The organism is Microbacterium rhizophilum (genome assembly GCF_039605615.1).
GTDB lineage: Bacteria > Actinomycetota > Actinomycetes > Actinomycetales > Microbacteriaceae > Microbacterium > Microbacterium rhizophilus.
In genome coordinates, this window is the sequence record NZ_JBCNUN010000003.1 from 167,112 (window position 1) to 223,521 (window position 56,410).

Below are 56,410 nucleotides of genomic sequence, written 5' to 3' on the forward strand. Positions count from 1 at the left end.
AGGCCGCCCGCGCCGAGAAGGCCGCCGTCGACGCCACCGAGGCGCTGCAGGTGGCCGTCGACGAGGCCGGGTTCGACGACGCCTCCGCCGCGATCGCCGCGCTGCGCGGGGCCGCCGAGCGCGCAGCGCTGGACGCGCGGATCCAGGACCACGACACCGCGCTCGCCGCCACGCGGTCGACGCTGCTCGAGCTCGAGCTCGAGGTGCTGCCCGAGGAGCTCGTCGACATCGCCCAGAGCGCCGCCGCGGTCGACGACGCGAAGGCCGCCTGGTCGCTCGCGGTCAAGGAGCACACCACCGCGAGCGAGCGAGCGCGTGGGCTCGAGGACGCGGTGCGGCGCATCGACGACGCGCACACGCAGATCGCCGAGCTCGCGGCCGAGGCCGCCGAGATCAAGCGCCTCGCTGACACCGTCGCCGGTCGCGCCAACAACAGCAAGCGCATGAAGCTCGAGACCTTCGTGCTCGCCGCCGAGCTCGAGGAGATCGTCGCGGCGGCGAACGTCCGCCTTGGTGAGATGTCCGCCGACCGCTACCGGCTCCAGCACACCGACGCGCTCGCCGCTCGCGGCGCGGCGTCCGGACTCGGGCTCGAGGTCATGGACCAGTTCACCGGCCGCGCCCGCCCCGCGCACTCGCTGTCCGGCGGCGAGACATTCCTCGCGTCCCTCGCCCTCGCGCTGGGACTGGCGGAGGTCGTCACCAGCCGGGCCGGCGGCATCCGGCTCGACACGCTCTTCATCGACGAGGGCTTCGGCTCGCTCGACGCCGAGACTCTCGACACCGCCATGCGCACGCTCGATGAGCTGCGCCAGGGTGGCCGCACGGTCGGCATCATCAGCCACGTCGAGGCCATGAAGGAGCAGATCCCGGCCCAGTTGCGCGTCGAGCAGACCCCGCAGGGCTGGAGCCGCGTGGTTCAGGATGGTGTGCACCAGCACGCCGCCGCGGCGCTCTGAGAGCGAGGAGAGCCATGGACAAGCGGAAGGTCACCGGAGCGGTGCTGCTCGGCGCCGCGGCGCTCGTCTACGGCGTCTCGCCGATCGACCTCATCCCGGACGTGCTGCTGCCGCTCGGCATCGCGGACGACGCCACGTTCCTCGTCGGCGCCGCGCTCGGCGTGTGGAAGCTGCTCTCGAGCGCCCGGAAGAAGAAGCCGAAGGACTGAGTCGGCGGAACGCGCGGGGTTTCGACGGCTTCGTGGCTCGAACACCGATGCGCGGCATCGTCGCAACAAGCCGGCAACACGTGCTCAGTAGGCTGAGCCCCATGAAGACCGGTTCGATCTGGACGATCCTCGGCGTCGTGATCGCCGTCGCGATCGCGTGGTTCCTGGTCGAGGCGCTGTTCTCGATCATGTGGGTCATCGCGAAGCTCGGCGCCGTCGCGCTGGTCGCGGTGATCGTGTATGTCCTCCTGCACCGCTTCCTCGACCGAGCGGGAAGGGACTGACGGTCATGGAGTTCCCCCCTCTCGCGACGAGCTTCACGGTCTCGCTGCCCGCCTGGATCCGCGACGAGCTCGCGAACGTGCCCGACGTGATCCCGGAACTCGACGACCGGATGGCGCTCGTCAACCGCCTCGCCGACCGCAACTGGCGCGAGGGCAACGGCGGCCCGTTCGCGGCGCTCATCGCCGAGGCCGAGACCGGGCGCATCGTGTCGGTCGGCGTCAACGTCGTGCTCGCCTCGAACATCTCCCTCGGCCACGCGGAGGTCACCGCCATCGGCATGGCGCAGGCCCGCCTCGGCGCGTGGGACCTCGGTGGCACCCGCGCCGATGGCAGTCCGCAGCCCGCGCACGAGCTGCTCGTCAACTGGCGCCCGTGCGTGCAGTGCTACGGCGCCGCGATGTGGTCGGGCATCCGCACGCTCGTGATCGCCGGATCCGGCCCCGAGTGCGAGGAGCTCACGACCTTCGACGAGGGCCCGATGATCGACGACTGGGCCGAGGCGTTCGAGGCGCGCGGCATCCGGGTCGTGCAGGGGCTGCGCCGCGAGGAGGCCGTCGACGTCTTCCGCGCCTACCGCGACGCCGTCGACAGCGACGCCGTCACGGTCTACAACGCCCGGTCCGGCGGCTGAGCCGGCTTCGACTCGCTCAGCCACCGGTGGGGTCCGGCAGCGTGACCGGATCAAGGATCACGCGGCGACGGTCGCGCATCCACACGACGCCGTGCTCGCGGCGCTCCGCGGGCGTCGCGAAGCGGTAGCGGAACGAGACCACCCGGATCCACCGCGGACGCTCGCCGTCGAACGGATCCGTCCGCAGCATCCGCAGGGTCGGGCGATCCGCCTGCAGCAGCCGCACGATCAGCACCCGGAACCAGTCCTCGAGGTGGCGCCCCAGCGGCAGGAACCACATCAGCCAGTCGAGCCGCAGGTGATACGGGGCGAACTGTCCCGGCACCCGGTGCTGGTCGCCCGGCTTGCCCTTGAACTCGTACTCGCGCCACTCGGCGCGCGTTGGATCCTCGCTCGACGTGCCCTGGATGATCCACTCGATCCGCTGCTTCGTCACGGTGCCGAACGCGCCGTACGCGTTGGCGAGGTTCCAGCGGTTGAACGCGGCGTTCATCAGCTGATTGCGCGAGAACAGGTTGCGCGCCGCCGGCCAGCTGAGCACGACATACCCCGCCGTGACGACGAGCGTGACGACCAGCCAGTACAGCGGGATCTCCTCGGTCGCCGCGCCGACGCCCGGCACGGCGATGGCCGCGGCGGCGAGCACGATCGTCGACCAGTTCAGCCACGCGAAGTTGCCCGTCACGACGAGCCACAGCTGCGACAGGATCAGGATCGCCGCCGCGATCGCGCCGATCAGCTGCGGAACCGGATCCGGGATCCACAGACCCAGGATCGGCGCGAACAGCAGCCACGGCACGATCAGCTGGGCGAAGTGGTTGCCGAGCACCTCGCCCTTGTGCACCCAGCGGGGCAGCAGGTGCGCCCGCCGGCTGAGCGGGCCAGGCATCGGCTGGGTCTCGTGGTGATAGGTCAGCGCCGTGAGGTCGCGCCACTCGCGCCCGCCGCGGATCTTGATCATCCCGGCGCCGAACTCGAGCCGGAACACCAGCCACCAGAACAGCACGATGACGTGCACGGTCGGCGGCTGCTGCGCCGACCCGAGGAACGCGGCGAGGAACCCCGCTTCGAGCAGCAGCATCTCCCAGCCGAAGCCGTAGAAGGTCTGCCCGATCGACACGATCGACATGTACCCGAACCACAGCACGAGGAAGCAGAGCATCGGCACCCAGGGCGGCCCGAGCTGCGGCACGCCCGCGACGAGCAGGACCGACAGGACGATACCCGCCACGCACAGCGCGACGAGCCGGCGATCCGTGTACCGGATCCAGCGGAACAGCGTCGGCCGCACGGCCTTGGCGGCGCGCTTCGAGGACGCCGCCCATTCGAGCAGCTCGGGGGCGGGGAGGAGCCCGCGTTCGCCGAGCAGCGGGCGGAACTGGTTCAGGGTCGAGACGAACGCGACGAGGTACAGCGCCGCGATGCCGCGCTGCAGCACCTCGCGCGCGAGCTGGAAGTCGAGCGCCGCGAAGCCGTCCATGGGGTCAGGCTAGGGATGCGGCGGCGGGCCTGTCGCGGGGGTTGACGGCGCGTGCGAGCCGCTTGGGCTCGCCTTCGCCTCGCTCAGCAACCCGCGGCGGTCACGCGAACTGCGGGAGGGCCTCGTCGAGCTCCGCAAGCCAGGCGCGGGCGTTGCCGTCCGACGGCGCGCGCCAGTCGCCGCGGGGCGAGAGCGAGCCGGAGGGGGCGACCTTCGGACCGTTCGGGATCGCCGAGCGCTTGAACTGCGCGAAGCCGAAGAACCGCTTCAGGAACACCTTCTCCCACTTCACGATCGTCTCGAGGTCGTAGCCGTAGTGCGCGTCCGCCGGGAACCCCGCCGGCCACTCGCCCGCCTCGGGATCCGACCACGCATGCATCGCGAGGAATGCGATCTTCGAGGGGCGGTAGCCGAACCGCAGGACGTGGTGCAGCGAGAAGTCGTGCAGCGCGTACGGGCCGATGGTCGACTCGGTCGACTGCGCCACGCCGTCCTGACCCACGGGCACGAGCTCGGGGCTGATCTCGGTGTCGAGCACCGACTGCAGCACCTCGGCCTCCTCGGGGGAGACGCCCTGCGCCTCGCCCTCGGCGACGACCCAGCGGATCAGGTGCTGCATGAGCGTCTTCGGCACGCCGGAGTTCACGGCGTAGTGGCTCATGTGGTCACCCACGCCGTACGTCGCCCAGCCCAGCGACAGCTCGGACAGGTCGGACGTGCCGACGACGATGCCGCCGTGGTGGTTCGCGAGCCGGAAGAGGTAGTCCGTGCGCATGCCGGCCTGCACGTTCTCGAACGTGACGTCGTACACGGGCTCGCCCTTGCCGGCCGGGTGGCCCAGCTGCTTCAGCATCTCGGTCGCGGCGGGGCGGATGTCGATGGTCTCGATCGACGCGCCGACCGACTCGGCCAGGCGGATCGCGTTCGACTTCGTGTGGTCGCTGGTCGCGAACCCGGGCATCGTGTACGCGAGGATGTCGCTGCGCGGCCGGCCCATCCGATCCATCGCGCGGGCGATCACCAGCAGGGCGTGGGTCGAGTCGAGGCCGCCGCTCACGCCGATCACGGGCTTCGGATCGCCGATCGCGCGCATGCGCTGCATGAGCCCCGCGACCTGGATGTTGAACGCCTCGTAGCAGTCCTGCGCCAGTCGGGCCGGGTCGTCCGGCACGAACGGGAACCGGTCGAGGTGGCGCTTCAGGCCGATGTCGCCGGTCGGCGCCTCGAGCTCGAAGGAGATCGTACGGAACTGCGGATCCACCGTGCGACGGTTGTCGTCGAACGTGCCCTGCCGGATCCGGTCCTGCCGCAGGTGATCGAGGTCGACGTCCGCGACCGAGCGGCGCGGCCCGTCGGGAAAGCGCTCGGTCTCGGCGAGCAGGTTGCCGCCCTCGTAGATCATGGTCTGGCCGTCCCACGACAGGTCGTTGGTCGACTCGCCCATGCCCGCGGCGGCATAGACGTACGCGGCGAGGCAGCGCAGCGACTGCGACTTGCAGAGATCCTTGCGGTCCTCGGCGCGCGCGATCGTGATGGGGCTGCCGGAGAGGTTCAGCAGGACGGTCGCGCCCGCCAGCGCCGCGGCCGCGGACGGCGGGATCGGCACCCAGACGTCCTCGCACACCTCGGCGTGCACCACGAGGCCCGGCACGTCGGTCGCCTCGAACAGCAGGTCGGGCCCGAAGGGCACCTCGGTGCCGGCCACGGCGATCGTGCCGCGCTGGTCGTCGCCGGGCGCGTACCAGCGGCGCTCGTAGAACTCGCGATACGTCGGCAGGTACGACTTCGGCGCCACGCCGAGGATCCGGCCGCGGTGGATGACGACGGCGCAGTTGTAGATCCGGTTGCGGTGCGCGAGCGGGGCTCCCACCACGAGCACGGGCAGCAGCTCCGCGGACTCCCGCGCGATGCGTGCGATCGCCTCGTCGACCGCGTCGAGCAGCGCATCCTGCATCACCAGGTCGTCGATCGCGTAGCCCGACAGGCACAGCTCGGGGAACACCGCGACCGCGACGGCCTCGTCGTGGCACTCGCGTGCGCTGTCGAGCACGTGCTGCGCGTTCGTGGCCGGATCGGCGATGGACAGCGGGATCGTGCACGCCGCGACGCGCGCGAACCCGTGGCGGTATGCGTTGGCGAAGTCGCTCACGCACTCAGTCTGGCACGCGGCCCGGGGCGTCCAACGGGGTTGACGTGGGGGCCGGACGCTGGCGGCGGCGGGGCGGCGATCCGCGATCCGGGCGTCGACGGGGCCAGTGGAGACGCAGCGTCGGGATCACCCACGACAGGCGGCGTCGCAGCGCGGGCCAGTTCTCGAACGGTCGGGCCGAGACGCCGACGACGAGACCGCGATCGTGGCGGACGGTCATCCACGGCCGCACGTGCAGCGACAGGTCGAAGTCGTCGTGGATGTCCGTGGCCTCGCGGTGCACCTCGGGCGAGAGCTCGTGCCACGCGCCCGCGCGCATGGCGAGGTTCGACCCGAACAGCGGCGAGTGGCCCAGCACGGGTGTCAGCACGGCGTACATCAGCCCGATGTACCAGTGCTCGGCCACCCATCGCACGAGCGGCCCGGCGCCGTAGAAGCGCCCGTCACCCGTGAGGAAATCCAGATCCGGATCTTCCGCGAACGCCGTCTCCACGCGCGCCAGCCAGTCCGGCGGACACACGGAATCCGCGTCGATCCGCGCGATCACATCGCCCGCCGCCGCGTCGTACCCGGCCGCGGCCGCACGGGGGATGCCCCGGATCGGCTCCGTCACCACGCGCGCCCCCGCCGCGGTCGCGAGGGCGCCGCTGTCGTCGCTGGATCCGTTGTCCACGACGATCACCTCATCCGGCGCGCGCGTCTGCGCCGCGAGCGCCGCGAGGCACGCCCCGAGCAGGAGCGCGTCATCGCGGACGGGGATCACGACCGAGATGCGCATGCGTCAGGCGCGGGCGTAGAGGTCGAGCAGGTCGGCCGTCAGCTGATGCGGTGCGGTCTCGCTCGGGCTGTGACCGGTGCGATAGACGCGCAGCTCGGCGCCGATCGCGTCCGCAAGACGGCCGTGCAGGCGCGCCGGCCACAGGTCGCGGGTGCCCGCCGCCACCAGCTTGGGGATCTCGAGGGGCCGCAACGGCGCGCGCAGGTCGGGCGCGCGCTTCATGAGCGCGACGACGTCCTCGACGCTGCGGCGGTCGGTGAGCGCGAATCGCGACCTCACGAACTCGAGGCGGCCCGGTGGCACGCGGTTCCGGTTGGTCATGATGCCCCAGATCATCAGCGCGGCCCCGACGGGCCCGGACGCGAACGGCGTCACCGGGCCGAGCCACTTCATGCCGCGGAAGCCGTTGCCCGGAAGCGGCGGCGTCGACAGCAGCGCGAGCGACCGCACCAGGTCCGGTCGCTCGACCGTGACGAGCTGCGCGACGAGGCCCGCGAACGAGTAGCCGAGCAGGTGTGCGGGCGGTCCCGTCTGCAGGAATGCGATGAGGTCGCGCGCGAAGAGGTCGTACGTGAACGGCTGTCCCGGATCCGGTCCCGCAGCGTGCGACTGATACTGCCCGGCGAGATCCAGCGACTGCACGTGGAAGCCGGCCTCGGCGAGCAGGGGCAGCATCAGCACGAAGTCCTCCTTCGAGCCCGTGACGCCCGGGACGAGGACCACGCGCGGGAGGGCTCGATCGCCGAGCGAGACGACTGCGAGCTCACCGCTGGGTGCCGGGAAGAAGGAGGAGACGGAGCCGGGAGCGGGAACGGTCCAGTCGATGTCGCCGATCGCGGCGTCGCGTGCGGCCGCGTCCGCGCGCGGGCGACGGCTCCCGGGTGCCTGCCACGCGAGGGACGTCACGGCACGATGCTAGGCCCGGTGCGGGCCTCTGGGGGCTGCGACCCGTGCCGCTACAGCAGGCGGCGGGCGGAGGCCCAGGCGGTGAGCTCGTGGCGCGAGGACAGCTGCAGCTTGCGCAGCACGGCCGAGACGTGCGACTCGACCGTCTTGATCGAGATGAAGAGGTCGGTCGCGACCTCCTTGTATGCGTAGCCGCGGGCAATTAGGCGCATGACCTCCTGCTCGCGGGCCGAGAGGCGGTCGAGCTCGTCATCGGTCGCGGCGGTCTCGCCCGCGGCGGCGCCGAACGCATCGATCACGAAGCCGGCCAGGCGCGGCGAGAAGACCGCGTCGCCCTCCGCGACCGTGCGCACGGCGCGCGACACCTCGGATCCGGACGCGCCCTTCGTGATGTAGCCGCGAGCGCCGGCGCGGATCACGCTCACGACGTCGGCGGCGGCGTCCGAGACGCTCAGCGCGAGGAAGCGCGTGGCGGGGGAGAGCGGTGCCGCGCGGCGCAGCACGGCCTCGCCGCCCGTGGCCTCGCCCTCGGCGCCCGGCAGGTGGACGTCGAGCAGCACGACGTCCGGCTGCCGCTCGACGATCACGGCCACGGCCTCCGCCACGTCCGCGGCCTCGCCCACCACCTCGATCCCTCGGTCGAGGTCGTGGCGCAGGCCGGAGCGGAAGATCGAGTGGTCGTCGACGATCACGACCCTGAGGTCGGAAGACGAGGGATCAGCCACGCGCGCCTCCCGGGAAGCGGATGTGCACCTCGGTGCCGACCGCGCCCGCGCCGGACGAGACCGTCGCGGATCCGCCGATCCGCCGCATCCGGCCGATGATCGACTCGCGCACGCCCAGGCGATCCGCCGGGACCTCCTGCGGATCGAAGCCGGGCCCGCGGTCGCGCACGTATACGTCGACGGATCCGGGCGCGCCCTCGATGTAGACCGACACCTCGCCGCCCGCGTGACGCGCGGCGTTCAGCATCGCCTCGCGCGCCGCCGCGGCGACCTCGCCGCTCGCGCGCTCGGTCGACGTGCCCGCCGACACGACCGACATCACGACCTCGTAGTCCAGCTCGAGCGCCGAGCCGTAGTCGCGCAGGTCGGTCGCGAGGTCGCTGTCGGCCGGGGTGTCTCCGTCGTACAGCCACGCGCGCAGCTCGCGCTCCTGCGCGCGGGCGAGGCGGCCGGCCTCGCTCGACGCTCCCGCGCGGTTCTGGATCAGCGCGAGCGTCTGCAGCACGGAGTCGTGCAGGTGCGCGGCCATCTCGGCGCGGTGCTCGTCGCGGATCGCGCGCACGCGGGCGGTCTGGAGCTCGCGCAGGCGCGCGACGAGGTTCGGCGTCCACACCGCGGCGGCGCAGATCATGGCGGCGAGGGCGCTGCCGAGCATGAGCGTCTGGAAGGTCCAGGTGCCGTTGCCCGCGGCGCTCAGGAAGATCGGCACGGCGCCGAGGGCGAGCGCGGTCGCGACGATCCGGACGCTCACGTCGTGCGACGCCCCGCGGGCGGGATCCCGGCGGTCGATGACGGCCGACCAGATGCCGGCCGCGAGCGCCAGCGCGACGGCGAGGTAGACCGGGATCATCGTGGCGGGCGGGACCCAGCCGGGGAGCGTGCCGTTGTGATAGCGACCGATCGACAGGAACAGCAGGATCGCGGCGGCGCCGAGCAGCGTCGCCGCCACGGGAACCCGTCGCGTGACGCGGGCTGCGCCCGGCTCCAGCGGCGCGAGCGCCCACAGCCAGAGATAGAGGAGCGCCCCGGCGCCCCAGATCGCGGTCGTGGCGACGAACAGGGCGCGCACGGTGCCCGCCGGCCAGCCGAGATGCCGAGCGACGCCGGCGCTCACGCCGGACAGCACCGCTTCACGCGGCCGCACCAGCGGACCGGATGGCGCGCGCGTCGCGCTCGAGAGAACCGTCATGCGTTCATGTAACCACCGCGCTCCGCCGCCGCGAGCGCGATTGAGGGTGGGATCAGGGATGTCCCTCATAGCCGAGCGCGCCGCGATCCCGGCACGATCGAGTCATGACCGAGAACACGATGTCCGCCGAGCCGGGGCCCGTCGCCCCGGCCGAGGCGCCGCCGGCCCCGGCAGGGGGAGCGGCCGCGCCCGCGGTCGACGCCGAGGGACGCTTCTTCCTCTGGCTGCGCTCGCTCGGGATCGTGCGCGACGGCGGCTGGCTGGGCGGCGTGTGCGCCGCCATCGCGGAGCGCACCGGCGTCGACCCGGTGATCGTGCGCGGGATCCTCGTGGTGGTGACGGTGCTCGGCTTCCCCGGCCTCTGGCTCTACGCGATCGCGTGGGCCCTGCTGCCGGATCGCGCGGGCCGGATCCCGCTGCAGATGCGCGCCGGGTCCGCTCCCGCGCTCGTGGGCGTCGCCGTCGCCATCGGTGCGGCCGTGCTGGTGCTGTGGGCCGGCAACTCGGTGCTCGAGGCCATGGCGCTCGTGTCGTATCCGGGCCGCTGGCTGTGGTCGTTCGTCGAGGCCGGCCTGTGGCTGGCCGGACTCGGCGCGCTCGCCGCGATCCTCATCCTCTTCCTGCGCCGCCGGTCGGCCAGGCACGCGATCCCCCCGCAGGGGGGTGACGGCGGGGTGTCGGGCACAGCCGCCGTCTTCGGCGGGGCGGCCCTCTCTGTCGGGTCAGAGAACAGCGCCGCCCCGCCCACTCCGTCCCCCGAGCCGCCGGAGCCGATCGCGTCCGAGCTCGCGACGACCGAGGAGCTCGACGCCTGGCGCGTGCAGCACGCCGCCTGGCGCGAGCAGCACGACGCATGGCGCCGGGCGCAGGCGGACGGATCGGCCGTGGCCGAGGAGCGCGCGCGCCGCGCCGCCGAGAGGGCGGCGTTCCGCGCCGAGGCCGCGCGGATGCGCGCCGAGCGGCGGGCGGCGAAGCCCCGCACCTCCGTCGCCTTCGTGGTGATCGCCGTCGGCGCCGCGCTCGTCGCCGCGACGGCGACCTGGCTCGCGTTCCAGCCGAACGCGGCCGAGCGATCCTGGCCGGCGGCGGTCTTCGCGGCCGCCGCGGTGACCGCTGTCGCGATGGTGGTGGCCGGCATCCTGCGGCGGCGCAGCGGATTCCTGACCGCCGTGACGATCGTCCTGCTCGTGTTCGTGTCGACCGGATCGACGTCGTATCTGCTCCGCGACCTGACGGGACCGGATCGCTACGTGCCGCTGAACGCCCCGCAGGAGTCGATCGCGCAGCCCTTCGGCGGGCTGACTCTGGATGTGGGCGGCCCCTACGACGACCCCGGCATCACGCGGATCGAGAAGGGGACCGGGGCACTGACCGTGCTCGTGTACCCCGGTGTGGACGTCGAGCTCGAGACGACGGGGGACGCCGGCACCGTGCACGTCACCTACTACAGCGACCAGGCGGGCTACCTGCGCGACCTCGACGTCCGGCCGAGCGGCGGCCGCTTCACGTGGTCGCGCGACGACGAGGAGACCTCGCGGAAGCGGACGATCGTGCTCGACCAGGACGTCGTCGAGGTCTACATCGAGGTGCAGGGAGTGGAGCGATGAGCGAGACGGCAGTGCGACCCGGCGTGCGGTGGGGCGGGATCATCGGCGGTGCGCTCCTCGCGCTCGCCGCGGGCGCGGGGATCCTGCTGCTCGCCGTGCCCGACGTCTTCGCGGTCGCGGGGTGGATCCGGCCCCTCCTGTTCAGCCTCCGGCCCGAGTGGTTCGGCGCGGTCGTGCCGCTCACCCTCGGCGTGCTCGTGATCGCGCTCGGCGTGGTGTGGGTCGTGCGCCGCGGGACCCACGCGGCGGACCGGGAGGCGGAGCCGACGCCGGGCGACTGACTCCGGGCGACTGACGCCGGGCGACTGACTCCGGGCAGCCGATCCGGCCGGTCGTGTCCCAGTTCGCGCCGAATGGTGCCGGTCATGTCCCAGTTCGCGCCGGTTCGACGGTCGGATTCGGGCGCGAAGTGGGACATCACCGCGGGGCTGTGCAGACGGGCGGCCGGATGTCGGAGGCCCCGTCTAGCCTCGGAACGTGCGTTACATCGAATCCGAAGCCCGCGTCGTCTGGAGTGCGAGCGACCTGAAGGTCGCCGCCGAGTGCGAGTTCGCGTGGCTGCGGGCGCTGGACGCCAAGCTCGGGCGTGTCCCGGCGGTCGTGGAGCCCGAGGACGAGATGCTCGAGCGGGCCGCGCGCCTGGGCGACCGGCACGAGGAGCAGGTGCTCGCGCGGTACCGCGAGGAGCTCGGATCCCGCGTGGTCGGGATCGAGCGGGCGGCCTCGTCCGACGCGGAGGCCATGGCCGCCGCGCTCGACGCGACGATGGCGGCGCTGCAGGATCCGGATGCCCGGATCGTCTTCCAGGCCGCGTTCTCGACGCCCGAGTTCGTGGGCTTCGCCGACTTCCTGAAGCGCCAGGACGACGGCCGCTGGCGCGTGCAGGACTCGAAGCTCGCCCGCCGCGCGAAGGTCACCGCGCTGATGCAGCTCGCGGCATACGTCGACCAGCTCGACCGGCTCGGCATCCCGCGCGCGGACGAGGTCGACCTGCTGCTGGGCGACGGCACGACCTCGACGCACCTCGTCGCCGACCTCATGCCGCTGTTCTTTGTGCGCCGCGCGCGACTGCGCGCGCTGATCGCCGACCGCCGCCTCGACCTGGGAGCCGCGGGCGACCCGATCGCGTGGGCCGATCCCCGCGGCGACCTCGGCGTCGTGGCGTGCGGGCGCTGCGCGACGTGCGAGCAGGAGGTCGTCGCGACGCGCGACGTGCTGCTCGTCGCCGGCATGCGGCCGGTGCAGCGCGAGCGCCTGCGCGCCGCCGGCATCCGCACGATCGACGAGCTCGCCGCCGCGGAGCAGGGCCCGCAGGGCATGAACCCCGACACGTTCGCGGGCCTGCGCACCCAGGCGCGGCTGCAGATCGCGTCGCCCGCGGGCGTGCCCGACCCGTCGCGCGTGTCCGAGAAGGCCGCGCCGCTGTACGAGGTCGTGCTGCCCGAGGCGCTCGCCACGATGCCGAGGCCCGACGACGGGGACATCTTCTTCGACTTCGAAGGCGACCCGCTGTACACCGAGCCGGGCGCGGGCGCCGACTGCTGGGGCATCGACTACCTGTTCGGCTGGACCGACCTCCAGGAGCAGTACACGCCGCTGTGGGCGCACACGTTCGCGGAGGAGAGGGTGGCGCTCGAGCGCTTCTGCGACTTCGTCGCCGCGCGGCGGGCCGCGCACCCGGGTATGCACATCTATCACTACGCGCCGTACGAGCCCACGCACCTCGCGGCGATGGCCGCCCGGCACGGCGTGCGCGAGGCCGACGTCGACCGCATGCTGCGCGACGAGCTGTTCGTCGATCTGTACCCGATCGTGCGGCGCGCCCTGCGGGTCGGGTCGCGGTCGTACTCGATCAAGAAGCTCGAGCCGCTCTACATGGGCGACGAGGTGCGCACGCAGGACGTGCAGCAGGGCGGCGACTCGATCCTGCGCTACGTCGAGGCGCGCGAGCTGATCGCGGCGGGGGACGACGGCGCAGCCCGCGTGATCCTCGACGACCTCGCCGACTACAACCGCTACGACTGCGTCTCGACCGGCCGGCTGCGCGACTGGCTCGTGGAGCGCGCGCGAGAGACGCGGATGCTGCCCGCCCGCCCCGACGAGCTCGAGGCGTTCACGTACGAGCCGTCGCCCCTCGCCCTCGCGCTCACCGCGCGCGCGGCGGACGGCGATCCGGACGATCCGGATGTCGTAGCCCTGCGCCTCGGAGCGGCCGCGATCGACTACTACCCGCGCGAGCGCAAGAGCTTCTGGCAGGGGCACTTCCAGCGGCTGCGCGAGCCGCTGTCGCTGTGGGCCGACACCCGCGACGTGGTCGCGGTCGACGCGGCCCGCACGCGCGTGCTGCACGACTGGGACGTGCCCGAGGGTGGCCGCGCGGTGCGGCGGATCGTCGAGCTGCGCGGCGACGTCGCGCCCGGCACGCGGCTCAAGGAGGGCGCGCAGCCGTTCGTGCTGTACGCGCGCCCCGCGCCGTTCCAGGCCGACGCATCGTCGCGCTGGATCCACGTGGCCCGCAGCGTCGAGGTGCTGTCCGAACTGGAGGACGGCGTCGTGATCTCCGAGACCTCGATCGGCGGCATGACGTGGGACGAGCTGCCGCTCGCCGTCGCGCCCGCCGCGCCGCCGCAGGCGGGCAACCAGCAGAAGTCGATCGACGCGTGGGCCGAGGCGCTGCTCGCGTCCGGCGCGACGTTCCCCTCCGATCCGGCGACCGACATCCTGCGACGACGCTCGCCGCGCACCCGCAGCGGGACCCTGCCGGTCTCGCGGGGCGACGACGTCGCGGCGATCGTCGCGGCGGTGCGCGATCTCGACCGCAGCTACCTCGCGGTGCAGGGCCCTCCCGGCACGGGCAAGACCTACGTCGGCTCGCACGTGATCGCGAAGCTCGTGCAGGGGCACGGCTTCAAGGTCGGGGTGGTGGCGCAGTCGCACGCCGTGATCGAGAACATGCTCGACCGGATCGTCGACGCGGGCGTGCCCGCGTCCCTCGTCGGCAAGGCCCTGAAGTCGGGCGCGACCGGGGCCGAGCCGCGCTTCACGGTGATCCCGAAGAACGGCGTCCCGTCGTTCGCGGCCGAGCGGTCGGGCGGCTACGTGATCGGCGGCACGGCGTGGGACTTCGCGCACGAGGCGCGAGTGCCGCGCGGCAGCCTCGACCTCCTCGTGATCGACGAGGCGGGGCAGTTCTCGCTCGCCTCGACCATCGCCGTGTCCCTCGCGGCCGCGCGCCTGCTGCTGCTCGGCGACCCCCAGCAGCTGCCGCAGGTGAGCCAGGGCACGCATCCCGAACCCGTCGACACGTCGGCCCTCGGCTGGGTCATGGACGGCGAGCAGGTCATCCCCGACACGCACGGCTACTTCCTCGCGCGGTCGTGGCGCATGCACCCCGCGGTATCGGCCGCGGTGTCCGACCTCTCGTATGCCGGCCGGCTCGCGTCGCACGAGCCCGCGGCGCTGCGCGCGATCGACGGCCTCGAGCCCGGGCTGCGCGTCGTGCCTGTGCGCCACCACGGCAACGCGACCGACTCGCCCCAAGAGGCCGCCGAGGTCGTGCGCATCGTGCGCGACGTGATCGGCCGCGCGTTCACCGACATCACGATCGGCGAGGGCGGGACCGGATCGCCGTGCCCGCCGCGCCCGCTCACGCAGGCGGACGTGATCGTGGTCGCGCCGTACAACGCGCAGGTGCAGTGCGTCGAAGAAGCGCTCGCCGCCGCCGGGGTCGGCGAGGTGCGCGTCGGCACGGTGGACCGCTTCCAGGGTCAGGAGGCGGCCGTGTCGATCGTGACGCTCGCCGCGTCCAGCGGTCGCGACGCGCCCCGCGGATCCGACTTCCTGCTGCTGCAGAACCGACTCAACGTCGCGGTCTCGCGCGCGATGGTCGCGGCGTACCTGATTCACTCGCCCGCGCTGCTCGACGACCTGCCACGCCACGCGGACGGCGTCGCGCGGATGAGCGCGTTCGCGCGGCTCGTCGGGGTCGGTGCGGACGAGCGGGCGGTTCAGCCCGTCGGGTGAGCCGGCGCGGTCAGACCGTTCCGTAGAGGCGGTCGCCCGCGTCGCCGAGGCCGGGCACGATGTAGCCCTTCTCGTTGAGTCGCTCGTCGAGCGCGCCCAGCACGAGCGTGACGTCGCGGCCGTCGACCTGCTTCTCGATCGCCTTCACGCCCTCGGGGGAGCCGAGCAGGCACACCGCCGTGACGTCCTGCGCGCCGCGCTGGAACAGGAACTCGATGGCCGCGCCCAGCGATCCGCCGGTCGCGAGCATGGGGTCGAGCACGAAGCACTGCCGGTCGCTGAGGTCGTCGGGCAGGCGCTCGGCGTACGTGACGGGCTCGAAGGTCTCCTCGTTGCGCGCCATGCCGAGGAAGCCGACCTCCGCGGTCGGCAGCAGCTTGACCATGCCGTCGAGCATGCCGAGGCCCGCGCGCAGGATCGGCACGACGAGCGGCTTCGGCTCGCTGATGCGCACGCCCGTGGTCGCCGTGACCGGCGTCTCGATCTCGTACGGCTCGACGCGGACGTTGCGCGTCGCCTCGTAGGCGAGCAGCGTCACGAGCTCCTCGGTGAGCTGGCGGAACACCGGCGACGACGTGTTCTTGTCGCGCAGCACGGTGATCTTGTGCGTGATGAGCGGGTGATCGGCAACGTGCAGGCGCATGGCCCAAGGCTACCGGCGAGGCTGGGTGCGCATTCAAGGGAAACCCTAGGCTCGAGGCATGACCCCCGACGAGCGCGACGACGCCGCGATGCGCCGCGCGCTCGCACTGGGCGCGGAGGCCGCCGACGCGAGCGAGGTGCCGGTCGGCGCGATCGTGCTCGACGCGGCGGGCGCGGTGATCGGCGAGGGGCGCAACCGGCGTGAGCTCGACCATGACCCGTCCGCCCACGCCGAGGTCGTCGCGATGCGCGAGGCCGCGCGCGCGATCGGGTCCTGGAACCTCGAGGGCTGCACGCTCGTCGTCACCCTCGAACCGTGCCTGATGTGCGCGGGCACGCTGCTGCAGGCGCGGATCTCGCGCGTCGTGTTCGGCGCGTGGGACGAGAAGGCCGGCGCGGCCGGATCCATGTACGACGTGGTGCGCGACCGGCGCCTGCCGTACCGGGCCGAGGTGGTCGGCGGCGTGCGCGAGGCCGAGGCGCGGGCGCAGCTGCGCGCGTTCTTCGAGGCGCGGCGCTAGCGGGCGGGACCTCCGGCGATAGCGTGAGCGCATGCTCATCGCCGCCCTCGTGTTCGCCGGCCTCGCGGCCCTGGTGCACGTGTACATCTTCGTGCTCGAGACCCTGCGCTGGGAGGCTCCGCGCACACGGCAGATCTTCGGCACGAGCGAGCAGGACGCCCGCATCACGAGGCCGCTCGCGGCGAACCAGGGCGTCTACAACCTGATGCTCGCGATCGTCACGGCGGCGGGCATCGCCCTGGCGTTCCCGAGCCCCGCGGCCGGCACCGCACTGCTCCTCGCCGGCACCGGCTCCATGCTCGGCGCCGCGCTCTACCTCGCGGCCACGGACCGCACGAAGCTGCGCCCCGCGACCACGCAGGGGCTGTTCCCGCTGCTCGCGGTGCTCTTCACGCTCCTCGCCCTGGCCCTGGGATGAGCCGGATCGCCGTGATCGCGGGTCACGCGGTTTCGTCGGCACGGCGCTACGGAACGCGCTCGCCGAGGACGGGTACGAGATCCGCACGATCGGCCGCTCCGGAGCGGTGACCCGGGACGATCCCACGCCGGAGCGGCTGCAGGCCGCCGGATATGCCTTCGCGTCGCCCGAGCTGGAGCCGGCGCGGCGCGACGTGGCACGCTGACCGCCCGCAAACAGGCCGAGTCGCCCGCACGCAGGCTCACGCGTCTCGCGACGCGACTCCCGCACCATCCGGCCTGTGCGCGGGCGGCGCGGCTGACGCGGGTCAGTCGTCGCTGGATGCCAGGCCGCGATGCGCGGACAGCAGCGTGATCTCCGGGCGCTCGGCGAGCATCCGGTCCGCCCGCTCCAGCACGTCGCGCGCGTGCGCCGCCTCCGCCGCCACGACGGACACCCCGATGCGCGCCCTCCGGTGCAGATCGTGGTCGCCGACCTCCGCGGCGGCGGCCTCGGTGCGGCGGCTGAGCTCCGCCAGGATCGGCCGGATCACCGACCGCTTCTCCTTCAGCGAGCGCACGTCACCGAGCAGCAGGTCGAATTCGATCCAGCCGATCCACATATCAGGCGGGAAGGTGGGGGAGCACCTCTTCGCCGAGGTACGCCAGCTGGTCGAGGTCGGTCATGTCCATGATCTGGAAGTACACGCGCTCGGCGCCCAGCTCGACGAGTCGCTCGACCTTGTCGTGGATCTCGGCCGCGGAGCCGCAGATGTTGGTGTCGCCGCGGAAGGACGACAGGTCCCGCCCGATCGCGGCGGCGCGCCCCGCGAGCTCCACCTCGTTCGCGGCCGCCAGCGTCGTCAGCGCGACCGACAGGCGCAGGGTCGCGGGGTCGCGCCCGATCCGCTCGGCCGCCGCCATCGCGCCCGCGAACTTGTCCGCGATCACGGTCTCGGGCTGGAATCCGATGTTGAACTCCGCCGCGTACGCCGCCGCGAGCGCCGGGGTGCGGCGCGGGCCGCCGCCGCCGACGATCACCGGGAGGCGCGGCTGCGTGGGCTTCGGCAGCGCGGGCGAGTCGGTCAGGTCGTAGTGCGCGCCGTGGAACGAGAACCTCTCGCCCACGGGCGTCGACCACAGGCCGGTCACGACCTGCAGCTGCTCCTCGAGCATGTCGAAGCGCCGCGCCGGGAACGGGATGCCGTAGGCCCGGTGCTCCGCCTCGAACCACCCCGTGCCGAGCCCGAGCTCGACGCGGCCGCCCGACATCTCGTCGACCTGCGCGACCTGGATCGCCAGGATGCCCGGATGCCGATGCGTCGCCGAGGAGACCAGCGTGCCCAGCCGGATCCGCTCGGTCTCGCGCGCGAGGCCGGCGAGCGTCGTCCACGCGTCGGTCGGGCCGGGCAGGCCCGAGCGGTCGCTCATCGCCATGTAGTGGTCGGAGCGGAAGAAGCCGTGGAAGCCCAGCCGCTCGGCCGCCTGGGCGAACACGCGCTGCGTGTCGTAGGTCGCGCCCTGCTGGGGCTCGGTGAAGACGCAGTACTCCATGTCCGCGGCGCCGCTCAGTCCGAGGACTTCAGGATCACCGACTCCGTGGGCAGCTGCTCGGCGTCGGCCGGACGGTACACATCCGGTTCGAGGTACACGATGCGGGCGATCGGGACGGCCTCGCGGATCCGCTTCTCCACCCGGTTGATGTCGGACGCGACGTCGGCGAGCAGCTTGTCCTGCGGCACTCCGACCTTGGCGGCCACCAGCAGCTCCTCGGGACCGACGTAGAGCGTCTTGATGTGGATGAGCTTGTCGACCTCGGGGCCCTTCTCGATCGCCGCGACGATCTTGTCGAAATCGGCCGGGGTCGCGCCCTCGCCCACGAGCAGGCTCTTCGTCTCCACCCCGAGCACGATCGCGACCAGGATCAGCAGGACGCCGATCAGCAGGGTGCCCAGGGCGTCGAAGAACGAGTTGTGCGTGATGATCGTCATGCCGACGCCGAACAGCGCGAACACGAGGCCGAGGAGGGCGCCGAGGTCCTCGAGCAGCACGACCGGCAGCTCGGGCGCCTTCGAGTGACGGATGAACGAGATCCACGACTGGCCCTTGGCGCGCACGGCGTTCGACTCCCGGACCGCGGTGCGCAGCGAGAACCCCTCGAGCACGATCGCGACGCTCAGGATGATCAGCGGCAGGTACTGCCACTGCGGGTCGAGCGCGTGGGGGTGGGTGAGCTTCTCGACGCCCTCGTAGATCGAGAACAGGCCGCCGAGGGAGAACAGGATGATCGACACCACGAACGCGTACACGTAGCGCTCGCGACCGTAGCCGAACGGGTGCGCGCGATCGGCCGAGCGCCGCGCCTTGCGGCCGCCGAGCATGAGCAGCAGCTGGTTGCCGGAGTCGGCGACCGAGTGGATCGCCTCGGCGAGCATCGATGCGGATCCCGACAGGAGCCATCCGATGAACTTCGCGATCGCGATGCCCAGGTTCGCCAGGAACGCCGCGATGATCGCCTTGCCGCCGCCGTGTGCACTCATGCGCACCACTCTATTGACCGCGGGCGATGTCCTGTGACGGTGCGTGCCCGGCGCTCTCGCATCCGCCGTCCGTAGACTCGGGGCATGGTCGACACCCTGCCCTCCCTCGCGTTCCTCGGTGCCGGATCGATGGGCGGCGCGATCCTGCGCGGCGTCGTCGCGAGCGGCATCCCCGTCGACGGCGGCGTCTTCGCGACCAACCGCACGGCCGAGAAGGCCGCCGAGCTGGCCTCGCTCGAGGGTGTGCGCAGCATCGCGTTGGAGGACGAGCCCGAGGGCAACGCCCGCGCGGCCGCCGAGGCGCGCGTGCTGCTGATCGGCGTGAAGCCCGCTATGGTGCCCGACCTGCTGCGCGAGATCGCCCCGCACGTGGGTGAGGACGCGATCGTGATCAGCCTCGCCGCCGGCGTCACGGTGCGGACGTTCACGTCGATCCTGGGCGAGGGCGTCACCGTGCTGCGGTCGATGCCGAACACCCCGTCGCTCGTGGGCCGCGGCGTCACGGGCCTCGCCGCCGGCGAGGGCGCGTCGGACGAGGCCGTCGGGATCGCCCGCCGCCTGTTCGAGACGGTGGGCACCGTGATCGAGGTGCCCGAGGACCGGATCGACGCGCTGTCGACGATCTCCGGATCCGGCCCCGCCTACGTCTATCTCCTGATCGAGGAGCTGACGCGGGCCGCCATGGACCGCGGCTTCGACGAGGCCGCCGCGCGCACCATGGCGGAGGGCACGTTCATCGGCGCCACGGCGCTGCTCGAGCACACCGGCGAGCGGCCCGAGGAGCTGCGCCGCCGCGTCACGAGCCCCAAGGGCACCACCGAGCGCGCGATCGCCGTGCTGGAGCGCGCCGACCTGGGCGGCATCTTCCGCGAGGCGACGGCCGCGGCGCTGGCCCGGGCGAAGGAGCTCGCGGGGGAGGCATAGTCCCCCGCCCACGCCTCCCGCATCCGCTCGGGCACCGCTCCGCGGCGCCGCTCGCGTCTGCGGCGCTGTCGCTCCGCTCCATCGAGGGGCGTGGGGTGGCGGGCGCACTCGCGCCCGCACGCTCGCTTCGCTCGCAGAAGAGGTCAGCGGTAAGGCGTCACCTGTCGAGGGCCGCGAAGCGCTCCACGTCGACATTGGTGCCGGACACGATGATCAGGTCGTGGTTGGTCACGACGGTGTTCGCCTCCGCGTAGCGGAACGGCTTGCCGGGGCTCTTCACGCCCACCACCGTGACGTTGTACTTGGTGCGCACGCCCGACTCGTTCAGGCCCACGCCGCGCACGAACTTCGGCGGGTACATCTTCGCCAGCACGAAGTCGTCGTCGAACCGGATGAAGTCGAGCATCCGGCCGCTGACGAGGTGCGCGACGCGCTCGCCGGCCTCGCGCTCGGGGTAGATGACGTGGTTCGCGCCGACGCGGGCGAGGATCTTGCCGTGCGACTGCGAGACCGCCTTGGCCCAGATCTGCGGCACCTTGAGGTCGACGAGGTTCGCCGTGATCAGCACCGAGGCCTCGATGCTCGAGCCGACGGCGACGACGGCCACCTGGAAGTCCTGCGCGCCGATCTGCTTGAGCGCGTCGACGTTGCGGGCGTCGGCCTGCACGGTGTGCGTCACGCGCTCCGACCACTTCTGCACCAGGCCGAGGTCCTCGTCGATCGCGAGGACGTCGCGGTCGAGCCGGTCGAGCTCGCCGGCGCACGCGGCGCCGAAGCGACCGAGGCCGATCACGAGGACGGGGGCGTCGCTGCGGATCTGCTCAACCAACGATGGGCCTTTCGACAGGCAGCGCATACATCTGCCGGGTGGAGGTCGCGGCGACCGCCGCGGCCAGAGTGACTGTACCAACGCGACCCATGAAGATCGTCACGGCCATGATGTAGACCGCGACGTCGGGCATCTCCGCCGTGATGCCCGACGACAGCCCCACCGTGGCGAAGCCGGAGATCACGTCGAACAGCACCTTGTCGACCGGGGCCAGCGTGATCTGCGCGATCACCACCGTCGCGAGCGCGACGATCGTCGCGCCCCACGCGAGGACCGCGACCGACACGCGCTGCACGTCGCTCGGGATGCGGCGGCCGAACGCCTCGACGCTCGTGCGGCCGCGGGCCTCCGACCAGACGGCGAGGGCCAGCACCGCGAGGGTCGTGACCTTGATGCCGCCCGCGGTCGACGCGGAGCCGCCGCCGATGAACATCAGCATGGATCCCACCAGCAGCGACGAGCCGTTGAGCTCGCTGATGTCGACCACCGAGAAGCCGCCGGATCGCGTCATGGCGGACAGGAAGAACGCCTGGAACGTGGTGTCCCACGCGTCGCGCGTGCCGAACGTGCCCGGATTCAGGTACTCCAGCGCCAGGAACGCGCCCGCGCCCAGGAAGAACAGGATCACGGTCGTGATCAGCGTGAGCTTGACGTGCAGGTTCCACCGGCGAGGGGTCATCAGCTGCTTGGTCAGCGCGAGGATCACCGGGAAGCCGATCCCGCCGAGGAAGACGCCGACCATCAGCACCGTGAGGAAGTAGTAGTCGTACTGGAACAGCGCAAGCCCGCCATCGGTGAACGTGAAGCCTGTGTTCGTGAAGGCCATCACGGAGTGCAGGGGAGCCAGCCACAGCGCCTCGAGCCAGCTGTGCCCCGCGATCACGATCGACGGATAGAGCAGGATCGCCACGCCCGCCTCGATCGTGATGGTCGACAGCGCGACGATGCGCAGGAGATGGCCGACGTCGCCCAGGCGCACGGCCTGCGACTCGTTCACAGCGCCGCCGTGGGAGCGCAGCGGGTTCGTGTCGCCCGCCGCGATCAGCTTGGCGCGCAGGCCGAGCTTGCGGGACACCACGAGGCCGAGCAGCGACGCGAGCGTGAGCGCGCCGAGACCGCCGATGTTCGTCCCGATGAAGATCATCAGCTCGCCGAAGAACGACCAGTGCGTCGACATGTCGACGGTCGACAGACCCGTCACGCACACGGACGACACGGCCGTGAACAGCGCATCCGCCAGAGGGGTGACCGAGCGGTCCGCGCTGGAGATCGGCAGCGACAGCAGCGCGGTGAAGATCAGGATCAGCGCGATGTAGACGAGGATCGCGAACCGCGACGGGGACGACAGCGTGATGTCGCGGAAGAATCCACCGAAGCGGCTCCATGCCGCGCGCGGCACGGAAGACGCGGTCGGCGCCATCGATCCCCCTCCGAATGCAGTTCTGCGTGCCTCTTCGAGCCTCCGGCCCGGGCCCGACACATGGTACTCCGCCGACCGCCCGGCTACCCTGTCCCCATGGCGGACATCTTCGACGTGATCGCGGACGGCACGAGGCGCGAGATCCTGCAGCTGCTGCTGCGACGTTCGTCGGAGGCGGACACGGGCACCAGCGTGTCGCAGATCGTCGCGGCGCTCGGAGTGAGCCAGCCGACCGTCTCCAAGCACCTCAAGGTGCTGCGCGAGGCGGAGCTCGTGTCGGTGCGGGAAGAGGGCCAGCACCGCTACTACAGCCTGTCTCCCGAGCCGCTCGAGCAGGTCGACGACTGGCTGGTCCCCTTCTTCGTCGCGGACGGCGACTTCGAGGAGGTCGCCGACCTCACGCCGGCCGCCCTGCCGGAGCCCGCCGTGCGCGCCGCGGAGGCTGTCGGCCGCGCCGCGGCCTCGGCCAAGGTCGTCGTGCAGTCGGCGCTCAAGCGCCTCGGGGCATAGCCCGGCGCGAGCGTGCCGGGCGCGGCATATCGGGCGGGCCGTCATCCGGCTCGTCGGCGATCCGCGTGATCCCGCGGATATATCGACTCTCGTAACAGTGGCAACAGAGGTCACTCAGGTTTACATCCGACCCGGAATCCCCCTAGAGTGAACGTCATCTGAAGAGGGGGAGGCCCTGTGCCCGAGATGCCGGACGTGCGGTTCCTGACCGTCGCCGAGGTCGCCGAGATCATGCGCGTGTCCAAGATGACCGTGTATCGCCTCGTGCACTCGGGCGAGCTCCCCGCCGTGCGCTTCGGTCGCAGCTACCGGGTCCCCGAGTCGGCGGTCACCGCCGCGCTGCAGCGACCCATCGCCGACGTCGGCTGACCGTCGCCCGCAAGGGCGAGCCGCCGCATAGGGTAAACTGCTCCGAAGGCACGCTTCCGCCGTGCCCGATCCCGGACGCCGCAGGCTCGGCGTCCAACCCCCTGACATCGTGAGGTTTCCATGGGTTCTGTCATCAAGAAGCGCCGCAAGCGCATGGCGAAGAAGAAGCACCGCAAGCTGCTTCGCAAGACTCGCCACCAGCGCCGCAACAAGAAGTAAGCGCCGCAACCACTGACGCCGGTCCCGTTTCGGGCCGGCGTTTCTGGTATCCGGATCCGATCCGCACCGCCGAGGGTTAGCGTCGGCACATGACCATCTCGCGGGCTGCCGCCGCCGGCGCGGGTGTCGCCGCCGCGGTGCTCGGCGCCGGCCTCGGCGAGGTGCTCGCCGTGCTGATCGCGCCGCGCTCGAGCCCGTTCGGCGCGATCGGATCGGCCCTCATCGACCTCGCGCCGAGCTGGGCCAAGGACGCCGCCATCGCGCTGTTCGGTACGGCCGACAAGGTCGCGCTGCTGGTGCTGATCGCGCTCGTGCTGCTGGGACTCGCGGCCGGCGCCGGGATCCTGCAACGGGCCCGGCCGCCGTGGGGCGCCGTCCTCGCCGGAGCGCTCGGGGTCGCGGGCGCGATCGCGGCGTTGACGCGCGCGGACGCCGGGGTGCTGTCGCCGCTGCCGTCGATCGCGGCGGGCGCCGTGGCGGCCGTGGTGCTGGCGATGCTGCTGAGGCCCGCCGTCCCTGAGGGGGTCGGGGAGGGGATGTCGCGACGGTCGTTCCTGACGACCACCGCGGTCGCGGTGATCGTGGGCGCGGGAGCCGCCGCCTGGGCCGCGACGCGCGAGGTCGGCGGACGCACGGTCGCGGCGATCCGGTCCGCGCTGCGTCTGCCGGCGCCTGCCGCGACGGCGTCCGTGCCGACGCGTGCCGAGCTCGGCCTCGACGGGCTGGCGCCGGTCGTCACGCCGAACGACGAGTTCTATCGGATCGACACCGCGCTGATCGTGCCGGAGATCGATCCGTCCGCGTGGCGGCTGCGCATCCACGGCCTCGTCGAGCGGGAGGTCGAGCTCACCTGGGACGAGCTGCTCGCGCTGCCGCTGAGCGAGCACGTCGTGACGCTCGCGTGCGTGTCGAACGAGGTCGGCGGAGACCTTATCGGCAACGCGGTGTGGCTCGGGCATCCGATCCGCGATCTGCTGGCGCGCGCGGCGCCTCTGCCGGAGGCAGACATGGTGCTGTCTCGCTCGCAGGACGGCTTCACGGCCGGCACGCCGCTCGAGGCGCTGACCGACGATCGCGACGCGCTGCTGGCGGTGGGCATGAACGGCGAGCCGCTGCCCATCGAACACGGCTTCCCCGTCCGGATGGTCGTGCCCGGGCTGTACGGCTACGTCTCGGCGACGAAGTGGGTCGTCGAGCTCGAGGTGACGCGGTTCGACCGGGCTCGCGCGTACTGGACCGATCGCGGCTGGTCCGAGCGCGGCCCGATCAAGCTGCAGTCGCGCATCGACGTGCCCCGCGCGGGCACGGTCGCGGCCGGCGAGGTGACCTTCGCGGGCGTCGCCTGGCACCAGCACGTGGGTGTGACGGGCGTCGAGGTGCAGGTCGACGACGGGCCGTGGCGCCCGGCGGCGCTCGCGACCGCCATCTCGGACGACACCTGGGTGCAGTGGTCGCTGCGCACGGAGGTCGCGCCGGGAGACCACGAGGTGCGGTGCCGCGCGGTCAGCGCCGACGGGTCGACGCAGACCTCCGACACGGCGCCGCCCGCCCCCGATGGCGCCACGGGCTGGCACAGCCGCCGCTTCTCGGCGGAATGAGTGGTCCGACCGCGCCCCGGACGCGGGATACTGGGCGTATGAACGAGATCTCCGTCCAGGATCTGCACGCCCGTCAGGGCGTCCCGCTCGTCGACGTGCGCGAGGTGCACGAGTACGAGGCGGGACACGTCCCGGGAGCCGTGAACATCCCGATGTCGCAGCTGAACGAGCGCGTCGGCGACCTGCCGGCCGAGCCGTTCGACGTGATCTGCGAGCTCGGCGGACGCTCGGGCCGCGTGGTCGAGGCGCTCAGCGCGCGGGGCTACGAGGTGACGAACGTCGCGGGCGGCACGAGCGCGTGGCGCGAGGCCGGCTACCCCGTCGACCTCTGAGCGCGTGACCACCCTCACCCTGATCGGCAAGCCCGACTGCCACCTCTGCGACGTCGCGCGCGAGGTCGTGGACCAGGTGCTCGCCGAGCTGCCGGATCCGGTCGCCGACGCGATCGAGGTGCGCGAGGCGTCGATCCAGGACGACCTGGCGCTGTACGACCTGTGGTGGGAGAAGATCCCCGTCGTCCTGATCGACGACAGCCTGCACGGCCACTGGCGTGTGTCGCCGGAGCGCCTGCGCGCCGCCCTGACCGAGGCCGCGACCGCGCGCGCCTGACGCCCGAGGAGACCCGCATGATCCGCCACATCGTCCTGTTTCAGCTCGCCTCCGCCGATCCGGCCGAGCGCGAGGCTCACATCGCCGAGGCGGGCCGCCGGCTCCGTGCCCTCGTCGGCGTCATCCCGGGCGTGCGGAGCCTCGACGTGCACGCCAACGCCCTCGACGACGAGCGCAACTCCGACTTCGCGATCGTGGGCGACTTCGACGACCTCGCGGCCGTCGAGGGCTACGCCGTGCACCCCGCGCACGTCGAGGTGATCGACTACATCGCCACGATCCGCAAGGACGGCACGCGCGCCGCGATCGACGTCGAGGTCTGAGCGGCTCGGGCTCGGCGTGCTGCGCTCGCTCGGGCAACCGGGCGGGCGGATCAGCCGGTGAGGCTGCCCCACACGGCGCGCGATCCCGAGTCGCCCGCGAGCACGACCGCGACCACGGCGCCGGCCGATACCGCGCAGACGAGCACGCCGACGCCCGCCGACATGAGGCGAGCCCGGCGCCGATGACGGTCGGCCACGCGATCGCGGCCCCAGCGGAACCACGCCCACTGCCCGGCCGCGACGACCGGCAGCGCGAGCGCCCACGGCAACACGCCGCTCCCGCGCTCGCCGTGCGCCTGCACGGCCGGCAGAGGACCGACGAGCTGCGCGAGCGCCATGCCCGCGGCGATCGTGACCGGCACCAGGATCGCGACCGCGACGGCGCCGACGAGGGGCAGCAGCCCCAGCCGACGTCGCACGGAGGCGGACAGCTGCGCGACGACCAGCGCGATCGCGGTCAGCGGCAGCAGCACCACGACGGCGTGCACCACGAGCGGATGCAGCGGAAGCCCTGAGATCTCCATGCCCCGGACACGGCACAGGGGACGCGGCGGTTCATCCGGGGTCAGAATGAACCGGACGGACGCGGGCACCGTGTCCGGGGCATGGACGATCCGCCCGGGGAGCGCCGCGTGACGCAGAGCAGCGCCAGAGACCGCAGGGACGCGGCCTTGCGCGAGCTGCACGACCGCTACGCGGGATCGCTCTGGCGCTATGTCGTGTCGCTGACCGGGCGGCCCGCCGACGCCGACGACATCGTCCAGGAGACGCTGCTGCGCGCGTGGCGCACGGAGGGGATCCTCGACGAGGATCCCGAGCAGCTGCGCGGGTGGCTGTTCACGGTGGCGCGGAACCTCGTGATCGACCAGGCCCGCAGCGCACGGCGACGGCACGAGGAGACGCGCGACGAGCAGCCGGATCAGCCCGCGGCCGACCGCACAGAGCAGCTGCTGGACACGATGCTGCTGCAGGACGCGCTGGCCTCGCTCGGTCCGCACCACCGCGAGGTGATCGTGCGGGCGTACTTCGGCGGGCGCAGCACGGCGGAGCTCGCGCGCGAGCTCGACGTGGCGGAGGGCACCGTGAAGTCGCGGCTGCACTACGGACTTCGGGCCCTGCGGCTCGCGTTCCAGGAGAGAGGGGTGACCCGGTGAACGGGGATCACGAGGGCGAACACGCGGAGTTCGCCGAGTGGGACGCCGCCTATGTGCTCGGCGCGCTGACGCCCGCCGACCGCCGCCGGTTCGAGGAGCACCTCGAGCGCTGCCCGCGCTGCCGCGAGGCCGTGGCCGACCTGGCGTCGATGCCCGGCCTGCTGGCGCGGGCGGGCGCGCCCGATGCCGTCGAGGCGCCGCGCCCTCCGGCGGACCTGCTCGAACGGATGCGCGCGCGCGAGGCTCGGCGGGCGCGCGGCATCCGGATCCGGATCGCCGGGATCGCCGCGGCCGCCGTGCTGGTCGTGGCTCTCGCGATCGGCCTGCCCACGGCGATCCGGCAGCTCGATCGGCCGGACGTCGCGGTCGCGATGCGCCCGCTCGCCGAGACCGACATGACGGTCGACGTGGGGCTGGATCCGGTGGCGTGGGGCACGCGGCTGTCCATCCGGTGCGACTATCCGGACGGCTTCGGCGGCGGCGACTGGGGCGGCACGGGCGAGCCGTGGACGTACGAGCTCGTGGTGATCGGGGACGACGGGGGACGCCAGCACGTCTCCACCTGGGGCTCGGCGCCGGGGAAGACGATCACGCTCGAGGCCGGCACGTCGCTCCCGCTCGACAGGATCGTCGCGCTCCACGTGCTCACGGGCACCGGCGAGACCCTGATGACGGCCGATCTCGCCGGGGAGTGAACCGCGGACGCGTGCGCCCCGTGTTCTCAGCGGACCGCCTCCGCGGCCCGCTGATCGAAGGGGAAGACATGAACACGAGAATCACGCTGGGCGCCGCGGCGATCCTCCTCGCCGCGGCCGCGCTGACCGGCTGCTCGAGCGCGGACGACGGGGGCGACGACGCCGCGCCGACGACGGCCGAGACCACGCCGGCGGAGAGCGCGCCGGCCGAGGAGAGCGCGGCTCCCGAGGGCGGCGCGGCATCGCTGGCCACGGCCGACAGCGACCTCGGCACGATCGTGGTCGACGGCCAGGGGATGGTCGTCTACCAGTTCGACAGCGACACGCAGGGCTCGGGCGCCTCGACGTGCGAGGGGCAGTGCCTGGACGCCTGGCCGCCCGTGCACGGCGACGGGACCGCCGCGGTCGACGGCATCTCGGGCGAGCTCGGCACCATCACCGGCGTGGACGGGCAGCCGCAGCTGACGCTGAACGGCTGGCCGCTGTACTACTACGCCGGCGACACGCAGGCCGGCCAGACGACCGGGCAGGGCGTGGGCGACGTGTGGTGGGTGCTCGACCCGGACGGCGAGCCGATCCGGGAGTGACACGGGTCATAAGGCGGCGGCGGCGCGCCCCGCGGCGCGGCCCGAGAACAGGCAGCCGCCGAGGAACGTGCCCTCGAGCGCGTTGTAGCCCATCATCCCGCCGCCGCCGAAGCCCGCGACCTCGCCCGCCGCGTACAGGCCCGGGATCGGCGCGCCCGATCCATCCGGCGACGGTGCGAGGCAGCGGCCCTGCAGATCCGTCTCCAGCCCGCCGAGCGTCTTGCGCGACAGGATGTGCAGCTTGACCGCGATGAGCGGGCCGGCCTTCGGGTCCAGGATCCGGTGCGGCGCGGCGACGCGGATGAGCTTGTCGCCGAGGTAGTTGCGTGCCCCGCGCAGCGCGGTGACCTGCGTGTCCTTCGAGAACGCGTTGGCGACCTCGCGATCGCGCTCCTCGACGATGCGGCGGAGACCCCGCTCGTCGATGGCGGGACCGGTCGGATTCACCCCGGCGAGCCGGTTCATGCCCGCGACGAGCTCGGTGAGGGTGTCGGCGACCACGAAGTCCTCGCCGTGCTCCTTGAACGCCTCGACCGGCCCCGGCGCGCCCGATCCGAGGCGCCCCAGCAGCAGCTTGAGGTCGCGGCCGGTGAGATCCGGGTTCTGCTCCGATCCGGAGAGCGCGAACTCCTTCTCGATGATCTTCTGCGTCAGCACGAACCACGAGTAGTCGTGCCCCGTGCCGCGCAGGTGCTTCAGCGTGCCGAGCGTGTCGAAGCCCGGGTACAGCGGCGCGGGCAGGCGGTTGCCGGCCGCGTCGAGCCAGAGGGAGGACGGGCCGGGCAGGATCCGGATGCCGTGATTCGCCCAGATCGGGTCCCAGTTCCGGATGCCCTCGACGTAGTGCCACATCCGGTCGGGATTGATGACGTTCGCTCCCGCATCCTGCGTGATGCGGAGCATCCGGCCGTCGACGTGCGCGGGCACGCCGCTGACCATGCTGCGCGGCGGAGCGCCGAGGCGCTCGGGCCACGCGGCGCGCACGAGGTCGTGGTCGCCGCCGATGCCGCCGGCCGTGACGATCACCGCCTGCGCGCTCAGCTCGAACTCGCGCTCCTCGATCCGGTTCGTCGGGCGGCCGCGATCGGCGTCGTCCGGCTGCAGGATCGCGCCGCGCACGCCCGTCACGGCACGCGGTCCGGTGGCATCGGTCGTGAAGACGAGCCCGTCGACGCGGTGGCGGAACGCGAACCGGATGCGCCCCGCCTCGGCGTGCGCGCGGACGCGCCGCTCGAACGGCTCGACCACGCCCGGGCCCGTGCCCCACGTGATGTGGAAGCGCGGCACCGAGTTGCCGTGCCCGGCCGCGCGGCCGTCGCCGCGCTCCGCCCACCCGACCACCGGGAAGATCCGATGCCCCATGGCGCGCAGCCACGCGCGCTTCTCGCCCGCCGCGAAGTCCAGGTACGCCTCGGCCCACGCGCGCGGCCAGCGGTCCTCGGCGCGGTCGAACTGCGCGCTGCCGAACCAGTCCTGCCGCGCGAGCTCGAGCGAGTCGCGCACGCCCATCCGGCGCTGTTCGGGGCTGTCCACGAGGAACAGGCCGCCGAGGCTCCAGAACGCCTGGCCGCCGAGCGACTGCTCGCCCTCCTGATCGACCAGCACGACCGCGCGGCCGGCGTCCGCCGCCTCTGCCGCGGCGACGAGCCCGGCCAGTCCCGCTCCGACGACGACGATGTCCGCATCCACGGATGCGAGGCTATCGGTCGTCGCGCCCGACGACCGGCATCGACTGCGTGAACAGGCTGGCGCGCTCCTCGGCCTCGTCGCTGCCGCTGAACAGACCCGCGTCGGTGGGCGCGACGTGACCGCGCGGAGCGCGCGTGGTCACCTCGGCGTCGGCGTCGGTCATCATCACGCGCTGCACGGGAAGCGCCTGCGGGTTCTGCTCCTGTACCCAAAGCACCATCGCCTCGCGCACGATGCAGCGCAGGTCGAACAGCGTCGGGGCGTCGCGGGCGGTCACGAGGATCCGGATCCGCACCAGCCCGCCGACCGCCTCGGTGACCTGCAGCACGGACGCGCGGCCGTCCCACAGCGGGGTGTCGGCCAGCACGGCGTCGAGATGCGCGCGCATGCGCGTGGTCGAGACGCGCCAGTCGACATCGAGCTCGACGGCGCCGAGCAGCTCCGACCCCTGCCTCGTCCAGTTCTGGAATGGGTTGGTCGTGAAGTAGGTGCACGGCAGGACGAGCCGGCGGTCGTCCCAGAGGTCGAGGACGACGTAGCTCAGGGTGATCTCGCCGACCTTGCCCCACTCGCCCTCCACCACGATCACGTCGTCGACGCGCAGCGCGTCGCTGAAGACGAGCTGGATCCCGGCGAACATGTTCGCGAGCACCGACTGGGCCGCGAGGCCCGCGACGACCGACGCGATGCCCGCCGACGCCAGCAGGCTCGCGCCCACCGCGCGCACGGCGGGGAACGTCAGCAGCACGGCGCCCACGGCGATCACCACCAGCACGGCATAGGCGAGGCGCCGCAGGATGAGCGTCTGCGTCCGGATCCGCCGCGCCAGCCGGTTGTCGGGGACGTCGATCCGGTATCGGCCGAGCGCCTGATCGGTCGCGAACGAGACGAGCGCGCCGATGAACCAGGCCGCCGCGATGATCGCGACGATCGACAGCAGGCGGCCGACCCCGGGCAGCCACTCGCGCTCGGGGAAGCGTGCGACGAGCGCGATCCAGATCGCCAGGATCAGCAGCAGCGCGCGGAACGGCAGGCGTGCGTGCGTCATCAGCGCCCGCGGCCAGGACCGCCAGCGCGAGACGAGCCGCATCACGACGACGATCAGGGTCGACACGACGGCCGCCGCGAGCACACAGACGAGCACCGCGACGGTGAACTGGAGCCAGGGGTCGAGCATGGGCCTCCTTCGGGAGAGCCCACGGTACCCAGACGGCGAGGGGGCACCGCAAGCTGGTTGCGGTGCCCCCCTCGTGCGCGTTACGCGGTGCCCCGGCTCAAGCCTCGACGACCTCGGGCTCCTGTTCGGGCACGGCGTCGACGCCGGCCTCGGCGCGCTGCTGCGGCGTGATCGGGGCGGGGGCCTCGGTCAGCGGGTCGAAGCCCCCGCCCGACTTCGGGAACGCGATGACCTCGCGGATCGACTCGGTCTTCGTGAGGTGCTGCAGCACGCGGTCCATCCCGAGCGCGATGCCGCCGTGCGGCGGGGCGCCGAACTTGAACGCCTCGAGCAGGAAGCCGAACTTCTCCTGCGCCTGCTCCTCGTCGATGCCCATGATCTCGAACACGCGCTTCTGGACGTCCTCGCGGTGGATGCGGATGGATCCGCCGCCCAGCTCTGATCCGTTGCAGACGATGTCGTACGCGTAGGCGAGCGCCGATCCGGGGTCCGTGTCGAACGTGTCCTCGAACTCGGGCTTCGGGCCCGTGAAGGCGTGGTGCACCGCGGTCCAGGCGCCGGCGCCGACCGCGACGTCGCCCGAGGCGACCGCGTCGGAGGCGGGCTCGAACATCGGGGCGTCGACGACCCACGTGAACGCGAACGTGTCGGGGTCGAGCAGGCCCAGGCGCTTGCCGATCTCGATGCGTGCGGCGCCGAGCAGCGCGCGGCTGGCCTTGGTGGCGCCGGCGGCGAAGAACGCGCAGTCGCCGGGCTCCGCGCCCACGAGCTCCCTCAGGCCCGCCTGCTCGGTCTCGGACAGGTTCTTGGCGACCGGGCCGCCGAGCGTGCCGTCCTCGTTGAACAGGACGTAGGCGAGGCCGCGGGCGCCGCGCTGCTTGGCCCAGTCCTGCCAGGCGTCGAGCGTCTTGCGCGGCTGGCTCGCGCCGCCGGGCATCACGACCGCGCCGACGTACTCCGACTGGAACACGCGGAACGGCGTCTCGCGGAAGTAGTCCGTCGCCTCGACGAGCTCGAGGCCGAATCGCAGGTCGGGCTTGTCCGATCCGTACCGCGCCATGGCGTCCGCGTAGGTCATGCGGGGCAGCGGGGTCTGCACCTCGACGCCGATCGTCTTCCACATCGCCGTGATGACGGACTCCATCATCTCGATGACGTCCTCCTGGTCCACGAAGCTCATCTCGATGTCGAGCTGCGTGAACTCGGGCTGGCGGTCGGCGCGGAAGTCCTCGTCGCGGTAGCAGCGCGCGATCTGGAAGTACTTCTCCACGCCGCCCACCATCAGCAGCTGCTTGAACAGCTGCGGGCTCTGCGGCAGGGCGTACCAGCTGCCCGGGTGCAGGCGTGCCGGCACGAGGAAGTCGCGCGCGCCCTCGGGCGTCGAGCGGGTCAGGGTCGGGGTCTCGACCTCGACGAACTCGCGCTCGTGCAGGACGTCGCGGATCGCCTTGTACACCTGCGAGCGCAGGCGGATCGCGTTGGCCGGGCCCTGGCGGCGCAGGTCGAGGTAGCGGTGCTTGAGGCGCGCCTCCTCGCCGATCGGGTCGGCCTCGGCGGTGCCGGAGGAGACCGGGAACGGCAGCGGCGCCGACTCGTTCAGCACCTCGACGGCGGTCGCGACCAGTTCGATCTCGCCCGTCGGGAGGTTCGGGTTCTCGTTGCCCGCGGGGCGCCTGCCCACCTCGCCGGTCACCTTCAGGACGAACTCGCTGCGCAGCGGGTGCGCCACGGCCTCGTCGCGGATGACCACCTGGGCGATGCCGGATGCGTCGCGCAGATCGATGAACGCCACCCCACCGTGGTCGCGGCGGCGGTCGACCCAGCCCGTGAGGGTGACGGTCTGACCGATGTGCTCGGCGCGCAGCGAGCCGGCGGTGTGGGTGCGAAGCACGAAGGAATCCTCCTGATGTCAAGAAATCCTGACAAGTCTACGGGCCGGGATATCCGGAATCGGATCCGGGGGACAGCACCCAGGCTCCCGAGAGGTCGGGTCGCTACCGTCGAACGGGTAACCGCGCCGACGACCGAAGGGCCTGCCCGCATGACGACGACCGCCTCCACGGCCGCCGACGGATCCTGGCTCGGCGCGCTCGTCGACGCGGTCGTCGGACTCATGGACGTGATCGGCCCCTACGGTGCCGGCATCGGCATCGCGGCCGAGAACCTGTTCCCGCCGCTGCCGAGCGAGGCGATCCTGCCCCTGGCCGGGCTCGCGGCCTCGCGCGGCGCATTCGCGCTGTGGGAGGCGATCCTGTGGACGACGGTCGGATCCGTCGTCGGTGCGCTCGTGCTGTACGGCATCGGCGCGTGGTTCGGCCTCGAGCGCCTGCGCCGGGTCGCCGACCGGCTGCCGCTCGTGAACGTGGCCGATGTCGACCGCACGGTCGCGTGGTTCCACCGCCACGGCGCCGTCGCGGTGTTCTTCGGCCGGTTCATCCCGATCTTCCGCAGCCTCATCTCGATCCCCGCGGGCGTCGTGCACATGCCGATCTGGAAGTTCGTGCTGCTCACCGCCGCCGGCAGCCTGATCTGGAACACGATCTTCGTGCTGGTCGGCTGGTACCTCGGCGAGTCGTGGCACATCGTCGAGCAGTACATGGACGTCGCCCAGAACGTCGTGATCGCGGTCGTCGTGATCGCTGTGGTCTGGTTCGTCGTCGCCCGCATCCGCTCGCTCCGCGCGGACGAGCGCGCCGAGTGATCCCCGCTTGGGTCAACGGGCGCAGGCTTGCCGCAAGCTGACGGCGCTCCGCGCGATTCGGCGTCAGTTCGGGGCAAGTCGGGCGCGGGTCAGCTCGTAGCGTGCCTGGAAGTCGGGCGTCAGTCGTTGTATCCGCGGACGCGTTCGCGGATGGCGTCGGCGAATGAGTAGATGTCGTCGAGAGCCTCGATGGGGTGCCGTGTCTCGTTCTTCTCGGCGTCGAACAGACCCAGGTACTTCTGGCTCTTGCCGTTGAAGTGCAGTCGCGCGATCGGCTTGCGGTTGTTGTCGTCCAGCAGGATCGCGAAATAGGACTTCGCGTCTCGATGGGCGATGCGCTGAGGCTTCACCTCGCTGCAGGCGATCGCCTTGACGATCTGGTATCCCTCGAGCTCCTCGAGGGTCGTCTCGATCTCCGTGTCGCGGTCGAGGTCGGCATCGGCCACGGGAGTGCTGGACACGCTTGCCTGGGGTGCGCTCTCGGCGGGCGTGTAGCTGCCCGCTCCCAGGGCCGTCTTCAGGCGTTCGTTCACCTGGTCGCTGAGGTACTGCTTCAGCGCCTTCTGGACGAGCGGGCCGAACTGGTCTCGGACCTTCTGCGTGTACGAGCCGTCATAGACCTTGGAGGTCAGGTACTTCGACCACTCCGGGGTCGGCGCCTTGAAGTCCTCGGCGAGGGCTCGCTTGATCGCACCGACGTACTTCAGCTCCTCCGCAGCGCTCACGATGGAGTCGAGATCGAAGTTCTCCTTCGTCAGCTTCTTCAGCTCCGGCACCAGCGACTCATCCAGATCGGCGAGATCCAGGACCAGGAACGGCTTCGAGTCCATGCGGTTCGGAGCATCGAGGTCGGTGTAGAAGTGGTAGACCTCGCCATTGGTGAGCACCGCGATGCGTGCGTTTGTCACAGCGAAGTAGCGGTACAGCTGGGATGCGTGCTCGATCTTGAGGCTCGAGAGCTTGCATTCGACGAGAAGCTGCACCTCCCCGTCCCGCATGATCGCGTAATCGATCTTCTCGCCCCGTTTGATGCCGACATCGGCGGTGAACTCGGGCACGACTTCGAGCGGGTCGAACACGTCGTATCCGAGCACCGAGGAGATGAACGGCATGATGAATGCCGTCTTCGTCGCTTCTTCGGTCTGGATCGCGTGCTTCTGGTTCTGAACCTTCAGCGCAAGAGCATTGAGCCTTTCGGTGAATTCCATGTTGGGGTCGTCCTATCGGGGGAGAGCCTGCAGTGCGTCGCTCATGTTTATCGCCTCATGGCGATTTTTCCGTCGCGGGCTCCTTCGGCGGCGCGGCGTGAATGCCACCAGTCGGGAGAATTCCCTTCAGAAAAGGGAAACGGACTCGGGGCGGTCAGCCGGTGGTGAGGGCCTCGGCGATGTGCTCGACCGTGGCGATGCCCTCGGGGAGGCGCCACTGGGTCGGGTCGTCGTCGCTCGCCGTCGTGACGACGATGCGGTAGCCCGGGATCCACGACTCGAGCTCGAGGCCCGCGGGCACGTAGGTGCCGGCGACGTAGCCGCCGACGGCGTCGAGGGCCTCGGAGTCGCGCACGCCGCCGAGCTCCGACTTCTCGGCCTCCGTGCGGCGCCGGAGGACCTCATCGGCGTCGGCGGTCTCGCGCGAGATCCACACCTGCACGCGTGACGTCACGCCCTTGTCGGTCGCGGCCTTGCCCTTCTCGGCCGCCCAGCCGCACGCGACGCGGCCCGGCGCGGAGGCGGTGACGCCGCGCAGCGCGTGGAAGCCCTTCGCCAGCGGTGCGGCGAGGGCGAACAGGTCGTCGCACGACAGCAGCGACAGGCCGAGGCCCGCGATGGCGTCGACCACCACGCGGGCGGCATCCGGATCGGCCCACTCGTCGGGCAGCTGGGCGGCGAAGCGGGCGCGCTCGTCAGGCGCGCAGGCGCCCAGCGGCGCGACGGCCCGGACCGCCGCCGCCCGCCAGCGCGGATCGGTCGCGACGTCGCGCGCCCCCGACGTGAACTGCGGCTGCGCGGCCAGCTCGCCGAACAGCGCCGCGGCGTCCGCCTCCGCGTCGGTGCAGGTGGGGTGCCAGGAGCCGAGCTCCGGGATCTCGCGGTCGCCGAGCACGGTCCACGACGCGCCGCCGAGCGCGGCCGCGCCCGCCGCCACGAGGGCCTCGGTCGACGCGGTCGCGAGGGAGTCGAACGCGCCCGCGGCGGCGATGCGGGCCGCGGCGGCGGTCGCCCGCGCGCCCTGCACGGCGGCCGCGTCGGCGGAGCCGGGCGCGCCCGCAGGCGTGAGGTCGGCGGCGCATGCCGTGAGGTCGGCGCCGATCGCGGCGACCGCCGACGCGTCCTCGACGGGACCCGGGGCGGCCGCGCCGCACGCGTAGAGCGTGGAGAGCAGGTCGGCGACCGACGGATCCGGGATCTCGCCGAACGAGACGTGCCGCGCGAACGCGGCGAGGAGATCCACCGTCGCGGTGCGGGCGTCGACCCGCGCGACGGCGCGATAGGGGGCGCCGGCGGCGCTGAGGCCCACGTCGATGCCGGCGCCGGGCGCCAGCAGCGCGGTGCGCTCGTCGTCGACGAGGCCCGCGGCGATCCGCCAGAACCGGTCCCCGCCGTCCTCGCGCGTGACCCAGTCGAATGCGGCCTGGCCGTCGAGCTGGAGCGCCCTCGTGACGCCCTCGCGGCCGCGCGTCCGGACCGTCAGCACATCCGACTCGTGCGTCTCGAAGCACGCGGCGATCGCGGAGGCCGGGCGGTCGCGATCCGGATCCGCGGTGGTCGAGACCCAGTCCGGCAGCGTCGCGTCGCCGCACTTCGGCGCCACGGGCTGCGGCGCGGCGACGGCCGCGCCGGCCAGGGCCGCCGTGGCCCAGGTCACGATGCCGCCGCCGGTCACCTGCGCGGTGAGGGTGCCGCCGTCGACGGCGGGGATGCCGGGCTCGGGCACCCACACGCGCCGGTCGTCGTCCCAGCGCACGAGCGCCGCCGCCGCCGCGGCCTCCGGAGGCAGCGCCGACACGTCCCACGCCAGCGTGACGGGATCGGCGAATGCGGCGGGAGAGGCGATCCGGACGGGAGCGCCGAAGACCTCGGTCGCGATCCCCGAGTCGGCCACGCCGATCCGCGGGCCCACGGTCACGTTCGCGACGTTCGCCGTGACCGCGCCCACCGGGACGTCCACGGTCACGCCGCCCGTGCGCCAGTGGTCGCCGTCGCGGTCGACCTGCGTCGTGCGGACATCGGCGAAGGACGGCACCGGATCCCGGCGTGCCTCGCCCGGGGACGGCTCGGGGACGCACGCGGCGAGCCCCAGCACCAGGGCCGCCGCCGTCGTCGCGGCCGCGATCCGGCGCAGTGCAGTCCTCACCCGCCCACGGTAACCGCGGCCCGGACGGTGGCCCCGGCGGCGCTCCGCGATCCTGCCGCGCGGGGTCCGCCGCGTTCGTAGGATGGACGCGCGGACGACCACAGGGGAGCGCATGCCGGCCGAACTCATCCACCTCGTACGTCACGGCGAGGTCCACAACCCCGACCGCGTGCTGTACGAGCGCCTGCCCGGCTTCCGCCTGAGCGACGACGGCCGCCGCATGGCGCGCGCCGCCGCGGAGCACGTGCGCGACCTCGGACGCACCGTCACGACGCTGCTGTGCTCGCCGCTGCAGCGCACGCAGGAGTCGTCCGAGCCGTTCACGGAGCTGCTGGGCCTCGAGCCGCGCATCGAGGAGCGCGTGATCGAGCCGACCAACGTGTTCGCGGGCATGCGGATGAGCAGTGCGCTGCGCAAGCCTTGGAACTGGCACCACCTGCGTCGCCCGTCCGTGCCGAGCTGGGGCGAGCCGTACAGCCAGGTCGTGGACCGGATGCGCTCCGCGCTGGACGAGGCGTGGCACAACACCCCCGAGGGTGACGTCGTGATCGTGTCGCACCAGGCGCCCATCTGGCTGACCCATCTCTCCGTCGCGGGTCTGCCGCTGCCGCACGACCCCCGCACGCGCCGCTGCGCCCTGTCGAGCGTGACGTCGTTCGAGCGCGTCGGCGACGTCTGGCGCGAGGTCTCGTACGCCGAGCCCGCGCCGCTGGACGACGCGGTGGACGTCGGGGCCGTGTGACCCCCGCACTTTCGGCTGGCGCACAGCCGCCGCAGATGCGGAAACGTAGGATTGGGGCGTGTCCTCCGCCGTCCGCCTCGCCGCCCGTCTGACCGCCGCGGTGGGCGCCGCGACGTTGGTGCTGACGCTCGCGGCGTGCGCGCCCGATCCGGTCACCGAGCAGTACCGCGAGGGCAGCGACAAGGGATTCATCAGCAGGGAGTTCCAGGTCGACGAGATCCCCGAGGACCAGCGCGGGGAGCCCGTCGTGTGGGCCGGCCTGACGCAGTCCGGCGACGAGCTGTCGAGCGAGGACGTCGCGGGCGACGTCGTCGTCGTGAACTTCTGGTACGCCTCGTGCGCGCCGTGCCGCGTGGAGGCCGCCGACCTCGAGAAGGTGTGGCAGGACTACCAGGACCAGGACGTCTCGTTCGTCGGCGTGAACACGTTCGACCAGGCGGACCAGGCCCGCTCCTTCGCCGAGAAATGGGGCGTGACGTACCCGAGCCTGATCGACGCCAACGACGGCTCCGCCAAGCTCGCCTTCGCCTCCGCGACGCCGATCCAGGCGACCCCGGTCACGCTCGTGCTCGACCGCGAGGGTCGCGTCGCCGCGCGCATCATCGGTCGGCTCGAGAGCGCGTCGATCCTGTCCACGCTCGTGGGGGACACCCTCAAGGAGAAGGCGTGACCCGCGAGGCCGCCGCGTGAATCCCGGCGCCCTCGTCTTCGACGGCGCGCTGTGGGCCGCGATCCCGATCGCGCTCCTGGCCGGCCTGATCTCATTCCTCTCGCCCTGCGTGCTGCCGCTCGTGCCGGGCTACCTCGGCTTCATCAGCGGCGCCGTCTCGCCCCGGGACTCCGGATCGACCGCGCTCGCCGGCCGCGGACGCCTCCTCGGCGGAGTGCTGCTGTTCATCGCCGGGTTCACGCTCGTGTTCGTCACGATCATCGTGCTCGGCGGGCTCGCGGGCGGGGCGATGCAGCGCTTCTCGCTGCAGTACGGCGACCTCGTGACGCGGATCCTGGGCGTGCTGATCATCCTGCTCGGCCTGGTCTTCATCGGCTTCTTCGGGTTCGCGCAGCGCACCGCGAAGCTGCAGCTGAAGGCCGACCTCGGGCTCATCGGCGCGCCGCTGCTCGGCATCGCGCTCGGCCTCGGCTGGGCGCCCTGCATCGGCCCGACGCTCAGCGCCATCCTCGCGATCGCCTGGCAGCAGGGCGACGCGGGGCGGGCGGGTCTCCTGGGCCTCGCGTACTCGCTCGGCCTCGGCATCCCGTTCCTGCTCGTCGCGCTCGGCTTCGGCTGGGCCACGCGGTCGCTGACCTTCCTGCGCCGCCACGTGCGCGTCGTGAACATCGTCGGCGGCGCGCTGCTGGTCATCCTGGGCCTGCTGATGGTGACCGGGGTGTGGACCATGATCATGTCGCGCCTGCAGGGGGTGTTCGCCGGTGTCCCGACCCTCCTCTGACGCGCCCGTGACGGAGCGCGACGGATCCGAGCCGCTGCGTCCCTCGGACCACGTCGACGGCGCCGCCGACACCGGCGTGAACTCGCCGGCGCTCGGTGTGGTCGGGTGGCTGCGCTGGGGCTGGCGCCAGCTCACCAGCATGCGCACGGCGCTCGTCCTCCTGCTGCTGCTCGCGATCGCGGCCGTGCCGGGGTCGATCTTCCCGCAGCGCATGGCGAACCCGAACGGCGTGACGCAGTGGCAGCGCGACAACCCCGACCTGTTCCCGATCCTCGACGGCATGCAGCTGTTCGACGTGTACATGTCGGCGTGGTTCTCGGCCATCTACATCCTGCTGTTCGTGTCGCTCGTCGGGTGCATCCTGCCCCGCACGAAGCACCACTGGAAGGCGCTGCGCTCGCGCCCGCCGCGCACCCCCGCGCGCCTGTCCCGGCTCGACGACCACCTCGCGCAGCGGATCGACGGGCACCCGGATGACGCGAAGCACGCGATCGACCTGGCCGAGGCGCAGCTGCGCGCATCCGGCTACCGGGTGGAGCGCTACGACGACCGCCGCGGCTGGTCGGTCTCGGCCGAGCGCGGCTACCTGCGCGAGACCGGCAACCTCGTCTTCCACGCGTCGCTCGTGGGCGTGCTGCTCGCGGTCGGCATCGGCGGCGGCTTCGCCTACACGGGCCAGCGCGTCGTGATCGAGGGCCAGACCGTCGTGAACGCGCTCGTGGACTACTCGTCCATGAACCGCGGCCGGTTCGTCTCGGACGGGGCGCTGTCGCCCTACGCCATGCGGCTGAACTCGTTCGACGTGACGTATCAGCCCTGGGGTACGAGCGGCGCCGGCCAGGCGGGCGACTTCGCCGCGAACGTCACGGTGCGCGAGCCCGACGGCGGCACGAGCGACGGCGCCGTGCGCGTGAACCACCCGCTGGAGGTCGCGGGCGAGCGCGTGTACCTGCTCGGCAACGGCTACGCGCCGACCATCACCGTGCGCGACGCCGACGGCACGACGGTCTACAGCGAGTCGGTGCCGTTCCTGCCGCAGGACGCGAACCTCACCTCGCTCGGCGTCGTGAAGATCGCCGACGGGCTGCCCGAGCAGCTCGGCATGCTCGGCTTCCTGTATCCCACGCAGCAGAAGCTCTCCACCGGCGCGTTCACCTCGGTGTACGGCGACCTGATCAATCCGGTGCTGACGCTCAACGTGTACTCCGGCGACCTCGGCATCGACGAGGGGGTGCCGCGCAGCGTGTACGAGCTCGACCCCTCGGGCATGACGCAGCTGACGGGCGGTGACACCGGCACGGAGTCGATCGAGCTCGCGCCGGGGGAGACCGCGGACCTGCCGAACGGCCTGGGCACCGTCACGTTCGAGGACGAGACGCCCGCAGGCGCCGACCGAGCGCAGGTCGGCCTGACCGAGTCGGTCAAGCGCTTCGCGTCGCTGCAGACGCACCGCGACGGATCCGCGATCTTCGTGCTCGGCTTCGCCATCCTGATGGTGCTCGGCCTGCTCACGGCGCTGTTCGTGCCGCGCCGGCGCGTGTGGGTGAAGGCGACGCCGGACGGCGACGGCGCGATCGACCTCGAATACGCCGCCCTCGCGCGCGGCGACGACCCGACCCTCGCGGCTGCGATCGAGCAGCTGCGGGCCAAGCACCTCGACAGCCTCGAGAAGTAGGATCCCACCCATGCATCCCGACGCCCTCTCGCTCGACTCGATCTCGCTGCTGCTGATCTGGACGGCGATCGTGATCTATGCGCTCGCGTTCATCGCGTACGCGTTCGACCTGGCCAAGCGCTCGCAGCTCTCGCTCGAGCGTCAGGACGCCGCGCGCGAGCTCGTCGGCGCCGGGCGCGGGACCGTGGTGAACGGAGTGCCGCAGGAGCCGGCGGCGGAGAAGCCGCGCCTCGTGATGGGCCGGATCGGCACGTCGCTCACGGTGCTGGGCTTCCTGTTCCACCTCGGCGGCGCCGTGCTGCGCGGCATCGCGGCCGGTCGCGTGCCGTGGTCGAACATGTACGAGTTCGCCATGACCGGCACGCTGCTGATCACCGCGGTGTACCTGGGCGTGCTGTTCTGGCGCGACCTGCGGTTCCTCGGCACGTTCATGGTCGGCCTCGTCACGGTGCTGATGGGCGGCGCGACGCTGTTCCACGTCGATGTCGTGCCGCTGATGGACCCCCTGAAGTCGGTCTGGCTCGTCGTGCACGTGTTCGTCGCGTCGCTCGCGACCGCGTTCCTCGCCCTGGCGTTCGGCCTGTCTGTACTGCAGCTGCTGCAGGCCCGGCGCGAGCGCCTCGCGGTGGCCGCCGAGGGCGCGAAGCGCTCGTTCCTGCGGACACTGCCCAGCGCCGAGGCGCTCGAGGGCCTCGCCTACCGGTTCGCGATCATCGGCTTCATCTTCTGGACCTTCACCCTGATCGCCGGATCCATCTGGGCCCAGGACGCGTGGGGCCGGTACTGGGGCTTCGACACCAAGGAAGTGTGGACCTTCATCATCTGGGTCCTCTACGCCGGCTACATCCACGCCCGCGCGACGCGCGGCTGGCGCGGCACGCGCTCGGCCTGGCTGTCGATCGTCGGCTTCGTCGCCGTGATCTTCAACTTCACAATCGTGAACATGTACTTCGAGGGGCTGCACGCGTACAGCGGTCTGAGCTGAGTGCTCTCCGGTCAGCCGAGCGGAGTGACGAACGTCAGCTCGGAGCCGTCTTCGACGATGAGGGCGGCCAGCGCCGTGTTGAACTCCGCGCCGTAGGCCGCGGCGAGGTGCGCGGCGAACGCGTCCTCGTCGCGATAGGACTCGACGACCAGGAAACCCGTTCCGGACGCCGGACCCTCGCCTCGGGCTCCGGATGCCGGGGGCGCGTGGCCGACCCGGAACGGGTCGAACACGAGGCAACCCGGCTCCGCGCGCACGTTCGCGGCAAGCGCGAGGAGGAGGCGCTCGACCTCCTCCTCGCGCCCCGGCAGCGCGGTGAAGCGGGCGACCAGCTGCACGCCACCCGTCATGCCTGCGCGGCTCCCGTCATGATGGCGACCGCGTCGGTCATCGAATGCGTCTGGGGCGTGATCGTCGCGGCCCGCTTGCCGAGCCGCTGCACGTGGATGCGATCGGCGACGTCGAACACGTGAGGCATGTTGTGCGAGATGAGGATCACCGGGATTCCGCGGTCGCGGAGATTCCGGATGAGCTCCAGCACCTGGTTCGACTCGCGCACGCCGAGCGCGGCCGTCGGCTCGTCGAGGACGACGACCTTCGATCCGAACGCCGCCGCACGAGCCACGGCGACCGCCTGCCGCTGCCCGCCGGAGAGGTTCTCGACCGCGACCGTGACGTCCTGCAGCGTCGAGATCCCCAGCGACGTCAGCTCGTCCTTGGCCATCTTCCGCATGGCCTTCTGATCGACCATTCGGAAGACCGAGCCGAGCAGGCCCTTCTTCCGCACCTCGCGGCCGAGGAACAGGTTCGACGCGACGTCGAGGGCCGGGGAGACGGCGAGGTTCTGGTAGACGGTCTCGATGCCGGCTGCTCGGGCGTCCTGCGGCCGCCGGAAGCTCACCTGCCGGCCATCGAGGTAGATCTCGCCCTCGTCGGGCACCTCGGCGCCGGTGAGGCACTTGATGAGCGTGGACTTGCCCGCGCCGTTGTCTCCGATGACGGCGAGCACCTCACCGGGATAGAGCTCCAGGCTCACGCCATCGAGCCCGACGACGCGGCCGAAGGTCTTCACCAGCCGATGCGCGCGCAGCAGCGGCGTGCGAGACGGGGCGGAGGAGCCGGCCTCCGCGGCGACGATGTCGGTCACTTGCGCACCTTTCGGATCCACTGGTCGACGGAGACCGCGACGATGATGAGCACGCCGACGGCGAACGTCTGCCAGAGCACATCGAGCCCGGCGAGGGACAGGCCGTTGCGGAACAGCCCGACGATGAGCGCTCCGAGCAGGGTGCCCCACACGGTGCCGCGCCCGCCGAACAGGCTCGTGCCGCCGATGACGACCGCCGTGATCGAGTCCAGGTTGAGATCGACGCCGGCGTTCGGCGAGGCGGCGTTCGTGCGGCCGATCTGGATCCAGGCGCCGATCGCGAGGATCGCGCCGGCCGCGAGGTACACGCTCATGAGCACGCGATTGACGCTGATGCCGGCGAGCCGCGCCGACTCGGGGTCGTCGCCCACCGCGTACACGTGCCGCCCCCATGCCGTGCTCTGCAGGATGAACGCCACCACGACGTAGAGCAGCAGCATCATGACGACGCCGACAGTGATGTTCACGCCGAACAGTGGGAACGTCGCGCCGGTCCAGGTGAGCAGCTCCGGCATCTCGGCGCCGCGGACGGTCGCGCCGCCCGAGTAGAGCAGCGTCAGAGCCAAGAAGACATTGAGCGTGCCGAGCGTGACGATGAACGGCGGCAGCTTCAGCCGCGTCACCAGGAAGCCGTTGAACGCTCCGGCGGCGAGGGCGACGATCAGCCCGAGCAGCAGTGCGACGACGGCGGGAAGTCCCGCCTGCGACGCCGTCTGGGCGACCACCATCGAGCTGAGCACCATGACGGCGCCGACCGACAGATCGATGCCGGCGGTGAGGATGATCAGGGTCTGAGCGACCGCGAGCGTTCCCACCACCGCCACCTGCTGCGTCACGAGCGAGAGGTTCGCGGGATTCAGGAAGCGGTCGTTGAGCACGCCGAACACGACGACCGCGAGCACCAGCACGATGGCCGGACTGATCGCCGGGTAGCGGTGCAGGGTGTTGCGCACTCGGCTCAGGGGCGTGCTGCGGTCCAGGAACTCATCGGCGAGGGCGAGCGCCGATGTGGGCGGTCCCGCCGGGGGCGGGTCGCCGGCGGGCGACTGCTCGGTCATGTGCTGACTCACGTGGGGTGCTCCGTTGTCTCTGCGATGGGGGAGGGGCGGGGCGGACGCCGGATGTCACGAGGACGAGCCTGTCGCGACCCGGCGTCCGTCCCGCCTCGCACTGTGGATGCGGGGATCAGCCCCAGCAGATCTCGCTGCCTGCAGCGGTGTCGATCGAGTCGACTCCATCCTGGGGGTCGTCCGTGACGAGCGCGACACCGGTGTTGTAGAAGTCGAGGCCGGACGTGACCTCCGGGGCCTTGCCGCTGTCGACGAGATCGAAGATCGCCTGCACGCCCAACTCGGCCATCTTCACCGGGTACTGCTGGCTCGTCGCGCCGATGGTGCCGTCCTTCACCGCGTCCACGCCGGCGCAGCCGCCGTCGATCGAGACCACGATGAGACCGTCCGTCTTGCCTGCCGCCTTGAACGCCTCGTAGGCGCCGTACGCGGCGGGCTCGTTGATCGTGTACACGACGTTGATGTCGGGGTTCTTCGACAGCAGCGTCTCGGCCGCGGTGCGGCCGCCGTCCTCGGCGCCCTGCGAGGCCTCGTTGCCGACGATCTCGTAGTCACCGCCGCTGTAGCTGCCGGTCGCCGCCTCGTCGCCGTTCTTGGCCGCGTCCGCCGTGTCGATCCCCATGCCGTCGAGGAAGCCCTGGTCGCGATTGAAGTCGACCGAGACGACCTTGTCGTCGAAGAGGTCGATGAGCGCGATCGTCGCCTTCTCGCCGCCGAGCTTCGCCGCGGTCCACTTGCCGATCTCCTGACCTGCCAGGAAGTTGTCGGTCGCGAAGGTGATGTCCACGGACTCGGGATCGGCGGGCGGCGTGTCGAGCGCGATCACGTAGAGGCCCGCGTCGCGGGCCTTGATGAGCGCGTCCTCGACCGCCGGACCGTTCGGCGTGATGAGGATCCCCGCATCGCCCTTCGAGATGGCGTTCTCGATCGCCTGGATCTGGGTGTCCTCGTCGCCGTCCTCCTTGCCCGCGGCCATCGTGAGCTCGACTCCGAGCTCGTCAGCGGCGGCCTCAGCGCCCTCCTGCATCGCGACGAAGAACGGGTTGGTCGTCGTCTTGACGATGAGCGAGACGCCGATCTCCGAGCCGGCGGCGTCGCCGTCGGAGGGGCTGCCTCCCGGTGTGCTGGAGGCGGCGCAGCCGGTGATGGCCAGTGCTGCGATGGTGGCGAGAGAGCCTCCGGTCAGGACCCGGCGGCCACGTGCTGCAGATGTTGCGTGATTCATCGGTGAATCTCCTCAGGTGTGCGGGTACGACCCCGTGACAACGATGTCAAGATCGAGGTCTACCCGACCTCGCTGTGTATAGTCAAGTCGTTATCGCACATTGGAGATCAATTCGTGACACCGTTGTCAAACCACAGTGCCGCGGACAATCCGCGCTCCCGGCCCACCATGCGCCATGTCGCCGCGCTGGCGGGCGTCGGCGTCAAGACCGTCTCCCGGGTCGTGAACGGCGAGCCCAACGTGTCGGCCGCGACGATCGCGAAAGTGCTCGATGCCGCCCGGACTCTCGACTTCCAACCCGATCTCCACGCCGGCAACCTCCGCCGCGCTGACGGGCGTTCGCGATCGCTGGGGCTTCTCGTCGGCAGCGTCGACAACCCGTTCGCCGGTGCGCTTCATCGCGCGGTCGAGGACGTCGCGCTCGAGCGGGGTGTCGCGGTGTTCGCGTCGAGCCTCGACGACGATCCCGAACGCGAGCAGGTCGCCGTCGCGGCGTTCCTGCGGCGACGCGTCGACGGGCTCATCCTCACGACGGTCTCGGGCAGCCAGGGATACCTGGCTCCGGAGCTCCGGCGGGGCACGCCGGTCGTGTTCGTCGACCGGGAGCCCGCAGGGGTGGAGTCGGACTCGGTCGTGAGCGACAACGCCGACGGGGCGGCGCTCGCGACACGGCATCTGCTCGAGCGCGGGCATCGACGCATCGCCTATCTCGGCGACCGGCGAGGAATCCAGACGGCCGGTGAGCGCCGCCGGGGTTTCCTGGAGGAGCTCGGCCGGCACGGCGTCGCCACTCGTGACGTGCCGGTCATCGAGGATCTGCATGACGAGGAGAGCGCGCGGCGCGCGGCGCTCGCGCTGCTGACGGGCGAGGAGCCGCCGACGGCGGTGTTCAGCTCGCAGAACCTCGTGACGATCGGCGTCGTGCGGGCGCTGCGCGAACTGGGCCGGCACCGGGAAGTGGCGCTGGTGGGCTTCGACGACGTGCCGCTGGGGGACCTGCTCGAGCCCGGCGTCACCGTCGTGGCGCAGGACCCCCGCGCCATCGGGCGCATCGCCGCGGAGCGCGTGTTCGCGCGGCTCGACGGCGACACCGGATCTCCCGTGCGGGAGATCGTGCCGACCCGACTCATCGCGAGGGGCAGCGGCGAGATCCCGCCGGAGGTGTCGAGATGACCGGCGCACCGCGCGTCGCGGTCATCGGCGATGCGCTCATCGACGAGCTGCGCGATCCGTCCGGCGCCCGCGACTTCGTGGGCGGCGCGGCGCTGAACGTCGCCGCCGGCCTGGCGCTGCGCGGCGTCGATGCGACGCTCATCGCGATGGTCGGAGATGACGAGCCGGGCGATCGCATCCGGGCTTTCCTCGCCGAGCACGGCGTGACGCTCATCGCGAGCGAGTCCGCATCCGGCACGGCGCGTGCGGTGTCGGATCGCAGTGACGGCGGCGAGCCCCGGTACGCCTTCAACGATGCCGCGAAGACGCGCCACATCGCCTTCGACACGCGAGCCCGGCGCGCGCTCGATGCGGCCGATCTCGTCGTGGTGAGCGGCTTCCCGTTCGACGACGCGGGTCAGGCTCGCGGGCTCGCCGAGGCCGTCGCCCGGCCGTCCGCACGGCTCGTGGTCGATCCGAATCCCCGTGCCGATCTGCTGCGCGATCGGAAGGCCTTCCTTGAGGGGTTCGAGCGGATCGCGGCCACCGCGCTGCTCGTCAAGGTCGGCGACGAAGACGCGCACCTGCTGCTGGATGCCCCCCTTTCCGCGTTCGTGAAGCGACTGCAGCGGCCGGGCTGCGGGGCCGCGGTGCTCGCGACCGCGGGCGCCGCGGGCGCCGAGGTCCACCACGGAGCGCTCGCGGTGCGATCGGGCATCGTCGAGCTCCCTGGGCCGGTCGTCGACACGATGGGGGCGGGCGATGCCACGCTCGTGGCCGTGGTGCGAAGCATCGCAGCGCACGGCATCGCGCGCACCGAGGCCGAGTGGCGCGACGCGCTGCGGGAGGCCATGGAGCTCGCCGCGGTGACGGTGCGCCACGAAGGCGCGCTGCGCCGGCCGCCGGTGGTACCGCAGCTCGAGGTCTGACCCCCGGCGAGTGCGCTCGCGCCGGTGCCTCTTGCATTGTCCACGAGACAGTGCGTAGCATCGCGGCCGTCACCTGACAACGATGTCAACATGACGTCGAGAACCGCGCGATGAAGGGCGATCCAGACGATGACCACGGTATCAAGACGAAAGGGAGCGGCCCTGCTGGGCGCTCTCGCGGTCGGCGCAGGCGTGCTCGCCGCCTACTCGCCCGCCGCGGCGGCCGAGGAGCCGGGAGGCGAGCCGTACCGGCAGAACCTGCACTACTCGCCCGCGAAGAACTGGGTGAACGACCCGAACGGGATGATCTACTACAAGGGCACCTATCACCTCTTCTACCAGCACAACCCCTCGGGCGATCAGTGGGGCAACATGTCCTGGGGACATGCCACGTCGACCGACCTCGTGAGCTGGACCGAGCAGCCCGTCGCCATCCCGAACACGGAGACCGAGTTCATCTTCTCGGGGTCGACCGTCGTGGACTGGAAGAACACATCTGGTCTCGGCACGGCCGACAACCCGCCGATGGTGGCGATCTACACGAGCGACTACCGCAACCACCCGGTTCACGGCACGAAGGAGGCGACGTCGCTCGCCTACAGCCTCGACGCGGGCATGACGTGGACGAAGTACAGCGGCAACCCGGTCGACGACCGGAGCCGCCGCGACTATCGCGACCCGAAGGTGTTCTGGTACGGCGACGAGGACACGGGGTACTGGGTCAGCGTCACCGTCGAGGCCGATGCGAGCCGCGTCGTCATCAACCGCTCGGACAACCTCATCGACTGGACCGAGCTGAGCGTGTTCACCTCGTCATCGCTCGGCGGGTTCTGGGAGTGCCCCGACCTGTACCCGATCGCGCTCGACGGCGACCCCGCCAAGCAGAAGTGGGTGCTCGCACTGAGCACACAGGCGTCCAGGCAGTCGTACCTCGTCGGCGACTTCGACGGCACGACCTTCACCGAGGACCCGGCCCCGCGCACGCCGATCCCTCAGGGCACGGCGCTGGGCGCCTTCGACGGCGAGGACTACGAGGGCTGGGCGGTCGAGAACGACCCGGTCAGCGACGCGGGCGGTGCGTTCGGCAGCGCGCCGGCGACCGGGACGCTGCCACAGCAGCAGCCCGTGACCGAGTTCGCGGGCACCGGCTATGTCAACAGCTACCTCGGCACCGACCGGGCGATCGGCCGGCTCGTCTCTCCCGACTTCACGATCGACGCCGACTCGTTGAGCTTCCTCATCGGAGGCGGTCATCACCCCCGCGAGGAGGGCACGGGCAGCGGTGCTGCGCCGGACGGCAGCACCCCGATCTTCGACTTCGAGCTCCCCGAGGGCGAGACGCTCGCCGACCACGGCTGGACCGGAACGGGCGACTTCGACCCCGGGCAGCAGCCCGCGGGTCCCCACGGCGGCGACAACGTCGCGTGGGGCTTCGGCGGCACAGGCTTCCTCAGCACGTTCTACTCCCCGGACGGCTCCGACGCGCGGCGCGGCACGCTGACGTCACCCGAGTTCGAGATCGGCTCGCCCTACATCGACCTGAAGGTCGGCGGCGGCGACGGCGCGCAGCTCGCCGTGCAGCTGCTCGTCGACGGCGAAGTCGTCAAGAGCGAGACGGGAAAGCGCAACCACCTCACCGACTGGCGCAGCTGGGACGTCTCGGCGTATCGGGGAGCGACGGCGCAGATCCGCGTCGTCGATGACAAGTCCAGCGATTGGGCGGCGATCTGGATCGACGACGTGGTCGCCGCGGACTCCCCGGCGCTGCCTCGCTCGACCGAGACGACCGTCAGCCTCGTCGTCGACGGCGAGACCGTGCGGAGCACGACGGGCGAGGGCCGCACGGGCGCCGACACGGAGACGATGAACTGGGCGAGCTGGGACGTATCCGAGTTCGCCGGACGCTCGGCGCGGATCGAGGTCGTAGACAACAACCGCGGCGGCTGGGGCCACATCCTGGCCGACCAGTTCACGCTGCGGGACGACCGGGTGCCGCCGGCGGTGCGCCTCGACACGCGGCGCCTCGACTTCGGCGCCGACAACTACGCGGCAAGCAGCTTCAACCCGAACGAGAATCCCGACGGGGAGCGGATCTTCGTCGGCTGGATGGGGCAGGCATTCTCCGCGCCGACCTCGCCCTGGCGCGGCAGCTTCACGATGCCGCGAGAGCTCGCCTTGAAGACCGTGGACGGCACACCGATGATCGTCCACTCGTTCGCGCACCAGCTCGCCGACTACGAGAAGAACGCCTTCACGACGTCGCGCAAGGCCGTGGTCGTCGACGGGGAAGTCGCGCTCCCCGAGGCGAGCGGCACGCTGCAGCGGATCCGGCTCACGCTCGAGCCCGGGGCCGGGCAGTCGGGCATCACGGTGCGCGGCGGTGACGGGAAGGGGACACGCATCGGCTACGACGCGGCCACTCATTCGGTCTTCATCGACAGGTCGCGCTCCGGGCTGATCCCGTCAGATCGCTTCACTCAGCCGTCGCGCACCCCCGTCCGGCTGATCGACGGAAAGGTCTCGTTCGACATCCTGGTGGACACCGGCTCCGTCGAGGTGCTCGTCAACGGCGGCGAGCAGGCGTTCTCGGAGTTCATCTACCCGGACGCATCGCAGACGGCCGTGTCGCTGTTCTCGACCGAGGGCTCCGCGAAGATCGAGACGGTCTCCGTCGCGCCGCTGTTCCGAGGCATGTACCCGGCAGATGAGCCCGGCGCGCCCAGCGACACCGACGCGCGAGCGGTTCCCGCGCAGGGCGTGCTGTCGTCGGACAACGGCTGGGACACGGGTCTGGCGGACGGCGACTTCGACGTCACGATGAATCTGTGGTGGGGCGAGAACGCCAGTCTGTTCCGGCTCTACCGTGACGGCGAGCTCGTCCACGCGGGCCAGCTCAAGGCTGCGAGCCCCACCGCGCAGAAGGCGGTGGTGCCCGTCCGCGGGCTGCCGAACGGCACCTACACGTTCATCGGCGAACTGGTGAACTCGAAGGGGGCGAGCGTCACCAAGCCGCTCACGGTCAAGGTCACGGAGGCGAACCCGGGCGTGCCCGTCCTCTCCCACGACAACCACGACGGCGATGGCGCCTATCGGGTCACGGCGAACCTGTGGTGGGGACAGAACGCGACGTCGTACGTCTTCCGCGAGAACGGCGAGGTCGTCGGTGAGGGCACGCTGAAGGCCGCGACGCCGTCGGCGCAGAAGGCGACGCTCGACGTCACCGGCAGGGCGAAGGGCAGCTACGTCTACACCGTCGAGTTCCGCAACGCCGCCGGCACCACCGAGAGCCGGCCTCTCACGGTGACGGTGCGGAAGTGAGGCGGCCCGCGGCCTGACGCGCCCGCGGCGCTCGGGCCTCGGCCGCACCAGGATCCCGGAGAACGCCAGACCTCCGGATCCTGAGCCTCGGATCATCCGGATTACGGGCGAAGTCCGGGATCCTGGCGCGGAATGCAGAGCGGCCCGACCCCCGGCGGGGTCGGGCCGCTCTTGCGCGCCGGATCAGGCGGGAGCGCCCTCCAGGAGGGCCCGGGTCGAGACCGTGCGCTTGCGTGCCACCGCGATGGTGGTGGCGGCGAACGCCAGCACCGCCCACACGAGCAGGCCGACCACGGCGCCGCCGACGCCACCGGCGTCGGTCACCGTGCCGAGCAGAGCGCGGAAGGCCGGGGCGGTGGGCAGGGCGCCCGCGAGGTCGCCGAGCCAGCCGGGCAGCGTCGAGACGATGCCCGTGGCCAGCGCGATCGCGCCGATCAGGGCGGCGACCCAGCGGCCGGCGCCGCCGAACACCGCGACGAGCGCCTGGTGCACGGCCGCGAACGCGACGCCGATCAGCGTGCACAGCGCGAACAGCGCGCCGGCCGTGTCGGCGTCGAAGCCGCTCGCGATCTGCACGACCGTCGCGACGAGCACGCCCTGGACGGCGCCCACGACCGCGGCGGGGAGCAGGGCGCCGCCCGCGAGCGCGGCCGACGCGCGGCGCGACGTGAGGGCGCGGCCCGTGACCGAGCGCATCACGACGAACGACGCGAGCCCGCCGAACCACAGCACGATCGCCGCGAGCAGCGGCACGGCCGCCGCGCCGAACAGCGAGACCTGCTCGCCCGAGGACGACGCCACCGGGTCGGCGATCACCTCGGCCAGGTCGTCGGCCTCGCGATCCGTGTACGAGGGCAGCTGCTCGGTGGCGTCGCCGAGGCCGTCGGCGAGCGAGCGCGTGCCGCCGGCGAGCTCGCCGATCCCGTCGCCGAGGTCGGACGATCCGTCGGCGAGCTGGTCGGCGCCGGTCGACAGCTGGCCCGCTCCGGACGCCAGCTGACCCGCGCCGCCGGCGATCTCGGCGGTGCCGTCCGCCAGGCCGTCCGCGCCGGTCGCCAGCTGCGCGGCGCCGCCGGACAGGGCGGTCGCGCCGTCGGCCGCCTGGCCGGCGCCATCGGCGAGCTGCGAGGCGCCGCCGGCGAGGCCGTCGGCGCCGGCCGAGACGCCGTTCGCGCCGTCGGCGAGCTGGGCGGCGCCGCCCGACAGCTGCGTGGCGCCGTCCGCGAGGCCGCTCAGCCCCGTCGCCATCTGAGAGGCGCCGGCTGCGGCGTCATCGGCGCCAGCCGCGAGGCGTGCGATCCCGTCGACCATCGGCGACGCCTGCTCGGACGCGCTTCGCAGCTGCGCGGCGACCTGGGCCGGAAGCTCGGTCGAGAGCTGCGTCAGCCCGCCGGACACGCCGGTCGCGCCCTGCGTGACGGTCGCGAGCTGCTCGCAGAACGCCGGGGCCGCGCCCGATGCTGCGCAGCTCTGACTCAGCGCCGTGAGGCCGTCGCTGACGCCGGTGGCGCCCTCGGTCAGCTCCGCGGGGACGAGCCCGTTCTGCTCGATCGTGGTCGCTCCGGTCTCGAGCCCCGAGACGAGCGCACCCGCGCCGTCCGAGAGCTGGTGCAGACCCGGGGCGAGTCCCGGGTTCGCGGCCGTGCCGTCGCCGGCGAGCCCCGTGGCCAGATCCTGCGCACCCGTCGACAGGCGGCTCGCGCCGTCTGCGAGGTCGCTCGCGCCACCGGCGACGCCGTCCGCGCCGTCCGCGAGGCCCGACGCGCCGTCGGCGAGCTCGTCCGCGCCGTTCGAGAGGCCCGTGGCGCCGTCCGCCACGCCCTGCACGCCGTCCGCGAGATCGCTCGCACCGCCGGAGACGCCGGCAGCGCCATCCGAGACCTGCGTGGCACCGCCCGCGAGTCGCCCGGCGCCGTCGGCGAGGTCGCCGGCTCCCGAGCCGAGCCGCGTCACGCCGTCCGCGAGCCGCGTCGCGCCGTCGGCGAGCTCGGTCGCCCCGTCCTGCGCCGCGCCGGCGCCGTCGGCCAGCTGCGACGCGCCGTCCGCGGCCTCGCCCAGCTGCTCGCCGAGCGTGTTGAAGCCGATGAAGACGTTCGACAGCGTGGCCCGGGACAGCATCCGGCCCATCGACGAGGCGGCCACCGCGGCCACCTGGTTCGTGATGGCCTCGTCGGCCAGGCGCGCGTCCGGCGCCGTGACGACCTCGATGCGCGCCTGCTCCGGGGTGGCGTCCTCGCCCGACAGCCGCTGGCCCGAGGAGGTCGCGGCGGCGGAGAACTCCTCCGGGATCGTCACGACGGCCTGGTACGTGCCGTCCGCGAGGCCCTCCGCGGCGTCGTCGTCGTTCGACAGCACCCACGTGAGGTTGCTCGGGGCGTCGTCGGATCCCTCCACGAGACCGGCGGAGAGCTGCCGGCCGAGCGGCGTGTACTGATCCTGGATCGTCACGGGCTCGTCGTTGTTGACGATCGCCGCGGTCATGTTGCCGAGGCGCTCGGTCGGGTTGTACAGCGCGGAGACCAGCACGCCGCCCACGAGGGCGGGCAGCAGCAGCACGCCGACGAGCGTGAGCCAGCTGATGGGCCTGGTGCTGCGGGCGCGCTCGATGCCGGTGGCGGCGAGACGGCGGAGGGGGTTCATGCGTTCACCTCGAGAGGGGCGGTGGGACGGGAGGCGACGTCGAGCTGCGACACGGAGTCCCAGCTCGCGTCGGCGAGCAGCCGGCGGGAGACGAGCGGATCGGATCCGGTCGCCACGACGGTGAGGTCGACGGGGGCGAGCGCGTGGCGGGCGTCGCGGAGCACCGCCGCCACCTGGTCGCGCGCGGCGGGGTCGAGCGCGTCGGCGCCGTCGATCACGACGAGGCGCGTGCCGCCGCGGAGGGCGTCGCGCACCTCCCGCGCCGGGGCGGGGGAGCCGGCCAGCAGGGCGACGCCGACGTGCGTGCGCACCCACGCGGCCCGGCCGGGCAGCAGATGGCCGGCGACCCGCAGCAGGCCGTTCGAGGGTGTGGCACGTCCCGCGATCGCGAGGCCGACGGCGCGCGCCGCGCGGGGATCCGCGGCCGTCAGCACGACCGCGTCGCCCGGCTCGGCGCGCAGCGTCACGCCGGAAGCCAGCACGACGTCCTCGGTCGCGACCTCGACATCGTCGGCGGCGATGACCGCGGTGGATCCGGGCTCGGGCCAGTCGGCCAGCGCGCGCTCGCGCTCGACGGCCTCGCCCTCGATGTCGAAGTGCGGCAGGATCCGGTCGAGCCAGCGCGGCATCCACCACGCCTTGTCGCCCAGCAGCGTCATCACGGCCGGCACGAGCGTCATGCGCACGAGGAACGCGTCGATCGCGATGCCGACCGCGAGCGCGAGCGCGATGGGCTTCAGGTTCGAGTCGCCCTCGGGCACGAAGGCCGCGAACACCGCGAACATGATGACGGCCGCGGCCGTGACCACGCGCGCCGAAGCCGCGAAACCGGTGCGGACGGCGTCGACCGCGACCTCGCGCGTGAAGCCCTTCTTGCGGGCCGCGTGCACGTAGTCCTCGCGCATCCGGGACACCAGGAACACCTCGTAGTCCATCGCGAGGCCGAACAGCACGCCCATCACGACGATCGGCATGAACGCGATGATCGGACCGGTGCGCGCGACGTGCAGCAGGTCGGCGCCCCAGCCCCACGAGAACACCGCGGCGACCACGCCGAACGCGGCGAGGATCGACAGCAGGTAGCCGAGCGCGGCCTTGAGCGGCACCCAGATCGAGCGGAACACGATCATCAGCAGGACGAACGACAGGCCGACCACGAAGATCCCGAACGGGACGAGGGCGCCGCCGAGGCGGTCGGAGATGTCGATGCCGACGGCCGTGGATCCGGTGACCTTCAGGTCGATGCCGAACTCGTCGAGCCACTCGTCGTGGTGCGCGCGGAGCTCGCGCACGAGCGCGCTCGTCGCGGGGTCATCCGGTCCGGTCTCGGGCACGATCTGCACGATGCCGGTGTCGGCGGTCTCGTTCGGGGTCGCGAGCGCGACCTGCTTCACGCCGTCGATCGCCTCGACCTCGGCCTGCAGGTCCTCCATCAGGCCGACCGGATCGGTGGACGTCACGATCGTGCCGGTCAGCACGAGCGGGCCGTTGAAGCCGGGACCGAAGTGCTCGGACGTGAGGTCGTAGCCGATGCGCGCCTCGTTGTCCTCGGGCAGCACGCCCGCGTTCGGCAGCGACAGCGACAGGCTGCCGACGGGCGCCGCCATCAGGCCGAGCGTCAGGACGACCGCGACCGTGGTGACGACGGGGTGGCGCGTGACGAGGCCGACCCAGCGGGTCGCGAAGCCCGTGCGCGGGGCGCGCTTCCTCCGCGGCCGCGTCCTCCAGCCCACGACCCGGCCCTTCGCGAAGCCGAGGAGGGCCGGCGTGAGCGTGACGGCGATCAGCACGGCCACCGCGACGGCGACGGCCGCGGCGATGCCCATGGTCGTGAGGAACGGGATGTTCGCGAAGCCGAGGCCGATGAGCGCGATCAGCACCGTGACGCCCGCGAACACGACGGCCGAACCCGCGGTGCCCGTGGCACGCCCGGCGGACTCCTCCGGATCCATGCCGCCGCGCACCTGATCCTGATGTCGCGCCGCGATGAACAGCGAGTAGTCGATGCCCACCGCGAGCCCCAGCATGAGCGCGAGCATCGGGGTCGTGGCCGACACGGTCGCCCACTGCGTGGCCGCGACGATGCCGAGCAGCGAGACGCCGACGCCGATCAGGGCGATGCCGAGCGGCAGGCCGGCGAGCACGAACGAGCGGAACGTGACGATCAGCACGAGCAGCGCGATGATCACGCCGACCGCCTCGGTGAGCGTGATGGTGGGCAGCTCGGTCGCGAACAGCTCGCCGCCGAGGGCGGTCTCGGACTCCTCCGGCAGCTGCTCGACCAGGTCGTCGACGACCGCGTGCAGCGACTCCTTGTCCTCGTCCGTGACGTCGGTCATCGTGCCCGCGAACTGCAGGCGCACGATCGCGGCCGAGTCGTCGTCCGAGACCATGCCCGTGACCATCTCGTCGAACGGCGAGGTGGCGCTCGTCACGCCCGGGACGTCCTCGAGCGCGGCGACGGCGTCCTCGATCGGGTCGCGGTAGTCGGCATCCGTCACCTTGTCGCCGTCGGCGGCCACCACGATGAACTGCGCGCTCGTGCCGGAGACCTGGGGGAACGTGCGGCTCAGCTGCTGCAGGCCCTCCTGCGCCTCGGTGCCGGGGATGGAGAAGGCGTTGTCGAAGCCCTTGTTCAGGCCCGCGGCCGCGCCGCCGACCGCCGCGAGGATCAGCAGCCAGCCCACGAGCACGCGCCAGGGGTGACGGTACGACCAGCGGCCGAGCGAGTAGAGCAGGGTGGACACAGGCGCCTCCGGATGAGGAATGGCAGGGAGTTCGATACAGCGCTGTATCCGATACAAGTGTGTATCGTAATAGGGAAACAGGCAAGCCGGGCTGAGCGTTCGGTATGAACCGGGGGATCGGGATGAGCGAG

Annotated in this window: 54 protein-coding genes (2 of these 54 only partly in view); 30 read left to right on the forward strand and 24 right to left on the reverse strand. The window is 72.0% G+C overall.

Features of this window, described 5'->3' with window-relative positions; all coding sequences use genetic code 11:
• The 4 genes from AAD528_RS07400 to AAD528_RS07415 all read left to right on the forward strand — a co-directional run.
• Nucleotides 1–959, forward strand: the final stretch of a protein-coding gene (locus AAD528_RS07400) for an AAA family ATPase (RefSeq protein WP_345751430.1). Its footprint begins 2,038 nt before the window's first position; the window shows 959 of its 2,997 coding nt (coding positions 2,039–2,997); the start codon falls outside the window, past its left edge; the stop codon is at nt 957–959.
• Between the two features lie 14 nt (nt 960–973).
• A complete protein-coding gene (locus tag AAD528_RS07405) occupies nt 974–1,168 on the forward strand; it encodes a YkvA family protein (RefSeq protein WP_345751431.1) in 195 nt (64 codons plus the stop codon).
• A 101-nt stretch (nt 1,169–1,269) separates the two neighbouring features.
• Nucleotides 1,270–1,452, forward strand: coding sequence for a hypothetical protein (locus tag AAD528_RS07410; protein ID WP_345751432.1), 183 nt, complete (start codon nt 1,270–1,272; stop codon nt 1,450–1,452).
• 5 nt (nt 1,453–1,457) lie between these two features.
• Nucleotides 1,458–2,084: a nucleoside deaminase gene (locus AAD528_RS07415; protein WP_345751433.1), complete on the forward strand. Its 627-nt coding sequence runs from the start codon at nt 1,458–1,460 to the stop codon at nt 2,082–2,084.
• A 16-nt stretch (nt 2,085–2,100) separates the two neighbouring features.
• On the opposite strand, the gene AAD528_RS07420 is transcribed toward AAD528_RS07415, so the two are convergent.
• The 6 genes from AAD528_RS07420 to AAD528_RS07445 form a co-directional block, all read right to left on the reverse strand.
• On the reverse strand, nt 2,101–3,564 hold the full coding sequence (locus AAD528_RS07420) for a lipase maturation factor family protein (RefSeq protein ID WP_345751434.1): 1,464 nt from the start codon (nt 3,562–3,564) through the stop codon (nt 2,101–2,103).
• 100 nt (nt 3,565–3,664) lie between these two features.
• Nucleotides 3,665–5,713: an NAD(+) synthase gene (locus tag AAD528_RS07425; protein WP_345751435.1), complete on the reverse strand. Its 2,049-nt coding sequence runs from the start codon at nt 5,711–5,713 to the stop codon at nt 3,665–3,667.
• 4 nt (nt 5,714–5,717) lie between these two features.
• Complete coding sequence (locus AAD528_RS07430; protein WP_345751436.1) at nt 5,718–6,491, reverse strand: glycosyltransferase family 2 protein; 774 nt, start codon at nt 6,489–6,491, stop codon at nt 5,718–5,720.
• A gap of 3 nt (nt 6,492–6,494) precedes the next feature.
• Nucleotides 6,495–7,397 carry an alpha/beta fold hydrolase gene (locus tag AAD528_RS07435; RefSeq protein WP_345751437.1) on the reverse strand — a complete coding sequence of 301 codons (903 nt, stop codon included), beginning with the start codon at nt 7,395–7,397 and terminating at the stop codon, nt 6,495–6,497.
• A 50-nt stretch (nt 7,398–7,447) separates the two neighbouring features.
• Nucleotides 7,448–8,122 (reverse strand): LuxR C-terminal-related transcriptional regulator, encoded by a 675-nt coding sequence (locus tag AAD528_RS07440; RefSeq protein ID WP_345751438.1) that lies wholly within the window; start codon nt 8,120–8,122, stop codon nt 7,448–7,450.
• Nucleotides 8,115–9,311: an ATP-binding protein gene (locus tag AAD528_RS07445; RefSeq protein WP_345751439.1), complete on the reverse strand. Its 1,197-nt coding sequence runs from the start codon at nt 9,309–9,311 to the stop codon at nt 8,115–8,117. The genes AAD528_RS07440 and AAD528_RS07445 overlap by 8 nt, the downstream gene beginning before the upstream one ends.
• Nucleotides 9,312–9,415: 104 nt before the next feature.
• Here AAD528_RS07445 and AAD528_RS07450 point away from each other — a divergent pair, with 104 nt between their 5' ends.
• From AAD528_RS07450 to AAD528_RS07460, 3 genes are all read left to right on the forward strand, one after another.
• Nucleotides 9,416–10,918, forward strand: a complete 1,503-nt coding sequence (locus tag AAD528_RS07450) for a PspC domain-containing protein (RefSeq protein ID WP_345751440.1) — start codon at nt 9,416–9,418, stop codon at nt 10,916–10,918.
• The gene (locus AAD528_RS07455; RefSeq protein WP_345751441.1) at nt 10,915–11,199 is read left to right on the forward strand and encodes a hypothetical protein; all 285 of its coding nucleotides are present in this window, start codon (nt 10,915–10,917) and stop codon (nt 11,197–11,199) included. The genes AAD528_RS07450 and AAD528_RS07455 overlap by 4 nt, the downstream gene beginning before the upstream one ends.
• Before the next feature lie 196 nt (nt 11,200–11,395).
• Nucleotides 11,396–14,941, forward strand: a complete 3,546-nt coding sequence (locus AAD528_RS07460) for a TM0106 family RecB-like putative nuclease (protein WP_345751442.1) — start codon at nt 11,396–11,398, stop codon at nt 14,939–14,941.
• A gap of 10 nt (nt 14,942–14,951) precedes the next feature.
• Here the strand turns inward: AAD528_RS07460 and upp are convergent, their stop codons facing one another.
• Nucleotides 14,952–15,584 carry a uracil phosphoribosyltransferase gene (gene upp, locus AAD528_RS07465; protein ID WP_345751443.1) on the reverse strand — a complete coding sequence of 211 codons (633 nt, stop codon included), beginning with the start codon at nt 15,582–15,584 and terminating at the stop codon, nt 14,952–14,954.
• A gap of 58 nt (nt 15,585–15,642) precedes the next feature.
• Here upp and AAD528_RS07470 point away from each other — a divergent pair, with 58 nt between their 5' ends.
• Nucleotides 15,643–16,104 (forward strand): nucleoside deaminase, encoded by a 462-nt coding sequence (locus AAD528_RS07470; protein ID WP_345751444.1) that lies wholly within the window; start codon nt 15,643–15,645, stop codon nt 16,102–16,104.
• A gap of 31 nt (nt 16,105–16,135) precedes the next feature.
• The gene (locus tag AAD528_RS07475; protein WP_345751445.1) at nt 16,136–16,522 is read left to right on the forward strand and encodes a DUF1304 domain-containing protein; all 387 of its coding nucleotides are present in this window, start codon (nt 16,136–16,138) and stop codon (nt 16,520–16,522) included.
• A gap of 307 nt (nt 16,523–16,829) precedes the next feature.
• On the opposite strand, the gene AAD528_RS07480 is transcribed toward AAD528_RS07475, so the two are convergent.
• The 3 genes from AAD528_RS07480 to AAD528_RS07490 are packed head-to-tail and all read right to left on the reverse strand — an operon-like array spanning nt 16,830 to nt 19,040.
• A complete protein-coding gene (locus AAD528_RS07480) occupies nt 16,830–17,123 on the reverse strand; it encodes a DUF503 domain-containing protein (protein WP_345751446.1) in 294 nt (97 codons plus the stop codon).
• Between the two features lies 1 nt (nt 17,124).
• A complete protein-coding gene (locus tag AAD528_RS07485) occupies nt 17,125–18,054 on the reverse strand; it encodes an LLM class F420-dependent oxidoreductase (RefSeq protein WP_345751447.1) in 930 nt (309 codons plus the stop codon).
• A 14-nt stretch (nt 18,055–18,068) separates the two neighbouring features.
• Entirely contained in the window at nt 18,069–19,040 is a 972-nt protein-coding gene (locus AAD528_RS07490; protein WP_345751448.1) for a cation diffusion facilitator family transporter, read from the reverse strand.
• 84 nt (nt 19,041–19,124) lie between these two features.
• Here AAD528_RS07490 and proC point away from each other — a divergent pair, with 84 nt between their 5' ends.
• Nucleotides 19,125–19,964, forward strand: a complete 840-nt coding sequence (gene proC / locus AAD528_RS07495; protein ID WP_345751449.1) for a pyrroline-5-carboxylate reductase — start codon at nt 19,125–19,127, stop codon at nt 19,962–19,964.
• Nucleotides 19,965–20,121: 157 nt separating this feature from the next.
• Here proC and AAD528_RS07500 read toward each other — a convergent pair whose 3' ends face one another.
• Both AAD528_RS07500 and AAD528_RS07505 read right to left on the reverse strand, forming a co-directional pair.
• Nucleotides 20,122–20,793, reverse strand: coding sequence for a potassium channel family protein (locus AAD528_RS07500; RefSeq protein WP_345751450.1), 672 nt, complete (start codon nt 20,791–20,793; stop codon nt 20,122–20,124).
• On the reverse strand, nt 20,786–22,213 hold the full coding sequence (locus AAD528_RS07505) for a TrkH family potassium uptake protein (RefSeq protein ID WP_345751451.1): 1,428 nt from the start codon (nt 22,211–22,213) through the stop codon (nt 20,786–20,788). Before AAD528_RS07505 ends, AAD528_RS07500 begins: the two co-directional genes overlap by 8 nt.
• Before the next feature lie 96 nt (nt 22,214–22,309).
• Between AAD528_RS07505 and AAD528_RS07510 the strand changes: the two genes are divergently transcribed.
• The 7 genes from AAD528_RS07510 (at nt 22,310) to AAD528_RS07540 (ending at nt 25,841) form a co-directional block, all read left to right on the forward strand.
• The gene (locus AAD528_RS07510) at nt 22,310–22,723 is read left to right on the forward strand and encodes an ArsR/SmtB family transcription factor (protein WP_345751452.1); all 414 of its coding nucleotides are present in this window, start codon (nt 22,310–22,312) and stop codon (nt 22,721–22,723) included.
• A 177-nt stretch (nt 22,724–22,900) separates the two neighbouring features.
• Nucleotides 22,901–23,092 (forward strand): helix-turn-helix domain-containing protein, encoded by a 192-nt coding sequence (locus tag AAD528_RS07515; protein ID WP_135114471.1) that lies wholly within the window; start codon nt 22,901–22,903, stop codon nt 23,090–23,092.
• 120 nt (nt 23,093–23,212) lie between these two features.
• Nucleotides 23,213–23,311: a 30S ribosomal protein bS22 gene (locus AAD528_RS07520; protein WP_003792170.1), complete on the forward strand. Its 99-nt coding sequence runs from the start codon at nt 23,213–23,215 to the stop codon at nt 23,309–23,311.
• Nucleotides 23,312–23,400: 89 nt separating this feature from the next.
• Nucleotides 23,401–24,909 carry a molybdopterin-dependent oxidoreductase gene (locus tag AAD528_RS07525; protein ID WP_345751453.1) on the forward strand — a complete coding sequence of 503 codons (1,509 nt, stop codon included), beginning with the start codon at nt 23,401–23,403 and terminating at the stop codon, nt 24,907–24,909.
• Nucleotides 24,910–24,947: 38 nt separating this feature from the next.
• On the forward strand, nt 24,948–25,241 hold the full coding sequence (locus tag AAD528_RS07530; protein ID WP_345751454.1) for a rhodanese-like domain-containing protein: 294 nt from the start codon (nt 24,948–24,950) through the stop codon (nt 25,239–25,241).
• A gap of 4 nt (nt 25,242–25,245) precedes the next feature.
• Nucleotides 25,246–25,518: a glutaredoxin family protein gene (locus AAD528_RS07535; RefSeq protein ID WP_345751455.1), complete on the forward strand. Its 273-nt coding sequence runs from the start codon at nt 25,246–25,248 to the stop codon at nt 25,516–25,518.
• Between the two features lie 17 nt (nt 25,519–25,535).
• A complete protein-coding gene (locus AAD528_RS07540) occupies nt 25,536–25,841 on the forward strand; it encodes a Dabb family protein (protein WP_345751456.1) in 306 nt (101 codons plus the stop codon).
• A gap of 50 nt (nt 25,842–25,891) precedes the next feature.
• Here the strand turns inward: AAD528_RS07540 and AAD528_RS07545 are convergent, their stop codons facing one another.
• Nucleotides 25,892–26,365, reverse strand: coding sequence for a DUF2231 domain-containing protein (locus AAD528_RS07545; protein ID WP_345751457.1), 474 nt, complete (start codon nt 26,363–26,365; stop codon nt 25,892–25,894).
• Nucleotides 26,366–26,446: 81 nt separating this feature from the next.
• Here AAD528_RS07545 and AAD528_RS07550 point away from each other — a divergent pair, with 81 nt between their 5' ends.
• The 3 genes from AAD528_RS07550 (at nt 26,447) to AAD528_RS07560 (ending at nt 28,277) form a co-directional block, all read left to right on the forward strand.
• On the forward strand, nt 26,447–26,995 hold the full coding sequence (locus AAD528_RS07550; protein ID WP_345751458.1) for a sigma-70 family RNA polymerase sigma factor: 549 nt from the start codon (nt 26,447–26,449) through the stop codon (nt 26,993–26,995).
• Entirely contained in the window at nt 26,992–27,690 is a 699-nt protein-coding gene (locus tag AAD528_RS07555; protein ID WP_345751459.1) for an anti-sigma factor family protein, read from the forward strand. Before AAD528_RS07550 ends, AAD528_RS07555 begins: the two co-directional genes overlap by 4 nt.
• 68 nt (nt 27,691–27,758) lie before the next feature.
• The gene (locus AAD528_RS07560) at nt 27,759–28,277 is read left to right on the forward strand and encodes a COG4315 family predicted lipoprotein (RefSeq protein WP_345751460.1); all 519 of its coding nucleotides are present in this window, start codon (nt 27,759–27,761) and stop codon (nt 28,275–28,277) included.
• Between the two features lie 6 nt (nt 28,278–28,283).
• Here AAD528_RS07560 and AAD528_RS07565 read toward each other — a convergent pair whose 3' ends face one another.
• From AAD528_RS07565 to aspS, 3 genes are all read right to left on the reverse strand, one after another.
• Nucleotides 28,284–29,966 carry an FAD-binding dehydrogenase gene (locus tag AAD528_RS07565; RefSeq protein WP_345751461.1) on the reverse strand — a complete coding sequence of 561 codons (1,683 nt, stop codon included), beginning with the start codon at nt 29,964–29,966 and terminating at the stop codon, nt 28,284–28,286.
• Between the two features lie 10 nt (nt 29,967–29,976).
• Nucleotides 29,977–31,143: a mechanosensitive ion channel family protein gene (locus AAD528_RS07570; protein WP_345751462.1), complete on the reverse strand. Its 1,167-nt coding sequence runs from the start codon at nt 31,141–31,143 to the stop codon at nt 29,977–29,979.
• Between the two features lie 97 nt (nt 31,144–31,240).
• A complete protein-coding gene (aspS, locus tag AAD528_RS07575) occupies nt 31,241–33,034 on the reverse strand; it encodes an aspartate--tRNA ligase (RefSeq protein WP_345751463.1) in 1,794 nt (597 codons plus the stop codon).
• A gap of 150 nt (nt 33,035–33,184) precedes the next feature.
• On the opposite strand from aspS, the gene AAD528_RS07580 reads away from it, so the two are divergent.
• Nucleotides 33,185–33,844: a DedA family protein gene (locus AAD528_RS07580; protein ID WP_345751464.1), complete on the forward strand. Its 660-nt coding sequence runs from the start codon at nt 33,185–33,187 to the stop codon at nt 33,842–33,844.
• 119 nt (nt 33,845–33,963) lie between these two features.
• On the opposite strand, the gene AAD528_RS07585 is transcribed toward AAD528_RS07580, so the two are convergent.
• Both AAD528_RS07585 and AAD528_RS07590 read right to left on the reverse strand, forming a co-directional pair.
• Nucleotides 33,964–35,052 (reverse strand): type I restriction enzyme HsdR N-terminal domain-containing protein, encoded by a 1,089-nt coding sequence (locus AAD528_RS07585; protein ID WP_345751465.1) that lies wholly within the window; start codon nt 35,050–35,052, stop codon nt 33,964–33,966.
• Nucleotides 35,053–35,206: 154 nt separating this feature from the next.
• A complete protein-coding gene (locus AAD528_RS07590; protein ID WP_345751466.1) occupies nt 35,207–37,198 on the reverse strand; it encodes a hypothetical protein in 1,992 nt (663 codons plus the stop codon).
• A 112-nt stretch (nt 37,199–37,310) separates the two neighbouring features.
• Between AAD528_RS07590 and AAD528_RS07595 the strand changes: the two genes are divergently transcribed.
• The 5 genes from AAD528_RS07595 to ccsB are packed head-to-tail and all read left to right on the forward strand — an operon-like array spanning nt 37,311 to nt 42,051.
• On the forward strand, nt 37,311–37,940 hold the full coding sequence (locus AAD528_RS07595; RefSeq protein WP_345751467.1) for a histidine phosphatase family protein: 630 nt from the start codon (nt 37,311–37,313) through the stop codon (nt 37,938–37,940).
• A gap of 58 nt (nt 37,941–37,998) precedes the next feature.
• Nucleotides 37,999–38,610 (forward strand): TlpA disulfide reductase family protein, encoded by a 612-nt coding sequence (locus tag AAD528_RS07600; RefSeq protein WP_345751468.1) that lies wholly within the window; start codon nt 37,999–38,001, stop codon nt 38,608–38,610.
• Nucleotides 38,611–38,626: 16 nt separating this feature from the next.
• Complete coding sequence (locus tag AAD528_RS07605) at nt 38,627–39,391, forward strand: cytochrome c biogenesis CcdA family protein (RefSeq protein ID WP_345751469.1); 765 nt, start codon at nt 38,627–38,629, stop codon at nt 39,389–39,391.
• Between the two features lie 7 nt (nt 39,392–39,398).
• Nucleotides 39,399–41,066 carry a cytochrome c biogenesis protein ResB gene (resB, locus tag AAD528_RS07610; RefSeq protein ID WP_345751470.1) on the forward strand — a complete coding sequence of 556 codons (1,668 nt, stop codon included), beginning with the start codon at nt 39,399–39,401 and terminating at the stop codon, nt 41,064–41,066.
• Nucleotides 41,067–41,076: 10 nt separating this feature from the next.
• Nucleotides 41,077–42,051 (forward strand): c-type cytochrome biogenesis protein CcsB, encoded by a 975-nt coding sequence (gene ccsB, locus AAD528_RS07615; RefSeq protein ID WP_345751471.1) that lies wholly within the window; start codon nt 41,077–41,079, stop codon nt 42,049–42,051.
• Nucleotides 42,052–42,062: 11 nt separating this feature from the next.
• On the opposite strand, the gene AAD528_RS07620 is transcribed toward ccsB, so the two are convergent.
• The 4 genes from AAD528_RS07620 to AAD528_RS07635 all read right to left on the reverse strand — a co-directional run bounded on the left by AAD528_RS07620 (nt 42,063) and on the right by AAD528_RS07635 (nt 45,493).
• Nucleotides 42,063–42,401, reverse strand: coding sequence for a putative quinol monooxygenase (locus AAD528_RS07620; protein WP_345751472.1), 339 nt, complete (start codon nt 42,399–42,401; stop codon nt 42,063–42,065).
• On the reverse strand, nt 42,398–43,189 hold the full coding sequence (locus AAD528_RS07625) for an ATP-binding cassette domain-containing protein (RefSeq protein WP_345751630.1): 792 nt from the start codon (nt 43,187–43,189) through the stop codon (nt 42,398–42,400). The genes AAD528_RS07620 and AAD528_RS07625 overlap by 4 nt, the downstream gene beginning before the upstream one ends.
• A 5-nt stretch (nt 43,190–43,194) precedes the next feature.
• On the reverse strand, nt 43,195–44,256 hold the full coding sequence (locus AAD528_RS07630; RefSeq protein ID WP_345751473.1) for an ABC transporter permease: 1,062 nt from the start codon (nt 44,254–44,256) through the stop codon (nt 43,195–43,197).
• Between the two features lie 127 nt (nt 44,257–44,383).
• The gene (locus AAD528_RS07635; protein WP_345751474.1) at nt 44,384–45,493 is read right to left on the reverse strand and encodes a substrate-binding domain-containing protein; all 1,110 of its coding nucleotides are present in this window, start codon (nt 45,491–45,493) and stop codon (nt 44,384–44,386) included.
• A 168-nt stretch (nt 45,494–45,661) separates the two neighbouring features.
• On the opposite strand from AAD528_RS07635, the gene AAD528_RS07640 reads away from it, so the two are divergent.
• The 3 genes from AAD528_RS07640 (at nt 45,662) to AAD528_RS07650 (ending at nt 50,892) form a co-directional block, all read left to right on the forward strand.
• Complete coding sequence (locus tag AAD528_RS07640) at nt 45,662–46,666, forward strand: LacI family DNA-binding transcriptional regulator (RefSeq protein WP_345751475.1); 1,005 nt, start codon at nt 45,662–45,664, stop codon at nt 46,664–46,666.
• Entirely contained in the window at nt 46,663–47,574 is a 912-nt protein-coding gene (locus AAD528_RS07645; RefSeq protein ID WP_345751476.1) for a PfkB family carbohydrate kinase, read from the forward strand. Before AAD528_RS07640 ends, AAD528_RS07645 begins: the two co-directional genes overlap by 4 nt.
• Nucleotides 47,575–47,703: 129 nt before the next feature.
• Nucleotides 47,704–50,892, forward strand: a complete 3,189-nt coding sequence (locus AAD528_RS07650; RefSeq protein ID WP_345751477.1) for a GH32 C-terminal domain-containing protein — start codon at nt 47,704–47,706, stop codon at nt 50,890–50,892.
• Between the two features lie 183 nt (nt 50,893–51,075).
• Here AAD528_RS07650 and AAD528_RS07655 read toward each other — a convergent pair whose 3' ends face one another.
• Together AAD528_RS07655 and AAD528_RS07660 are read right to left on the reverse strand one after the other, a co-directional pair.
• On the reverse strand, nt 51,076–53,532 hold the full coding sequence (locus AAD528_RS07655) for a YhgE/Pip family protein (protein ID WP_345751478.1): 2,457 nt from the start codon (nt 53,530–53,532) through the stop codon (nt 51,076–51,078).
• Nucleotides 53,529–56,279, reverse strand: a complete 2,751-nt coding sequence (locus AAD528_RS07660; RefSeq protein ID WP_345751479.1) for an MMPL family transporter — start codon at nt 56,277–56,279, stop codon at nt 53,529–53,531. The genes AAD528_RS07655 and AAD528_RS07660 overlap by 4 nt, the downstream gene beginning before the upstream one ends.
• A gap of 122 nt (nt 56,280–56,401) precedes the next feature.
• Here AAD528_RS07660 and AAD528_RS07665 point away from each other — a divergent pair, with 122 nt between their 5' ends.
• Nucleotides 56,402–56,410: the start of a TetR/AcrR family transcriptional regulator gene (locus AAD528_RS07665; RefSeq protein ID WP_345751480.1), read on the forward strand. The gene runs 645 nt beyond the window's last position; the window shows 9 of its 654 coding nt (coding positions 1–9); its start codon is at nt 56,402–56,404; its stop codon lies beyond the right edge, outside the window.

Bases quoted from the DNA above. Each gene is read 5' to 3' on its own strand.
- AAD528_RS07430 (WP_345751436.1), bottom strand. From the start codon at position 6,491: ATGCGCATCTCGGTCGTGATCCCCGTCCGCGATGACGCGCTCCTGCTC.
- AAD528_RS07540 (WP_345751456.1), top strand. From the start codon at position 25,536: ATGATCCGCCACATCGTCCTGTTTCAGCTCGCCTCCGCCGATCCGGCC.
- AAD528_RS07560 (WP_345751460.1), top strand. From the start codon at position 27,759: ATGAACACGAGAATCACGCTGGGCGCCGCGGCGATCCTCCTCGCCGCG.
- AAD528_RS07595 (WP_345751467.1), top strand. From the start codon at position 37,311: ATGCCGGCCGAACTCATCCACCTCGTACGTCACGGCGAGGTCCACAAC.
- AAD528_RS07485 (WP_345751447.1), bottom strand. From the start codon at position 18,054: ATGGAGTACTGCGTCTTCACCGAGCCCCAGCAGGGCGCGACCTACGAC.
- AAD528_RS07475 (WP_345751445.1), top strand. From the start codon at position 16,136: ATGCTCATCGCCGCCCTCGTGTTCGCCGGCCTCGCGGCCCTGGTGCAC.
- AAD528_RS07635 (WP_345751474.1), bottom strand. From the start codon at position 45,493: ATGAATCACGCAACATCTGCAGCACGTGGCCGCCGGGTCCTGACCGGA.
- AAD528_RS07525 (WP_345751453.1), top strand. From the start codon at position 23,401: ATGACCATCTCGCGGGCTGCCGCCGCCGGCGCGGGTGTCGCCGCCGCG.
- AAD528_RS07405 (WP_345751431.1), top strand. From the start codon at position 974: ATGGACAAGCGGAAGGTCACCGGAGCGGTGCTGCTCGGCGCCGCGGCG.
- AAD528_RS07510 (WP_345751452.1), top strand. From the start codon at position 22,310: ATGGCGGACATCTTCGACGTGATCGCGGACGGCACGAGGCGCGAGATC.
- AAD528_RS07640 (WP_345751475.1), top strand. From the start codon at position 45,662: ATGCGCCATGTCGCCGCGCTGGCGGGCGTCGGCGTCAAGACCGTCTCC.
- proC (WP_345751449.1), top strand. From the start codon at position 19,125: ATGGTCGACACCCTGCCCTCCCTCGCGTTCCTCGGTGCCGGATCGATG.
- AAD528_RS07455 (WP_345751441.1), top strand. From the start codon at position 10,915: ATGAGCGAGACGGCAGTGCGACCCGGCGTGCGGTGGGGCGGGATCATC.
- AAD528_RS07420 (WP_345751434.1), bottom strand. From the start codon at position 3,564: ATGGACGGCTTCGCGGCGCTCGACTTCCAGCTCGCGCGCGAGGTGCTG.
- AAD528_RS07655 (WP_345751478.1), bottom strand. From the start codon at position 53,532: ATGAACCCCCTCCGCCGTCTCGCCGCCACCGGCATCGAGCGCGCCCGC.
- AAD528_RS07480 (WP_345751446.1), bottom strand. From the start codon at position 17,123: ATGTGGATCGGCTGGATCGAATTCGACCTGCTGCTCGGTGACGTGCGC.
- AAD528_RS07410 (WP_345751432.1), top strand. From the start codon at position 1,270: ATGAAGACCGGTTCGATCTGGACGATCCTCGGCGTCGTGATCGCCGTC.
- AAD528_RS07505 (WP_345751451.1), bottom strand. From the start codon at position 22,213: ATGGCGCCGACCGCGTCTTCCGTGCCGCGCGCGGCATGGAGCCGCTTC.
- AAD528_RS07490 (WP_345751448.1), bottom strand. From the start codon at position 19,040: ATGAGTGCACACGGCGGCGGCAAGGCGATCATCGCGGCGTTCCTGGCG.
- AAD528_RS07445 (WP_345751439.1), bottom strand. From the start codon at position 9,311: ATGACGGTTCTCTCGAGCGCGACGCGCGCGCCATCCGGTCCGCTGGTG.
- AAD528_RS07585 (WP_345751465.1), bottom strand. From the start codon at position 35,052: ATGGAATTCACCGAAAGGCTCAATGCTCTTGCGCTGAAGGTTCAGAAC.
- AAD528_RS07520 (WP_003792170.1), top strand. From the start codon at position 23,213: ATGGGTTCTGTCATCAAGAAGCGCCGCAAGCGCATGGCGAAGAAGAAG.
- ccsB (WP_345751471.1), top strand. From the start codon at position 41,077: ATGCATCCCGACGCCCTCTCGCTCGACTCGATCTCGCTGCTGCTGATC.
- AAD528_RS07570 (WP_345751462.1), bottom strand. From the start codon at position 31,143: ATGCTCGACCCCTGGCTCCAGTTCACCGTCGCGGTGCTCGTCTGTGTG.
- upp (WP_345751443.1), bottom strand. From the start codon at position 15,584: ATGCGCCTGCACGTTGCCGATCACCCGCTCATCACGCACAAGATCACC.
- AAD528_RS07545 (WP_345751457.1), bottom strand. From the start codon at position 26,365: ATGGAGATCTCAGGGCTTCCGCTGCATCCGCTCGTGGTGCACGCCGTC.
- AAD528_RS07580 (WP_345751464.1), top strand. From the start codon at position 33,185: ATGACGACGACCGCCTCCACGGCCGCCGACGGATCCTGGCTCGGCGCG.
- AAD528_RS07415 (WP_345751433.1), top strand. From the start codon at position 1,458: ATGGAGTTCCCCCCTCTCGCGACGAGCTTCACGGTCTCGCTGCCCGCC.
- AAD528_RS07450 (WP_345751440.1), top strand. From the start codon at position 9,416: ATGACCGAGAACACGATGTCCGCCGAGCCGGGGCCCGTCGCCCCGGCC.
- AAD528_RS07645 (WP_345751476.1), top strand. From the start codon at position 46,663: ATGACCGGCGCACCGCGCGTCGCGGTCATCGGCGATGCGCTCATCGAC.
- AAD528_RS07620 (WP_345751472.1), bottom strand. From the start codon at position 42,401: ATGACGGGTGGCGTGCAGCTGGTCGCCCGCTTCACCGCGCTGCCGGGG.
- AAD528_RS07650 (WP_345751477.1), top strand. From the start codon at position 47,704: ATGACCACGGTATCAAGACGAAAGGGAGCGGCCCTGCTGGGCGCTCTC.
- AAD528_RS07470 (WP_345751444.1), top strand. From the start codon at position 15,643: ATGACCCCCGACGAGCGCGACGACGCCGCGATGCGCCGCGCGCTCGCA.
- AAD528_RS07530 (WP_345751454.1), top strand. From the start codon at position 24,948: ATGAACGAGATCTCCGTCCAGGATCTGCACGCCCGTCAGGGCGTCCCG.
- AAD528_RS07550 (WP_345751458.1), top strand. From the start codon at position 26,447: ATGGACGATCCGCCCGGGGAGCGCCGCGTGACGCAGAGCAGCGCCAGA.
- AAD528_RS07630 (WP_345751473.1), bottom strand. From the start codon at position 44,256: ATGACCGAGCAGTCGCCCGCCGGCGACCCGCCCCCGGCGGGACCGCCC.